At 64.1% G+C, this 57,671-nt stretch carries 50 protein-coding genes and 1 tRNA gene (2 of these 51 cut by a window edge); 29 read left to right on the top strand and 22 right to left on the bottom strand.

Going from position 1 to position 57,671, the window contains the following annotated elements; all coding sequences use genetic code 11:
- From PCK14_RS06370 to PCK14_RS06315, 12 genes are all read right to left on the bottom strand, one after another.
- Positions 1-282 carry the start of a hypothetical protein gene (locus PCK14_RS06370; protein ID WP_442864673.1) on the bottom strand. The gene continues 369 nt to the left of window position 1, outside the view, so only the first 282 of its 651 coding nucleotides appear in the window; the start codon lies at positions 280-282; the stop codon falls past the left edge of the window.
- Positions 283-309: 27 nt separating this feature from the next.
- Positions 310-1,263 carry a WXG100 family type VII secretion target gene (locus PCK14_RS06365; protein ID WP_269937612.1) on the bottom strand — a complete coding sequence of 318 codons (954 nt, stop codon included), beginning with the start codon at positions 1,261-1,263 and terminating at the stop codon, positions 310-312.
- A gap of 98 nt (positions 1,264-1,361) precedes the next feature.
- Positions 1,362-1,937 (bottom strand): dihydrofolate reductase, encoded by a 576-nt coding sequence (locus PCK14_RS06360; protein ID WP_269937611.1) that lies wholly within the window; start codon positions 1,935-1,937, stop codon positions 1,362-1,364.
- Complete coding sequence (locus PCK14_RS06355; protein ID WP_269937610.1) at positions 1,934-2,752, bottom strand: thymidylate synthase; 819 nt, start codon at positions 2,750-2,752, stop codon at positions 1,934-1,936. Before PCK14_RS06355 ends, PCK14_RS06360 begins: the two co-directional genes overlap by 4 nt.
- Positions 2,753-2,762: 10 nt before the next feature.
- Positions 2,763-3,158, bottom strand: a complete 396-nt coding sequence (locus PCK14_RS06350; RefSeq protein WP_269937609.1) for a GntR family transcriptional regulator — start codon at positions 3,156-3,158, stop codon at positions 2,763-2,765.
- A 4-nt stretch (positions 3,159-3,162) separates the two neighbouring features.
- Positions 3,163-4,809: a hypothetical protein gene (locus PCK14_RS06345; RefSeq protein WP_269937608.1), complete on the bottom strand. Its 1,647-nt coding sequence runs from the start codon at positions 4,807-4,809 to the stop codon at positions 3,163-3,165.
- A gap of 90 nt (positions 4,810-4,899) precedes the next feature.
- On the bottom strand, positions 4,900-5,916 hold the full coding sequence (locus PCK14_RS06340) for an isopenicillin N synthase family dioxygenase (protein WP_269937607.1): 1,017 nt from the start codon (positions 5,914-5,916) through the stop codon (positions 4,900-4,902).
- Between the two features lie 167 nt (positions 5,917-6,083).
- The gene (locus PCK14_RS06335) at positions 6,084-7,049 is read right to left on the bottom strand and encodes an NUDIX hydrolase (protein ID WP_269937606.1); all 966 of its coding nucleotides are present in this window, start codon (positions 7,047-7,049) and stop codon (positions 6,084-6,086) included.
- Positions 7,049-9,292: an RNA degradosome polyphosphate kinase gene (locus tag PCK14_RS06330; RefSeq protein ID WP_269937605.1), complete on the bottom strand. Its 2,244-nt coding sequence runs from the start codon at positions 9,290-9,292 to the stop codon at positions 7,049-7,051. Before PCK14_RS06330 ends, PCK14_RS06335 begins: the two co-directional genes overlap by 1 nt.
- 75 nt (positions 9,293-9,367) lie before the next feature.
- Complete coding sequence (mshD, locus tag PCK14_RS06325; RefSeq protein ID WP_269937604.1) at positions 9,368-10,354, bottom strand: mycothiol synthase; 987 nt, start codon at positions 10,352-10,354, stop codon at positions 9,368-9,370.
- A gap of 380 nt (positions 10,355-10,734) precedes the next feature.
- Complete coding sequence (locus PCK14_RS06320) at positions 10,735-11,748, bottom strand: hydroxyacid dehydrogenase (RefSeq protein ID WP_269937603.1); 1,014 nt, start codon at positions 11,746-11,748, stop codon at positions 10,735-10,737.
- A 32-nt stretch (positions 11,749-11,780) separates the two neighbouring features.
- Positions 11,781-12,488 (bottom strand): winged helix-turn-helix transcriptional regulator, encoded by a 708-nt coding sequence (locus tag PCK14_RS06315; RefSeq protein WP_269937602.1) that lies wholly within the window; start codon positions 12,486-12,488, stop codon positions 11,781-11,783.
- Between the two features lie 143 nt (positions 12,489-12,631).
- Here PCK14_RS06315 and PCK14_RS06310 point away from each other — a divergent pair, with 143 nt between their 5' ends.
- The 5 genes from PCK14_RS06310 to PCK14_RS06290 all read left to right on the top strand — a co-directional run bounded on the left by PCK14_RS06310 (position 12,632) and on the right by PCK14_RS06290 (position 17,719).
- On the top strand, positions 12,632-13,366 hold the full coding sequence (locus PCK14_RS06310; protein WP_269937601.1) for a permease: 735 nt from the start codon (positions 12,632-12,634) through the stop codon (positions 13,364-13,366).
- A gap of 173 nt (positions 13,367-13,539) precedes the next feature.
- The gene (locus tag PCK14_RS06305) at positions 13,540-14,142 is read left to right on the top strand and encodes an FABP family protein (protein ID WP_269937600.1); all 603 of its coding nucleotides are present in this window, start codon (positions 13,540-13,542) and stop codon (positions 14,140-14,142) included.
- A 197-nt stretch (positions 14,143-14,339) separates the two neighbouring features.
- Positions 14,340-15,437 (top strand): CAF17-like 4Fe-4S cluster assembly/insertion protein YgfZ, encoded by a 1,098-nt coding sequence (gene ygfZ, locus PCK14_RS06300; RefSeq protein WP_269937599.1) that lies wholly within the window; start codon positions 14,340-14,342, stop codon positions 15,435-15,437.
- Positions 15,438-15,573: 136 nt separating this feature from the next.
- Positions 15,574-16,203, top strand: a complete 630-nt coding sequence (locus PCK14_RS06295; protein WP_269937598.1) for a PadR family transcriptional regulator — start codon at positions 15,574-15,576, stop codon at positions 16,201-16,203.
- Positions 16,204-16,213: 10 nt separating this feature from the next.
- A complete protein-coding gene (locus PCK14_RS06290; RefSeq protein ID WP_269937597.1) occupies positions 16,214-17,719 on the top strand; it encodes a DHA2 family efflux MFS transporter permease subunit in 1,506 nt (501 codons plus the stop codon).
- Here PCK14_RS06290 and PCK14_RS06285 read toward each other — a convergent pair.
- From PCK14_RS06285 to PCK14_RS06270, 4 genes are all read right to left on the bottom strand, one after another.
- Positions 17,658-18,383: a GNAT family N-acetyltransferase gene (locus tag PCK14_RS06285; RefSeq protein ID WP_269937596.1), complete on the bottom strand. Its 726-nt coding sequence runs from the start codon at positions 18,381-18,383 to the stop codon at positions 17,658-17,660. The two genes, PCK14_RS06290 and PCK14_RS06285, sit on opposite strands and share 62 nt — an antisense overlap.
- 62 nt (positions 18,384-18,445) lie before the next feature.
- A complete protein-coding gene (locus PCK14_RS06280; RefSeq protein ID WP_269937595.1) occupies positions 18,446-19,471 on the bottom strand; it encodes a 6-phosphofructokinase in 1,026 nt (341 codons plus the stop codon).
- Positions 19,472-19,599: 128 nt separating this feature from the next.
- A complete protein-coding gene (locus PCK14_RS06275; protein WP_269937594.1) occupies positions 19,600-19,947 on the bottom strand; it encodes a hypothetical protein in 348 nt (115 codons plus the stop codon).
- A gap of 56 nt (positions 19,948-20,003) precedes the next feature.
- Entirely contained in the window at positions 20,004-21,395 is a 1,392-nt protein-coding gene (locus PCK14_RS06270) for a PspC domain-containing protein (protein ID WP_269937593.1), read from the bottom strand.
- A 115-nt stretch (positions 21,396-21,510) separates the two neighbouring features.
- On the opposite strand from PCK14_RS06270, the gene PCK14_RS06265 reads away from it, so the two are divergent.
- Both PCK14_RS06265 and PCK14_RS06260 read left to right on the top strand, forming a co-directional pair.
- Positions 21,511-22,785, top strand: coding sequence for an ATP-binding protein (locus PCK14_RS06265; RefSeq protein ID WP_269937592.1), 1,275 nt, complete (start codon positions 21,511-21,513; stop codon positions 22,783-22,785).
- The gene (locus tag PCK14_RS06260; RefSeq protein WP_269937591.1) at positions 22,782-23,438 is read left to right on the top strand and encodes a LuxR C-terminal-related transcriptional regulator; all 657 of its coding nucleotides are present in this window, start codon (positions 22,782-22,784) and stop codon (positions 23,436-23,438) included. The genes PCK14_RS06265 and PCK14_RS06260 overlap by 4 nt, the downstream gene beginning before the upstream one ends.
- A 139-nt stretch (positions 23,439-23,577) precedes the next feature.
- Here PCK14_RS06260 and PCK14_RS06255 read toward each other — a convergent pair whose 3' ends face one another.
- Entirely contained in the window at positions 23,578-24,813 is a 1,236-nt protein-coding gene (locus tag PCK14_RS06255) for a pyridoxal phosphate-dependent aminotransferase (RefSeq protein WP_269937590.1), read from the bottom strand.
- Positions 24,814-25,065: 252 nt separating this feature from the next.
- Here PCK14_RS06255 and PCK14_RS06250 point away from each other — a divergent pair.
- The 9 genes from PCK14_RS06250 (at position 25,066) to rplL (ending at position 31,050) form a co-directional block, all read left to right on the top strand.
- Positions 25,066-25,138, top strand: a tRNA-Trp gene (locus tag PCK14_RS06250).
- A 123-nt stretch (positions 25,139-25,261) separates the two neighbouring features.
- The gene (secE, locus tag PCK14_RS06245; RefSeq protein ID WP_269937589.1) at positions 25,262-25,552 is read left to right on the top strand and encodes a preprotein translocase subunit SecE; all 291 of its coding nucleotides are present in this window, start codon (positions 25,262-25,264) and stop codon (positions 25,550-25,552) included.
- An 89-nt stretch (positions 25,553-25,641) separates the two neighbouring features.
- Complete coding sequence (gene nusG, locus PCK14_RS06240) at positions 25,642-26,457, top strand: transcription termination/antitermination protein NusG (protein ID WP_269937588.1); 816 nt, start codon at positions 25,642-25,644, stop codon at positions 26,455-26,457.
- A 128-nt stretch (positions 26,458-26,585) separates the two neighbouring features.
- A complete protein-coding gene (gene rplK, locus PCK14_RS06235; RefSeq protein ID WP_269937587.1) occupies positions 26,586-27,017 on the top strand; it encodes a 50S ribosomal protein L11 in 432 nt (143 codons plus the stop codon).
- A 155-nt stretch (positions 27,018-27,172) separates the two neighbouring features.
- Complete coding sequence (rplA, locus tag PCK14_RS06230) at positions 27,173-27,880, top strand: 50S ribosomal protein L1 (protein ID WP_269937586.1); 708 nt, start codon at positions 27,173-27,175, stop codon at positions 27,878-27,880.
- Between the two features lie 104 nt (positions 27,881-27,984).
- The gene (locus PCK14_RS06225) at positions 27,985-28,548 is read left to right on the top strand and encodes a GNAT family N-acetyltransferase (protein ID WP_269937585.1); all 564 of its coding nucleotides are present in this window, start codon (positions 27,985-27,987) and stop codon (positions 28,546-28,548) included.
- A 7-nt stretch (positions 28,549-28,555) separates the two neighbouring features.
- On the top strand, positions 28,556-29,647 hold the full coding sequence (locus PCK14_RS06220; protein ID WP_269937584.1) for a GNAT family N-acetyltransferase: 1,092 nt from the start codon (positions 28,556-28,558) through the stop codon (positions 29,645-29,647).
- Between the two features lie 336 nt (positions 29,648-29,983).
- Complete coding sequence (gene rplJ, locus PCK14_RS06215) at positions 29,984-30,571, top strand: 50S ribosomal protein L10 (RefSeq protein ID WP_269937583.1); 588 nt, start codon at positions 29,984-29,986, stop codon at positions 30,569-30,571.
- Between the two features lie 104 nt (positions 30,572-30,675).
- A complete protein-coding gene (gene rplL / locus PCK14_RS06210; RefSeq protein ID WP_269937582.1) occupies positions 30,676-31,050 on the top strand; it encodes a 50S ribosomal protein L7/L12 in 375 nt (124 codons plus the stop codon).
- A 510-nt stretch (positions 31,051-31,560) separates the two neighbouring features.
- On the opposite strand, the gene PCK14_RS06205 is transcribed toward rplL, so the two are convergent.
- On the bottom strand, positions 31,561-32,046 hold the full coding sequence (locus PCK14_RS06205; protein WP_269937581.1) for an aminoacyl-tRNA deacylase: 486 nt from the start codon (positions 32,044-32,046) through the stop codon (positions 31,561-31,563).
- Entirely contained in the window at positions 32,043-33,242 is a 1,200-nt protein-coding gene (locus PCK14_RS06200; protein WP_269937580.1) for an acetyl-CoA C-acetyltransferase, read from the bottom strand. Before PCK14_RS06200 ends, PCK14_RS06205 begins: the two co-directional genes overlap by 4 nt.
- A 458-nt stretch (positions 33,243-33,700) precedes the next feature.
- On the opposite strand from PCK14_RS06200, the gene rpoB reads away from it, so the two are divergent.
- From rpoB to tuf, 6 genes are all read left to right on the top strand, one after another.
- Complete coding sequence (rpoB, locus tag PCK14_RS06195; protein WP_269937579.1) at positions 33,701-37,219, top strand: DNA-directed RNA polymerase subunit beta; 3,519 nt, start codon at positions 33,701-33,703, stop codon at positions 37,217-37,219.
- A 101-nt stretch (positions 37,220-37,320) separates the two neighbouring features.
- Positions 37,321-41,223 carry a DNA-directed RNA polymerase subunit beta' gene (locus tag PCK14_RS06190; RefSeq protein WP_269937578.1) on the top strand — a complete coding sequence of 1,301 codons (3,903 nt, stop codon included), beginning with the start codon at positions 37,321-37,323 and terminating at the stop codon, positions 41,221-41,223.
- Between the two features lie 410 nt (positions 41,224-41,633).
- Positions 41,634-42,008 (top strand): 30S ribosomal protein S12, encoded by a 375-nt coding sequence (gene rpsL / locus PCK14_RS06185; RefSeq protein ID WP_038464715.1) that lies wholly within the window; start codon positions 41,634-41,636, stop codon positions 42,006-42,008.
- 1 nt (position 42,009) lies between these two features.
- Complete coding sequence (gene rpsG, locus PCK14_RS06180) at positions 42,010-42,480, top strand: 30S ribosomal protein S7 (protein WP_038464713.1); 471 nt, start codon at positions 42,010-42,012, stop codon at positions 42,478-42,480.
- 72 nt (positions 42,481-42,552) lie between these two features.
- Positions 42,553-44,667, top strand: a complete 2,115-nt coding sequence (gene fusA, locus PCK14_RS06175; protein ID WP_269937577.1) for an elongation factor G — start codon at positions 42,553-42,555, stop codon at positions 44,665-44,667.
- A 162-nt stretch (positions 44,668-44,829) separates the two neighbouring features.
- Positions 44,830-46,020, top strand: a complete 1,191-nt coding sequence (gene tuf, locus PCK14_RS06170; protein ID WP_110483667.1) for an elongation factor Tu — start codon at positions 44,830-44,832, stop codon at positions 46,018-46,020.
- Positions 46,021-46,102: 82 nt separating this feature from the next.
- Here tuf and PCK14_RS06165 read toward each other — a convergent pair whose 3' ends face one another.
- A complete protein-coding gene (locus PCK14_RS06165; RefSeq protein WP_269937576.1) occupies positions 46,103-46,552 on the bottom strand; it encodes a hypothetical protein in 450 nt (149 codons plus the stop codon).
- A gap of 45 nt (positions 46,553-46,597) precedes the next feature.
- Positions 46,598-48,214: a WXG100 family type VII secretion target gene (locus PCK14_RS06160; protein WP_269937575.1), complete on the bottom strand. Its 1,617-nt coding sequence runs from the start codon at positions 48,212-48,214 to the stop codon at positions 46,598-46,600.
- Positions 48,215-48,352: 138 nt separating this feature from the next.
- On the opposite strand from PCK14_RS06160, the gene PCK14_RS06155 reads away from it, so the two are divergent.
- Together PCK14_RS06155 and PCK14_RS06150 are read left to right on the top strand one after the other, a co-directional pair.
- Positions 48,353-48,904 carry a hypothetical protein gene (locus PCK14_RS06155; RefSeq protein ID WP_269937574.1) on the top strand — a complete coding sequence of 184 codons (552 nt, stop codon included), beginning with the start codon at positions 48,353-48,355 and terminating at the stop codon, positions 48,902-48,904.
- 124 nt (positions 48,905-49,028) lie between these two features.
- A complete protein-coding gene (locus PCK14_RS06150) occupies positions 49,029-53,210 on the top strand; it encodes a hypothetical protein (RefSeq protein WP_269937573.1) in 4,182 nt (1,393 codons plus the stop codon).
- A 37-nt stretch (positions 53,211-53,247) separates the two neighbouring features.
- On the opposite strand, the gene PCK14_RS06145 is transcribed toward PCK14_RS06150, so the two are convergent.
- Positions 53,248-54,537, bottom strand: coding sequence for an MFS transporter (locus tag PCK14_RS06145; protein ID WP_269937572.1), 1,290 nt, complete (start codon positions 54,535-54,537; stop codon positions 53,248-53,250).
- 406 nt (positions 54,538-54,943) lie between these two features.
- Here PCK14_RS06145 and rpsJ point away from each other — a divergent pair, with 406 nt between their 5' ends.
- The 5 genes in view from rpsJ to rplB are tightly spaced (at most 30 nt apart) and all read left to right on the top strand, a layout consistent with a single transcriptional unit that may run on beyond the window.
- The gene (rpsJ, locus tag PCK14_RS06140; RefSeq protein WP_003803825.1) at positions 54,944-55,252 is read left to right on the top strand and encodes a 30S ribosomal protein S10; all 309 of its coding nucleotides are present in this window, start codon (positions 54,944-54,946) and stop codon (positions 55,250-55,252) included.
- Positions 55,253-55,269: 17 nt separating this feature from the next.
- On the top strand, positions 55,270-55,920 hold the full coding sequence (rplC, locus tag PCK14_RS06135; protein WP_269937571.1) for a 50S ribosomal protein L3: 651 nt from the start codon (positions 55,270-55,272) through the stop codon (positions 55,918-55,920).
- Positions 55,921-55,924: 4 nt separating this feature from the next.
- Complete coding sequence (gene rplD / locus PCK14_RS06130; protein WP_269937570.1) at positions 55,925-56,758, top strand: 50S ribosomal protein L4, sunset domain variant; 834 nt, start codon at positions 55,925-55,927, stop codon at positions 56,756-56,758.
- Positions 56,755-57,060 (top strand): 50S ribosomal protein L23, encoded by a 306-nt coding sequence (gene rplW, locus PCK14_RS06125; protein ID WP_131394257.1) that lies wholly within the window; start codon positions 56,755-56,757, stop codon positions 57,058-57,060. Before rplD ends, rplW begins: the two co-directional genes overlap by 4 nt.
- Before the next feature lie 30 nt (positions 57,061-57,090).
- Positions 57,091-57,671: the 5' portion of a 50S ribosomal protein L2 gene (gene rplB / locus PCK14_RS06120; protein ID WP_269937569.1), read on the top strand. 259 nt of this gene lie beyond the right edge of the window; the window shows 581 of its 840 coding nt (coding positions 1-581); it begins with the start codon at positions 57,091-57,093; its stop codon lies beyond the right edge, outside the window.

The following is a 57,671-nucleotide window of genomic DNA, read 5'->3' as shown; positions in this document are numbered from 1 at the left end:
GGTGGCCGTGGACAAGGCATGGGTCACAGCAGCAACGGGGCCCTTGATGCTCAGCTCGCCCCCTTCTTCAACCGTGGCGAAGCCGCGGGCCACAAGCGAGGAGGCACCCGCGAACAGCACCTTGTCGTCGTCCAGGTCATCGGCGATGCGCAGGGCTGCGGCGCTGGCAGTTGAGGCGTCGCCCCGCACAAGGTTCAGCAGCGCCACGAGTTCGGCAAAACCGAAGCCGATTGCATCCGGGAAAACCTGGTCAGCGGGCGTAGTTGCCTGAGTCAAGATCATTTCTCCTCATTGTTGGAAGCCAAATTCCTAGAAGCCAAAGAACTTGGCAACTTTCTTTCCTGTGTCGGCCACAGCGTCCACAGCAGCCTCTGCGCCTTCGGCAATCTTTCCTCCAACGTAGTTCACGGAATCGTGGATGACGGGCACGTTGTCGTAGAGGAACAGGGCGCCGCTGGCCACGGCGGCAATCGGCCCCACGGGCGGGGGTGCGAAGGATGCGGCGCCAAATCCTGCCTTGACCAGTGAGTAGGCGCCCTCCCCGGTTTCACCCTTTGAGAAGTGGTTGAGGCTGTCAAGGGCATCAAGGCCCACACCAACGCCGCCGAGCACCTTGCCGGCGCCGTTGAAGAATTTGAAGGCCTTGCCGTCCTCGGCCAGGTTGAAGGCCGTGTGCCATTTGCCGTCAAACATGTCCGATGACATGTTGGCGAACTGGCTGAAGGCGTTGTTGGCCCGGAAAATTTTCCAGGCTTCTTCGCTGAAGAATCCTGCACGGTTGGCCTGGGTCAGCATGCCGCCAATGTCGAACAGGCCCGCACGCATGTTGGGAATCAGTTTGGCCCAGTTGTAGGCATCCCAGCCCTGCCGGAACGGCGAGTCGCCGTCTGCCAGCCAGTCCGGGCCATATTGGTAGCCCGAATCGCCCTTGCCGCCGGGCGCGCTGCCGGGACCCGTTCCCGGCGCCCCGGACGGCCCGCCCAGGCTCGCCACGGAGCTGGCTTTTTCCTGCTCCGTGGCGTTGGTTTTGAGCTGCTCGGCGGTTTCATCCAGCATGGACGCGGTGCGGGCAATGACTGCCCGGTTCTGGCCGCGCCACTGTGCGGCAAACCGCTGTGCGTCCTGGCCCTGCCAATAGCGGGGGAGCTGATTGACGGCCCCGTCGATGATCCGCTGCGCCTGCGTCAGGCTCTGGGACTTGCCGGAAAACTCCTTGGCCAGGGCGCGCAATTCTTCAACATCAGCGCCCAACATTTCGTTCATCGTGGCTCCGCGGGTTTGGGGACAAGGTCAGGTTCAGGATCACATTGAGCTTAGTGGTGGGCCCGTTGTGCGGCGATGGGGTGGACTCCCCATGAGCCCTACTCGGCCTGGAACTCTGTGTCGCCCTTGGCCCACATGGTGATCCGGTATTCGGTGCCATTCTTGGAGGTGTGCCAGCCCTCCAGCGGCGAGGCCCCACGGAATGACCAGTCCTGGCCCAGCCCCGGGGCCTGCGTGTCACCGGAAACGTCCGAGTTGATGACCGTCACCACGGCCACATTGCAGTGCTCGGCTGCCTGGGCATAGACCTGGCCGCCGCCGATGACCCACACCTCGTCGCCGCCGGGGGAGAACTGCGCCTCAACGAGTGCCTCCTCCAGCGATTCAAGCACGACGGCGCCACTTGCCTCGGGTGTGGCGCCCCAGCCTTCCTGCCGGGTCACCACAATGTTGGTGCGCCCGGGCAGGGGGCGGAACTTCTCCGGGAACGACTCCCAGGTCCTCCGGCCCATGACCACGGGGTGGCCCATGGTGACGCGCTTGAAGTGGGCCATGTCCTCGGGCAGCTGCCAGGGCATGCCGCCGTCGGCGCCGATGATTCCCTGGTTGGTTTGTGCCCAGATCATGCCCACAATGGGCTGGCTGAAACGGTAGGTGGAAGCGGGCTCGCTCATACGGCTATCGGTGCCTTAATCGTGGGATGGTGCTGGTAGTCGAGAATCTCAAAGTCTTCAAAGCTGTAGTCCAGGATGGACTCCGGCTTGCGGGTGAAGCGCAGCCGCGGGTAAGGGTACGGCTCGCGGGAGAGCTGCTCGGCAACCTGCGCCAGGTGGTCGTCGTAAATGTGCACGTCGCCGCCGGTCCAGATGAATTCACCCGGCTCCATGTCCAGCTGCTGGGCCACCATCATGGTCAGCAGCGCGTAGGAGGCAATGTTGAAGGGCACGCCCAGGAAAGTATCGGCGGAGCGCTGGTACAGCTGGCAGCTGAGCTTGCCGCGGCCGTCCTCGGTGGGGGCAACATAAAACTGGAAGAAGGCGTGGCACGGCGGCAGCGCCATGTTCTTCAATTCGCCAACATTCCAGGCGGACACAATGTGCCGGCGTGAGTCCGGGTTGTTTGCCAGGGACTCCATGACCTGGGTGATCTGGTCGATGTGCTCGCCGTCCGGGGTGGGCCAGGAGCGCCACTGGACGCCATAGACGGGACCCAGCTCGCCGTCGTCGTCCGCCCACTCGTTCCAGATCTTGACGCCATTTTCCTGCAGCCAACGCACGTTGGAGTCGCCGCGCAGGAACCACAGCAGCTCCATGGCAACCGACTTGAAGTGAACGCGCTTGGTGGTGATCAGCGGGAAGGATTCACTCAGGTCAAAGCGGAGCTGGCGGCCAAAAACGCTGCGTGTGCCGGTTCCGGTGCGGTCCGACTTCGGGGTGCCGTTGGCCAGCACATCCCGGAGCATGTCCTCGTAGGGGGTCTCAATAGTCACGCCCACAAGTCTACTGGGAGCCCCGCTGGTTCAGGCGTCCCTGCAGCAGTGAGATCAACATCCTTCCGTCCAGCCCGGCCCGTTCCCCGGCATCCAGGAGATGTTCGACGGCGGCCATCACCTCCGAGGTTTCTTGCAGCCCAGTCGGTTCTCGAGCCTGTCGAGACCCGGCCACCACCGTTCCCTGCCTCCGGTTGGTCGTGACCAGTCCGGCGGCTTCAAGTTCCTTGTAGGCGCGGGCCACGGTTCCTGCGGCCACGCCGAGATCGGCGGCGAGGCTGCGGACCGTGGGCAGGCGTGTGCCTGGCGGAAGGCTGCCCACGGCAATGAGAGAGGTGATTTGGGTCTGGACCTGCTCGTAGGGTGGTGTGGCCGTGGTCAGGTCAATGACGATCTGTGCTTCCATGGTGCTACTTGCTCATGCTTGGCTTGTCCGAGCCCTCGGGTGAGACATCCGCCGGACTGTAGGCCCTGACCGGAAGGAACAAGGCAATTGCCCCCAAGGCGAAACACAGGGCGGCAACCACGGAGAGATCGACCTGCAGGGTGTGCGGATGGCTGGTGGCGGGCGGCTCAGCCATGGTCAGCACAAGGCCGGCCAACGCGAACCAGCAGCTGGTGACCGTTCGGGCGATCCGAAACAGCGACCGGCGGCGCAGGGTTGCATCCAAAATGGCCGGAACATTGACCAGCGCCGGGCGCGAACGCACCACCCACCCCGCGGCCAATCCCGCCAGAAGGATGGCAACCGCCAAAATGCACGGGACCACGCAGATTGCCCACGGTGCAGGGAAGCCGTCCCACCGGCGAGGCGGCACCGACGTGGAGGATGCCACGGCATAGACGATGGCCGCGGCCAGTGCCAGTGCGCTCAGCCCAAAGCCGACGTGGACCCATGCGGGCAGGGGCGCCTCCAGTGGCGGGCGGTCCCCACTGTGTGAACCCGCCCTCGACCCGTAGTTGCGCACCAGGACCATTTCCAGGGCCAGATAGGAAAAGACCATGAAGATCATGGGCAGCGAGATGCTTCCCATCCATCCCAGCCAATCCCGCAAGGCGTAGCCGAGCAGGGCGCCGGCTGCGGCCGATGGAACGAGGACGACGGCCGTGGAATCCATGAGTCGAGCCGCGCTGAAGCTCTCCCTGCTGGGCCGGAACGGACGCGCGTGTTCAGCGTCGGGAAAAGACGTAGCCAGCTCGAGGGTCGGTGGCTTCCAAAAGAACATCGTCGCCAACACGGCCATGTTCACCAGCCCCAGCCAGTTCGTGTAGGACATGGTGTCCGACCCCGGCCTGGGCTGCGACAAGTAGTTCCCGGCAATTGCGGAGTACCCGGAGGCAACAGTGGCTGAAAGCCGCAGCAGCCGGTTCATACCAATGATTCGCAGCGTCTTGTTTTGCTCGGGCGTCAGGCTTTCCAGGGACCTGCGTGAGGCAATGAGCCGCATGACCAGCAGGGTGCCGGCCGCCAGCAGAAGCAATGGCAGCGTCAATGCCACTGCCAGCACCCAGCCGTCCACCTTCCCCATGGTCCAGGCGCTCAGGGTGCCGGGAGGGGGTGAGGAAACGGCCTGGAATCCCCGGGTTGCAGCAACAAATGGAATGACGGAGGCGGTGAGCAGGAACGACCCTAGAACCGTCCAGCCCAGTGCGGGTGGGACGTAGTCGCGGACCCGCCGAAATTCCAGGGTGGCCACTCGCTTGGCGGATTTGGGTGCCGGCCAGGTTGCCTGCCCCAACGCATGGATGGCGATGACGGCAGCCACCGGTCCGAGCAGTGCAAACCACGGAATTGATGCCCACGGACTGCCAGGCTGGGATGCTTGTCCGTAGTGGTAGGTGCCGCTCTGTCCCGCTGCTGCCAAGCTGCTGAACATCCAGGCGATGAGTCCGGTCCAGTACGCGTGCTTTCTCACCTGGTGCAGTTGCGGGCCGCCGCGGGGCGTCCACACGGCAAAGCGGATAATGGAATAGAGCAGCACGCACACGAGTGCAAGAGGCAGCCCAAACGGAATGAGCATCTCCAGAAACGTTGGTGCCAGCGGATTCGGATCCATCACTTCCCCCATGACTTGACGATCTTTGTGTCGAGTGTACGGTACAAAGAATGCCAGTGGAACGAGGAACCGGGGTTTGCCGTTCTGAAACTAGTCCGTCAACAGGTCCGCATGCTGGGCGGCAACCACGTTGGGGTGGGCGCGGAGCCGGTAGCGAAGGGCGTTGTCGCCATAGGTCGACAGGATCGGGCTGTTGCCCGGGTCGGCCGACACCCCGCGTGCCTTGGCCTGAAATTCCGGGCTGGCGGCGAGCCGGGGCATGGTTGCGTCAAGGGCCGGGTTGAAGAAGAACGGCAGGGAGATCCTGTCGTTGCCACGCAGCGGCGAGATGACGCGGTGCAGGGTGGCCTTGAGGTAGCCGTTGGTTGCCAACTCGAGCATCTCGCCAATGTTCACCACGAAGGTGCCGGGCACCTGCGGCGCGTCGATCCACTGGCCCTGGTACTCCACCTGGAGGCCGCCCTTGCCGGGCTCAACGAGGAGCAGCGTGATGACGCCGCCGTCGCGGTGGGATCCCACGCCCTGCACGGGATCCGGGTTGGATTCGCCCGGATAGCGGACAATCTTCAGCAAGGGGAATGCCTGGGCTGCGAACGCCGCATCAAAGGTGTCCTCGGGCGCCCCCAGCGAGAGCGCCAGGGACCGCAGCAGTTCCAGTGAGATGGCGCTGAGCCGCTCGGTCCATTCGGAGACGACGGCGCGCATCTCCGGCAATCCCTCGGGCCACAGGTTTGGGCCCTCCAGCCGCCAGTAGTCAGGCACCCCGGGGCCCGGCGCCACGGTGTCGCGCTCCACCCCGATGTCAATCTGCTCGCGCCAATCCACGCCTCCGTCGGTGAGCTCGCCGCCCATGCGGGTGTAGCCGCGGAATTGGGGGCTGTGGATGTTCTCCACGGCGAGCTTTACTTCCTCGGGCAGTTCAAAGAAGCGGCGGGACACCGAAAGCATGGCGTCCGTGAGTTCCTGGGGCACGCCATGGCCGGACAGGTACAGGAACCCCACCTCGTGCATGGCATCCCGCAGGTCATTGCGGAACGCGGCGGCTTCCTCCGGGCCGGCACTGAGCCGGGAGAAGTCCAATACTGGCAGCGAATCGAGTGACGGCATGCTATATATCCTTTGCGGCGACGTTGGCAAGCGAAATCCCTTATTCGCTCCAATGTTACGTACCGAAGGTCCCCAATGGGCAAGTGCATGTCGAATTGCTACATCCGGGGCATCCAGGTGCCCCGGAATCCGCATGTTTCCGGGGCACATCCCGCCCGGGTGCGGTGTCAGTCCTCGTAGGGCTTGTGCTGCTCAAGTGCCACGATGCGGCCCGGTTCGGCGACGGACACGTGGGCCACGAGGACCTCGCCCGGAGCCAGGTAGGGGTCATGCACGGGCAGTGCCGCGGCCAGTTCCGGGCCCATGTGGTTGGCCAGGGTGGCCAACACAGTGGGCATGACGGGCCGGTGCGTGCACAGGGCGGTGGCGCTGGAGCGCATCAGCAATTTCTCCACCACGGAGGCAGCCTTGGCGGGGTTCCGTTTGTGGTCCGCTTCCGTCAGCCATGGCACCACTTTCACCTTGGCCTTGGTGGCCTGGGCGTAGGGGGAGATGGTGGAGATGCAGCGCATCCAGCCGCTCGTGTGGATCCGGCCCGGACCCCAGGACATCAGGAGCCGTTGCAGGTACAGGGCCTGGCGCTTTCCCGTTGCGGCCAGCGGACGCTCGCCCTCGGCCCGGGTCCACGAGGACCGCGGCTTGGCCTTGGCATGCCGGATGACCAGCAGGGGCCACGTGTCCAGCGTGCCGGCCTCATGTGCGGCCAGCAGGGCATCCAGCGGCTCCACATCGGAGGGGTTGGACAGCAGGCCGCGCGCCTTGGTGGGGCTGCACCAGATGGCGGCGTCCACTTCCTTGCCGTCGGGCAGCGGCGGCATGTCATCCACCGCGGCAGCCCAGTAGTGGACTTCCTTCAGGCCCGGCTTCACGGCGTAGCGGATGGAGGGCAGCCGGATGCCCAGGGTGATGGGCAGCGCCACCTCCTCATACACCTCCCGCACGGCGCACTCGGCAAGGGTCTCGCCCTTGTCCAGCTTGCCCTTGGGCCAGGACCAGTCGTCGTAGCGCTGGCGGTGGATCAGCAGGACTTCGAGTTTCCTCTTCTTGACGCGCCAGCACAGGGCGCCTGCTGCGTAGATGGAAACGCCTGTGAAGTCCTCCACGGCATCCTCAAGGTGTTCAGTGTTGCGCATTACCGGTGCAGTGCGGATCGCGGACGTGAACGGCTGGCAAGCAGCCATGACTGGACGTCAAGCAGGGGTTTTCCATCGGCGTCGAGGTGGTGGCGTTGCCATTCGCCGTCCTCATCGAGGTGCCAGCTGGATGTGCCGGGATCCAGGTACCGGTCCAGGAGGGAGTTGACCTCGTGAATGTCTTCCTGGTTGGACAGCCGCACCAGCGCCTCGACCCTGCGGTCCAGGTTTCGGTGCATCATGTCTGCCGAGCCGATGTACACCACGGGGTCCCCGCCATTGGCGAAGGTGAAAACACGCGAGTGTTCCAGGAAGCGGCCCAGCACGGACCGCACGGTGATGTTCTCGCTCAGGCCGGGCACGCCCGGACGCAGCGAGCAGATGCCGCGCACAATCACGCCAACCTCCACGCCGGCCTGCGAGGCCCGGTAGAGGGAGTCAATGATGGACTCGTCAACCATGGAGTTGACCTTGATGCGCACCCGGGCCGGCAGGCCGGCCTTCTTGTTGGCGATCTCGGCGTCGATGCGCTCAATCAGGCCCGATCGGACCGAGCGCGGGGCCACCAGCAGGCGGTTGAACGTGGACTTGGGCGCGTAGCCGGACAGCTGGTTGAACAGCTTGGACAGGTCCTCGCCCACCTGGTTGTCGGCTGTCAGCAGCCCCAGGTCCTCGTAGTAGCGGGCCGTGCGGGGGTGGTAGTTGCCTGTTCCGATGTGGCAGTAGCGGCGCAGGCCGTCCTGCTCCTGGCGGACCACGAGGGACAGCTTGCAGTGGGTTTTCAGGCCCACGATGCCGTACACCACGTGGACGCCGGCCTGCTCGAGCTTGCGGGCCCAGGAAATGTTGGCCTGCTCATCGAAGCGGGCCTTGATCTCCACCAGGGCCAGGACCTGCTTGCCGGCCTCGGCGGCATCCACCAGGGCATCCACAATGGGGGAGTCGCCGGAGGTGCGGTACAGGGTCTGCTTGATGGCACGCACCTTGGGGTCCGCGGCCGCCTGCTCCAGGAATGCCTGCACGGAGGTGGAGAAGGAATCGTAGGGGTGGTGCAGCAGGATGTCGCGGCGGCGCATGGCGGCAAACACGTTGGCGGCCTTGGAGGTTTCCGAGGCGTTCAGGTCCCGGGAGGTGTGGGCCACGTGCTTGGGGTAGCGCAGGTCCGCGCGGTCGATGCTGCCAATGATGGACAGCCCGCGCAGGTCCAGCGGGGCCGGCAATGAATAGACCTCGGTCTCGTCAATGTCCAGCTCGCGCACCAGCAGGGCAAGGATGCTCGGGTTGATGTCCGTGGCCACCTCGAGGCGCACGGGCGGGCCGAACTTGCGCCGGAGCAGTTCCTTCTCGAGCGCCTGCAGGAGGTTTTCGGCGTCGTCCTCTTCCACTTCGAGGTCCTCGTTGCGGGTGACGCGGAAGCTGTGGTGTTCCACGATTTCCATGCCGGGGAACAGCTGGTCCAGGTGCTCGGCGATGACCTCTTCCAGGGGGATGAAGCGGGCCACGCGCCCGGGCACGGTGCCGGCGCGTGGACCGTCCAGGGGCACCAGGCGAGGCAGCAGGTCCGGCACCTTCAGGCGGGCAAAGAGTTCCTTGTCGCTGACCGGGTTGCGGACCACCACGGCCAGGTTCAGGGACAGGCCGGAGATGTAGGGGAAGGGATGGGCCGGGTCAACGGCCAGCGGCGTGAGAATGGGGAAGATCTTCTCGGCGAACATCTTGGCCAGCTGAATCTTGGAGGGGTCATCCAGTTCGTCCCAGTGGACCAGGTGGATGTGCTCGTAGGCCAGCGCCGGCCTGATCTGGCTGGCAAAGACGTGCGCGTGGCGTGACTGCAGCTCGTGGGCGGCGTCGCTGATCTGCTCCAGGACCTCAAGGGGGCTCAGCCCCGCGGGGGAGGGCACGGCCAGGCCTGCGGCGATGCGGCGCTTCAGGCCGGCAACGCGCACCATGAAGAACTCATCAAGGTTGGAGGCAAAGATGGACAGGAAGTTCACCCGCTCCAGTAGCTGCAGCTCGGGGTCTTCGGCCAGTTCCAGCACGCGGGCGTTGAACGCCAGCCAGCTCAGCTCGCGGTCAAGGAACCTGTCGCCGCTGATGTCGCCCTCGGGAATGAGCGTGGGCTCGAACTCCGGAATCTCGATCCGGTCCTGCGTGGCCCTGGATGCCGGCACTTCCCCGGAGAAAAATCGTTCCGGGCTGCTGCCCGGCAGGGTGTTCAGGGATGCCTTGTAATCGCGCTTCATCAACAAGTCCTCGTAGTCGGTATTGCCTTGAATCAACCATACAAGCCGCGGCCGCAGGCGCCACCCGCGGGCAGGCTACGCCGACATGGGCCCGTACATGACATCGGAATCCCACTTGGTGAAACCAAGCTTGCGGTAAAGCGACACGGCCGCCTCATTGTCGGCGTCCACGTACAGCATAATGGCCCGCATACCGGTCTTTTGCAGGTGGGCAATGCCGGCCTTGGTCAGGATTCTGCCCAGGCCCATGCCCTGCGCGCCGGGCGTGACGCCCACCACGTAGACCTCGCCCATGGCCTCCTGCCCGTGCCGGCCCGGGTGAACTTTGGTCCAGTGGAAGCCCAGGATCTGGTCCTCATCATTGACGGCAAGGAAAAATCCGGCCGGATCGAACCAGGGCTCGGCCATCCGGGCCCGCAGGTCAGCCAGGGTCATGGCGCCCTGCTCCGGGTGGTGTGCAAAGGCGGCGGCGTTGGCAGCCAGCCAGCCTTCCTCGTCCTGGCCGGGGATAAATGTGCGCAGCCTCACGCCGTCGGGCATGTCCGCCGGGGCCGCCTGCTGTGCCGCCAGGTCCCCGGATTGCGGAGCCTGCCGCACCAGGCGCATGCGCCACAGCTCGCGGATGGCCCGGTAGCCGTAGCTGGCGGCAAGGTCCGCGGCGGCCTCGTGGTCACCGTGGGACCAGGCCTTGATGCCCTGCAGCCCCCTGACCTCCACGAGTTTGTCGGCCAGCATGGCGCCCACACCGTCGTTGCGGTAGGCCGGGTGCACCACAATCTCCAGGACACCCTCGTTGCCATTGAGCACCACCACCGCCACGCCGGCCAGGTCCTCGCCCGCTGTGGGGGAGGCGTCCTCCGGCGCGTAGGTCAGCAGGGTCAGCACGCTGTGCGGGCCGGCCCCGGTGGATTTCAGCTCCACGAGCGTTTGTTCGGAAAAGGGCGGGTTGCCGTCGGCGTCTTCCGCGGCGTCCACCACCGCCTGGATTTCCCGCAGGATCTCGGGCCCGGGCGCACCGGGGATCACGGTCACGGGCCAGCTGTCTGTCTTTGCGGGGCTCATGGCAACAGCCTAGTGGGCGGACGCGGGCGATAGCGAGACCCGGGGCGCGGATCGCTGCCTCATCCAGCGGCACCGGCACGGACGGCCCCGTTGCCGGTTTGCATGCCCGCTGGGCGTGGCATAGAGTTTGGGAGCAGCGCAGCCGGATTCCGGTTGCCGCAGGCGGCAGGGATCCGCACCAGGATCGTGCCTTGCACCGGGGGGATGCACCAGTGGGGTGTCCTCGATACGTTCGACCCGTATGTCCTCCACCAGTGGGAATCGACCCGCAGCAGGGTGGCGAAGAATTCATTCTTTGCCATCAGCTGCGGGTCTTCCTGTTTTCCGGGCACCTTGCGGTGCCTTTCGGGGAAGCCCGGCCAGTCCCGGGCGGTGCCCGGCTAAGCCAGGTGTTCCAGGTCCTCACGGCGGACGGCTGATTCCAGCGGCAGCCCCGCGACGAAGCGTCCAAGGTCGGCCAGCGCCTCATCCACCATGCGACGTGTTTCCTTGCCCAGCGACCCCGCCACGTGGGGCGTGAGGATCACGTTGGGCAGCTCGTACAATTCACTGTCCGAGGGCAGCGGCTCCGGTTCCGTGACGTCCAGGATGGCCGTGAGCCGGCCCGTGCGGCACTCCGCAGCCAAGGCTTCGTGGTCGATGAGGGCCCCGCGTGCCGTGTTGATGATCGTGGCGCCGTCGGGCAGTGCTGCCAGCTCCGCGGCGGCGATCATGTGGCGGGTACTGGGCAGCGACGGGGCGTGGATGGACAGGATCTCCACCTGCGGCAACATGTCGGCCAGCGGCAACAGCTGCGCACCTGTGGCGGCCACGGCTTCCGGGTCGGCGTAGGGGTCGGCGACCAGGACTGTGGTGTCCGCCAGAATCTGCAACAGCTCGGCCACCCGCCGGCCAATCTTGGAAAATCCAACAAGCCCAATGGTGCGGCCCATGTTGCCCAGTTCCCCGCGGCGCTCGGCGATGCCACGCTCGCCGCGGAGGCTGCGGAAGTCGTTGGCCAGAACCTGCGCCCGCTTGCCGGCCAGGATGATGCTGGCAAGGGTGAACTCGGCCACCGGAATGGCATTGGAGTTGGCGCCGTTGGAGACCTCGATCCCGCGGTCCCACAGGGCATCCGTGGCGAAGGTGCGCACCGAGCCCGCACAGTGGAAGACGGCCCGCAGCTTCGGCAGCCTGGCCAGGGCGGCCCCATCCAGCAGTGGCACGCCCCAGCTGGTGATGAGCACCTCCACGCCGGGAAGCCAGTCTTGCACCTCGGGGGCATCAAGGGACGGGGCCCACACCGTTTCCCCGAGCGTGGCCAAGTCGGCAAGCTGCCGCAGGCGCGCGCCGTCGAACTGCACGGAAAAGGTGTCGGCGCTCATCAGGACAAGGGCGCGGGGCAGTTCAGGCACGGCGGTGGTTCTCCTCGTGGCGGGCCAGGCACTCAGTGTTGCGGGGCGTCGGCCATGGATTCTTCAGGGGACTTGGACACGGTGAGCCTGTAACCCACGTTTCGGACGGTGCTGATCAGGCTCTCATGTTCGGAGCCGAGCTTAGCGCGCAGCCGCCGGACGTGGACATCCACGGTGCGCGTGCCGCCGTAATAGTCGTAACCCCAGACCTCGTTGAGCAGCTGCGCCCTGGTGAAAACCCGCCCCGGGTGTTGTGCCAGGTACTTGAGCAGTTCGAATTCCTTGTACGTCAGGTTCAGCACGGAGCCGTGGACCCGGGCCGTGTAGCTGTCCTCGTCGATGACGATTCCGGCGGCGTGGATTTCCTGGCCCGTGCCGTCATCCGTGTCCGCCGCCCGGGTCAGGGCCAGGCGGATGCGGGCCTCAACCTCGGCCGGGCCCGCGGACTCGAGGATGACGTCGTCGGCCGCCCAGGATGCGGTCACGGCGGCCATTCCACCCTCGGTCAGCACCAGCAGCAGGGGAACGCTGATGCCCGTGGCGCGCAGCAGCTGGGTCAGCGAGCGGGATCCGGCAAGGTCCTTGCGGGCATCGACAAGGATGACGTCGGAGGGCTTGGCATCGAGCAGGGCCGTCGGAACGGCGGGGAGAATGTGGACGCTGTGGCTGAGCAGTTCAAGCGCAGGCAAAACTTCCACGGAACTGCCGTGGTTGTTGGTCAGCAATAAGATCTGCGACATGACGTCCTCACAAGGTCAAAAACGCGCATCTTTGAGCGACGGAACAACTGCGAACACCAGGTGCCACGGCGGTGCCACGCGTCCGACGCCCCGCCCACAAGGTTGTTCCACAGTGTACCGGCAGAATAAGGCAGGATTGGTGTGTGAAGTCATCAATTGCCGGACTTGTCGGAATACTCGCCCTCGCACTGCTCGCGGCAGGGCACTACCTTGGCCTGGGCTGGGCCGTGGGTGCCGCCATGGTCCTGGCTGCCGTGTTCGGCCTGGGCTGGCCGCACTATTTGGGCATTCCGGCCAAGAAGACGCTCGGCAGCGTGATCGCCCTGACGGGTGCAGCCTCCGCGCTGACCGCGGGCATGTCCGCTGGCACCGAGAACTTGTCATGGACCCCCATGTACATTGCCGTAGGTTTTGGCGCCGTCATGGTGGTTCAGCTGATCCGCGGCACGGGGCAAAAGCACCGGCTGGAATCGACGCTTGGCGCAGGTGCCGGTGTCGCCATTGCAGGTTTCGCCGGCGGCTGGGTGGCCTCCCTCAGGTTCCTGGGCGAACCTGGCATGACCCTCATCGTTGCCATCAGCGCCACCGTGGCGCTCCTGTCCGGCATGCTGCGCTGGCCGGACAGGGTCCTGGCGCCGCTGACCATTGTGCTGTCGGGCCTCGCCGGCCCGTTGGCCGCATTGCTGTTCTCCGACGTCCGCATTGTCCCGGCCATGGTCCTGGGCATGCTGGTGGGCGCTGTCATTGCCGCCTTCCACAGGCTTCGCACCCTTGCCGGCATGTCTCCCAGCCGCTTCGGGATGGTCGCTGCCGCCTTGGCGCCGGTGCTCTCGCTGGGCACGCTGGTGTATTTCGTGGAGAAAATGATCCTGCACTAGCGCTGCGGCAGGGCCAGTCCGGACGCCGGCGCAGAACATTGTAGGATGGCAGCATGAGCGTACTTGCCTTGGAAATCTTCTTCATTTGCCTGTTGGCACTGGCCGGCGTGGCCATGGCCTGGTTTGCCGGACTGGTGGTGTGGCGCCTCTTCAAGGGTCAGCAGTAACCTGCCATGGCCATTGAAATCCCCACGGACCTGACCCCGGAACTGGTTCCGCTGTCCTGGCTGCTCGGCACCTGGAGCGGTGCCGGACGGCTCGGCGCCGGCGAAGCCGACTCCGAATTCTTTACCCAGACCGTCACGTTCAAGGCCAACGGCCTGCCGTACCTGCAATACACGGCGGAATCCTGGCTCACCGACGAGGACGGCACTGTGCTGCGCCCCCTTTCCGTCGAGACCGGGTTCTGGCAGCTTGACCGGCCACTGACCGAGTCCGACGGCGGCCCCGGCATGACCCCGGCCGACATGGTCCCTGCATTGCGTACGGCCGACGACGTCGAGGCCCTCCGCAACGCGGACGGCGGCTTCGACATCATGGTCAACATCGTGCACCCGGGCGGCATTTCCGAGCTGTACTACGGCACCATCAAGGGGCCGCAGATCCAGCTGTCCACCGACGCCGTCATGCGCGGCGCCGGCTCCAAGGACTACACGGCCGCAACCCGCATCTTCGGCCTCGTCAACGGCGACCTCTTCTGGCGCTGGGATGTTGCCGCCCACGGCAAGTCCCTAGACGCCCACGCTTCAGCAGCCCTCCACAAGGTTCCCGCCTAAGTACTTCCGGCGCAGGACCGCCATTTTTCCGGCGACTATGCCACTTTGCCCAGTCGGCGGCGGAGCCGGCGTCTTCGTAGGCGACGTCAGGGAGGCCGAGGCCGGCCACGGCCGATTGGCCGGAAAGTCGCCGAGAAGATGCCGGTCCGCCGCCGCATGCGCGGAATAGGTCCCCAACAGAAGGTGTTGCACCGGTTATGAGCTATTTGAGTCCTTTGTTGAACCGCCATGGTGCCGTGCAGGCCGGCGGGCTTGATGCCGGTGTTGCCGCCCACTACGGGGATCCCAACCGTGAGCAGCGCCTGCTGGCGGGCTACCTCGGGAAACCGGGGAGCGCCGTCGTCGATCTTTCCCACCGCGGCGTGGTGACCGTTTCCGGCCCCGACCGGCTCAGCTGGCTCAACACACTTTCCTCCCAGGACCTCACGCGGCTCGCACCCCACGTGGGCACGGAGCTGCTGCTGCTCACCATCCAGGGGCGCATTGAATTTGACGCCCGCGTGGTGGACGACGGCGAGACCACCTGGCTGATTGTCGAGACCGACGAGGCTGAGCCGCTCGCGAAGTGGCTGACGTCCATGAAGTTCATGCTTCGCGTGGAGGTTGCCGACGTCTCCGCGGACTGGGCCGTGGTTGGCTCCGTCACCGAGGTGGACGGCTGGGGCGAACGTCTCGTGTGGGTTGACCCGTGGCCCAACGTTGGTGCCGGCGGGTACAGCTATGCCGCGGCTCCCGAGTCCAGCCACCCTGGCCTGGAGCGGCCCTGGCGCGAATATCTGGTCCCCTCCGCGGAGCTCGAGGAGGCCATCGGGGCCCGGCCACTGGCCGGCGCCTGGGCGGCCGAAGCCCTGCGCATAGCGGCCTGGCGGCCCCGCCGCGGGGCTGAGACGGACGAGAAGACCATTCCCCACGAGCTGGACCTGCTCCGCACCGCCGTCCACCTGTCCAAGGGCTGCTACAAGGGCCAGGAAACCATCGCCCGCGTGCACAACCTTGGCCGGCCGCCGCGACGGCTCGTGTTCCTGCAACTGGACGGTTCCCTGCACACCCTGCCGGCGGCTGGCAGCGAGGTCTCGTTCGAGGACCGCGTGGTGGGAACCGTGACCTCCGTGGCCCAGCACTTTGAGATGGGGCCCATAGCCCTGGCCGTCATCAAGCGCTCCGTGGACCCGGAAGCCGTGCTCACGGTTGATGACGACGGTGAGAAGTACCCGGCCAACCAGGAATTGATCGTGGCCACCGACGCCGGCCAGGTGGTGGGACGCGCCACCGGGTTCCTGCGGGCGCCCCGGTAAAAGACTCCCTGGCCCCCGCGCCTTCCATGGCGTGGGGGCCAGCCTGTGATTTCCACGACGAACGTTGGCGTCGAGTATTCCACGTGGAATACTTCTTGTGGAATAACAACGGAGCCGAGGCAAGGGAATGCACATCATGGCAACGGCAAAGGCGTTGACGCCCCTGGCCATGGCAGCCCTGGGGCTGCTGGTGGAGCGGCCCATGCACCCCTATGAGATGTATCAGCTGCTGATGCACCGCCATGAGGACAGGCTGCTGAAAGTCAGGCCCGGCACCCTGTATCACGCAGTGGGCCGACTGGCAGAGGCGGGCCTCGTCGAGGCTACGGGCACCGACCGCGACGGCAACCGGCCCGAACGCACCACCTACGCCATCCTCCCTGACGGGCGGGCGCGCCTGACTTTCGATGTCTGCGCACTCCTGGCCCAACCTGCCAAGGAGTATCCGCGCTTCCCGCAGGGACTTTCGGAGGCGCACAACCTGCCGGGCGGTCAGGTGGTGGAGTTGCTGGAGCAGCGTGTCGCGGCCCTGGAAGGGGACATCGCCGCACTGGAAGCCGATGCGAAGCTGGCCCTGCAACGCCAGGTGCCCCGCCAATACTGGATCGACGTTGGCTACCAGCAGCACCAGCTGCGGGCCGAGCTGGCATGGGTCAAGCAGCTGTGCAAGGAAATACAGGACGGCTCGCTGCCGTGGCTGCCAGTGCCCGGGGACGGCACTGACGGCAACGATGCCAGCGAACTTACACACAACTTTCAAGACTAAGGATCAACCCATGGAAATCGTGGCAAAACCGTGGCCCGCGTTATGGGCGCTCGTACTGGGATTCTTCATGATCCTGGTGGATTCAACCATCGTTTCAGTGGCGAACCCCAAGATCATGGAGGGCCTGAACACTGACATCAACTCCGTCATCTGGGTGACCAGCGCTTACCTGCTGGCTTACGCAGTGCCGCTGCTGGTGACGGGCCGCCTGGGCGACAAGTACGGACCCAAGAACCTCTACCTTGTTGGACTGACGGTTTTCACCTTGGCTTCGCTGTGGTGCGGCCTGTCCGGCGACATCGGCATGCTGATCCTGGCCCGCGTGGCACAGGGCCTCGGTGCCGCCATGATGACACCGCAGACGATGGCCGTCATCACCCGCATCTTCGCCCCGGACAAGCGCGGCCCGGCCATGGGCCTGTGGGGAGCAACGGCCGGTGTCGCCATGCTGGTGGGGCCAATCCTTGGCGGCGTCCTGGTTGACGGACTGGGCTGGGAATGGATCTTCTTTGTGAACGTCCCCGTCGGCGTCCTTGCCTTCATCATGGCGTGGCGCCTGGTGCCGTCGCTGCAAACCCACGACCACAAGTTTGACCTGCTCGGCGTCCTGCTTAGCTCCGCCGGCCTGTTCCTGCTGGTCTTTGGCATCCAGGAAGGCGCCACCTACGACTGGGGCACCATCACCGGTCCGGTCACCGTGTGGAGCCTGATCATTGCCGGCATTGTCCTGCTCGTGGCCTTTGTCTTCTGGCAGGCCGTCAACAAGGGTGAACCCCTTGTGCCGCTGCACCTGTTCAAGGTGCGGAACTTCTCCTTGGCCAACGTGGCCATCACCACCATGGGCTTCAGCGTCACGGCCATGAGCCTGCCGTTGTTCTTCTACTACCAGCTGGTGCGCGGCATGACCCCCACGCAGTCGGCACTCATGATGGTTCCCATGGCACTTTTCTCCGGTGTCCTGGCACCCTTCGTTGGCAAGCTCGTGGACCGGGTCAACCCCCGCTACGTGGCCTGCACCGGATTCATCCTCATGTCCATCTCGCTGGCCTGGACGTCCTCGCTCATGGGGCCCGACACGCCAATTTGGCTGTTCCTGCTCCCCAGCGGCCTCCTGGGCATCGCCAGCTCGGGCATTTGGGCACCGCTTTCGACCACGGCCACCCGAAACCTGGGGCCGCGTGAAGCCGGTGCAGGTGCCGGTGTCTACAACACAACCCGCCAGATCGGCTCGGTCCTGGGCAGCGCCGCCATCGCCGCCCTGATCTCCGCCAGGCTGGCCGCAGAAATGCCCGCAGGTGCCACAGGTGGCGCCTCAGGTGCCACGGGCCAGCTGCCGGAGGCCCTGCACGCAGGGTTCTCCGCGGCCATGGCGCAGTCCACGCTGCTCCCCGCCGCCGGCGTGCTGCTGGGCGCAGCGGTGGCGATCTTCTTCGCCAAGCCGCGCCCGGTCTCGGCTATTTACGCCGATTTTGGTCAACCGGAAGGTGAACCTGAGTCTGCAGCCCGGCAACACTGAGGCCCAGTGAGGTGGCGAGTGCATGGGCCGGGGCGTTGTTGACGTCCGAGCGCCACTGCACGATGAGGCCGGCCGCCAGCGCTTCATGGGCGGCAATGCTTGTGGCCAGCCGGCCCAGGCCGCGCCGCCGTGCTGCCGGCGCCACCAGGGTGCCCAGCTGGGCAATGAGACCCTGGTACTCTCCCCAGGCGCTGCAGGCCAGGGGAGCGGCGCCGGGTTCCCCGGAGCCCATGACAGTGAAGCTGCTGGACTTGCCCGACAGGGCGGCTTCGTTGACGTCGTCCGGCGGGCACAGTGCCTCAAGGGCGGCTGTGGCTTCCCGGCCGGTGGAGACGTGGACGGTGTCGTCGGGCTGGTGGAGCTCCAGATCGTCGGCGTAGTACAGGGCCGCGGTGCCCAGCCCGCGCCCGCCGTCGTTCTGCGTCAGCCGCAGCAAGGTGCCGTGGTCGCTGAGTTCGTCATCCCCCAGTGCGGCTGCTGCCTCCAGCAGGTGGGCGGGGCCGGCCAGGACCGAACGGTCCCACAGCCTCAGGAACGTCAAGGTGGGGGAGTCGACGGCGTGGAGTGTCCGGCCGGGTCCTTTGAGCAAGGCGTTCTCGGGGAGGGCGAGGCCGCGTTCCCAGGCGAGGAAGACGATGGCGGAAGAGCTTGCATCAAAAGTCATGCTTTTAACGGTAATGCCCCGCAGCACACGAGTGCTGCGGGGCATTACCGTCAGGAGGTGGCTCAGCCGAACAGGATGGCAGCCTCGTCGTAGCGGTGCTGCGGAACGGTCTTCAGGTTGCCCAGGGCCGCCTCGAAGGGGACATGCTCAATTTCGGTGCCCTTGAGGGAGACCATGGTGCCCCAGCGTTCCTCAACCACCGAGTCAACGGCGGCCATGCCCAGGCGCGTGGCCAGCACGCGGTCAAAGCTGGAGGGGACGCCGCCACGCTGGATGTGGCCCAGGATCGTGGCTCGGGTTTCAATGCCCGTGCGGGCCTCGATCTCGGGGGCCAGCTGGTCGCCGATGCCGCCCAGGCGGGGACGGCCAAAGGTATCCAGGCCGCGCTCGGAGTGCGCAGTTTCCTGGTGGGCGGGGACGAATCCCTCGGCCACAACCACCAGGGGTGCGCGTCCACGTTCGTGGGCTTCGTTCACCCATTCAACGATCTGGTCCATGCTGGTGTTCTGCTCCGGGATCAGCACCGCGTGGGCGCCGGTCGCCATGCCCGCGTGGAGGGCGATCCAGCCCACGTGGCGGCCCATGACTTCGGCAATCATGCAGCGGTGGTGCGATTCGCCCGTGGTGCGCAGGCGGTCGATGGCCTCGGTGGCGATTTGCACTGCCGTGTCGAAACCGAACGTGTAGTCGGTGGCGTCGAGGTCGTTGTCCACTGTCTTGGGCACACCCACGATCTTCAGTCCGGCGTCCGTGAGGCGGCGCGCGGCGGCGAGGGTTCCCTCGCCGCCGATCGCGATCATTGCGTCAATGCCGAGCCGCTCCATGTGGGCCTTGATGACGTCCGGTCCACCGTTGCCCTCAAAGGGGTTGGTGCGGGAGGTGCCAAGAATGGTGCCGCCCTGCTTTGAAATACCGCGAACCATCTGGCGGGGAAGGTCCATGACATCGCCCTCAACCACGCCTCGCCAGCCGTCACGGAAGCCGACAAATTCGTGTCCGTGGACCTTGATGCCCTTGAGCACGATGCCGCGGATAACAGCATTCAGGCCAGGGCAGTCTCCGCCGCTGGTGAGAATTCCAATCTTCATGAGTATTTAGGTCCTTCGAGGGATGGAGTCAATGTGGTTTGAGCGCACCATTGAGCTCCTCGTCTAGAACATTCTATGCGTTCATGTGATCCCGGCAACCCCGTGACCGCCCCGTGGACGCCTGGCTGCTACGGCTGCTTCCTTCGCAGGAGCTTCACTGCGCCGCCTGCCACCATGGCCGCTCCGGCACCCAGCAGCAGCCACATTGCCGTGAGGCCTGGATCGAGGTTGATGCTCAGCTGGCTGCTGAGAATGACAAGGATGCCTGCCACGAGCACCACGGTGCCCCAGACGATGGTGCCTATGCGGGCCGGGTGCCGCCCGGAGCCGGCGGCTCCGGTGGGATCTTCCTCTGTCTGGGTTTCGGTTCCGGGTTCTGCGGGCGGGAAAGTGTCCCCGTCCGGGTCGGCGAAGTATCCTGCCGGTGTGTGGTGGGTGCTGCCGGATTGTTCCAGGGGTTCGGTGGGGTTGTCCATGGCGTGCTCCAATGGTTCTGCTGCGCGGGGAAGGGTGGGGGAGGTGTCTGAGGGAATCACGGGACGACCACCACATCAATATTGGTTGCAGCACCCTGAAGGGTGATGGTGATTCCCTTGCCAGTGGCCTCGGGGTTGATGTCCCTGGTGGTGTTCTCTGCCAGCGTCCCGGCGGTGTCTTCACCGTCGATGGTCAGGGTGGCAGCGACCAGCTCGCTCTTGAGTTGCACCGGCACATCACCCGGTACGCGGATGGTGACGCTGGAGGCCACCAGGTCAAGGGGGATTTGGATGTCCTCGGCCAGCGGTGTGCTGAGCTTGGTCAGGTCAATGTCGGCATTTCCCATGAGAAGCTTGCGGCCGTTCTCAGCAGCTGTGACGGTGGTGGGGGCCCAGGTGGACTGGTTGAAGCCGGAGAAGTCGCTCGGCGGCAGGCTCATCAGGCCTGCAAACAGCAGGGACACAACGGCGAAGGTGCCGAGGCCTCCGGCGGTGCGGCCTGAGATGCCGGCAGCGACGATGCCCAGCCCTGCCGTGATGGCCGCTGCCGCCGCCGCAACCCCGGCTTCGTAGCCGCCCAGGTGGATGATGTTGCCGGCGTCAAGGAGTTGCACGGCGGCGCCAATCACTGCCGCGGCGCCAATCACCAGGAAACTCGCGGCGGCACCCAGGCGGGGCCGGGCCTTGACAGTCTTGGCCTTTTCGTATTGCTTGGGGTCCGGTGCGAAGGCCGGTGCAGGGGCAAAGTGCTGCGGCGGCGCAGGGACCGACGGGCCCTGCCAGGCTTCCGGCTGGCCGACCGGGGTGCCGGGCTGGCCGGGGCCCTGCCAGGTGGTGCCGTACCAGGACTGGCCCGGCTGCCCGTGGGGTGCGGGTCCTTCGGGTGCCTTGCGGATGTTCTTGGGCTTGTCGCGGTTGGCGGCCCAGTAGATGAGCCAGGCGATGCCGCCGATCCATACGATCGGCCAGAAGAACCAGCCGCCGTCCCCGTCGGTGAAGATGCCTTGGCCGGAGCCGCCCAGCCCCAGCAGCGTGGCAATGCCGGCGCCGGTCATGCCGGCGCTCCAACGGCCACGGGCCACTTCCTCGACGTGGATGCGCCCGTCGGGTTCGGGCAGGAGGGCCCAGGCAACACCATAGGCCAGCAGGCCGATGCCGAAGAACAGCGTCAGCACCACGGCAAGGCCGCGGACGATCACGGGGTCGATGCCCCACTTGTCGGCCAGGCCGCTGCAGACACCGCCCACCCAACGGTTGCGCCCGCGCTGGATGCCAAGGCTGCGCAGCCACTGGAAGAACCGGGCCGATGGCTGGCCGGCCTGGCTGCCGTACGGATTGCCGGCCGGAGGGGCCCCGGGAGTGGGGTCCTGGCCCGTGGCGGATGCCGTGGTTTCGTGGGCCGTTTCCGGCCCCTCCTGCTGTTCTGGGTTGTCATGTGCGGTGTTCATAGTTCAATGGTGTCCGCCCGGGCCACCCGCACACCATCCGGGGTCACCCTGAAAGAACCCTGAAGCAACCCTTGGAAGCGGTGCGGGGCAACCCCAGCCGTGTTTGGATTGAACCATGAGCGCAAAGATGTACCGTTCCCAGCAGCGCATGGTCGCAGGGGTTTGCGGCGGCCTGGCAGAGCACCTGGGCATCAGGGTTGGGGTGGTGCGTGCCGTCATGGTGGGCGCCTGCTTCTTCTTTGGCGCCGGCCTGGTCTTTTACGGCTGGCTGTGGCTCCTGGTGCCCCTGGCCGGGGACCGCACCAGCAGCGCGGGAACCCTGCTCGATGATGACGGCAACCCGCGCCTGAAGCTGTTTCGGCCCGCCCAGGGAGCGGTGGTTGAGGACAACACGACCACCAGGCGCCAGCGGATACCTGTGGGCTTCCGGGAGGTGCTGATTGGCGGTGCCCTGGTGATTGCCGCCATCGCGATCTTTGGCGGGCAACAGGGCTGGGCCCTGCGGCTGGGCACCCTGATCCCGTTGCTGGTGATTATTCTCGGCGCGGTCCTGGCCTGGATGCAGCTGGACAACACCCGCCGGGTTGGGCTGCTCAATGCGGCCAAGATGAACACCCCCATGGCCATGCTGCGGCTGGGCGGCGGCGTGGCCCTGGTGATTGCCGGGGTCCTGGTCATTGTGGCCGGCTCGGGCTCGTGGGCCCTGATGTGGACTTCCGTGGTGGCATCGCTGGCCGTGCTGGCCGGTGTGGGGCTGGTCCTGGCTCCGTGGGCGCTGAAGTTCTGGCGCGAGTTCCAGGAGGAACGGGCCGGACGCATCCGTGAAACTGAGCGTGCCGAGATTGCCGCACACCTGCACGACTCCGTGCTGCAAACCCTGGCCCTGATCCAAAAGAGCGCCAGTTCCCCGGCGGACGTCACCCGGCTTGCCCGCGCCCAGGAGCGTGAGCTGCGTGAATGGATCTACCAGGACAGCGCCCACAGCACCGGCGCCCTCGTGGAGCGGGTCAAGGCCGTGTGCGCCGAGGCCGAGGACCTGCACGGGCACGCGGTCGAGGTGGTGGCCGTGGGCGACGCCGAGCTGGGCGAGCGCGGCAACGCCCTGGTCCAGGCCGTGCGCGAGGCGGTGCTCAACGGAGTGCGGCACGGCGGGACAACCGTTTCGGTCTACATCGAAGCCGGCGCCCAGGGCGTTGACGTGTTTGTGAAAGACCGCGGCCCCGGCTTCGACGTGGCCACAGTGCCGGCGGACAGGCTGGGGGTCCGGGAGTCCGTCGTCGGGCGCATGCAGCGCAACGGCGGCACGGCTGAGATCATTAGTTCGGCGGACGGAACCGAAGTGCGCCTGCACCTGCCCCACGAAAAACCCGCCACCGAGGAAGCCAAATGACTGCAGCGCCAACGCCCATCAGGGTTGTGATTGTGGACGACCACGCCATTTTCCGTTCCGGGCTCAAGGCCGACCTGGCCCCTGACATTGCCGTTCTGGCCGAGGCAGCCACTGTGGAGGAAGCCATTGCCGCCGTCGCGGCCCACCAGCCGGACGTGGTGCTGCTGGACGTCCACCTGCCCGGGGGCCGCGGCCAGGGCGGGCGCGAGGTCATTGCAGGCAGCGCCGCCCAGCTGGCCACCACCAAATTCCTGGCCCTGAGCGTCTCCGACTCCGCCGAGGATGTGGTCTCGGTGATCCGGGCCGGCGCCCGCGGCTACGTCACCAAGTCAATTTCGGGGGCAGAGATTTCCGACGCCGTCCGCCGCGTGGCCGGAGGCGACGCGGTGTTTTCCCCGCGCCTGGCCGGATTTGTGCTCGACGCCTTCGGCACGGCAGAGGTTGCCGTGGAGGATGAGTTGGACAAGCTCTCGGCCCGCGAGCTGGAGGTCATGCGCCTGATTGCCCGCGGCTACTCCTACAAGGAGGTGGCCAAGGCGCTGTTCATCTCCATCAAGACCGTGGAGACCCACGTTTCCGCCGTACTGCGCAAGCTCCAGCTGTCCTCGCGCCACGAACTGACCCGCTGGGCCGCCGACCGCCGCCTACTCTAATCCGTCAACCTCGGGCATATCGTTCGCCGACGCAGAAGCGGGAGGTCCCGGAGCGAGGATGGATTTTCAAGGTCGCCCAGCGACCGAGGAAATCTTACTGCTCGCGAGGGACCTCCCGCGGAGGCGCCGGTGAGGCGGATTATGCCTTGGCGGAGCCCAGGAATTCCTGCAGTCGGGCCACGCCGACGGCCAGATCGTCATCGCCCAGGGCGTAGGACAGGCGCAGGTAGCCGCTGGGACCGAACGCCTCGCCCGGGACAACGGCAACCTCTGCCTTGTCCAGGATCAGCGCGGCCAGCTCGGCGGACGTTGCCGGGCGGATGCCGCCAATTTCGCGGCCCAGCAGGCCGCGGACATCGGCGTAGGCGTAGAAGGCGCCGTGCGGGGTGGGGCACTCCACGCCGTCGATCGCGTTCAGGGCCGAGACCATGGCCTTGCGGCGGCGGTCGAAGGCCACCTTCATCTCATCGACGGCCGTCAGGGGGCCGGCGACGGCGGCGAGTGCGGCCATCTGCGACACATTGGCCACGTTGGAGGTGGCGTGTGACTGCATGTTGGTTGCTGCCTTGGTGACATCCAGGGGTGCAATCATCCAGCCCACGCGCCAGCCCGTCATGGCGTAGGTCTTGGCCACGCCGTTGAGGATGACCAGGCGGTCGCCCAGCTCGGGGGCGGCTGTGGCAATCGAGGTGAAGGGTACGCCGTCGTAGGTCAGGTGCTCGTAGATTTCATCCGTGATGACCCACAGGCCCTTGGAAGCGGCCCACAGGCCAATTTCACGGGTCTGCTCGGGGGAGTAGACGGCGCCCGTCGGGTTGGACGGGGAAACGAACAGCAGCACCTTGGTGCGGGGGGTCACGGCGGCCTCAAGCTGCTCCACGGTGACCATGTAGCCCTGCTCAGGCCCGGCGAAAACCTCGACGGGGACGCCGCCGGCAAGGCGGATCGCCTCCGGGTAGGTGGTCCAGAACGGGGAGGGGACAATGACCTCGTCGCCCGGGTCCAGCAACGTGGCGAAGGATTCGTAGACGGCCTGCTTGCCACCGTTGGTGACCAGAACCTGGGAAGCATCAACGGCGTAGCCAGAATCGCGCATGGTCTTCTCGGCAATGGCGCTGCGCAGCTCCGGCAGGCCGGCGGCGGGGGAGTAGCGGTGGAACTTGGGCTGGCGGGCCGCGGCCACGGCGGCTTCCACAATGTAGTCGGGGGTGGGGAAGTCGGGCTCACCGGCACCGAACCCAATCACGGGGCGGCCGGCAGCCTTCAGGGCCTTGGCCTTGGCGTCAACGGCCAGGGTGGCGGATTCGGCAATTGCTGCAATCCGGGCGGAAACGCGGCGCGCAGGAACGTGGTCAGCTGTCAGTTCGGCAGACATCAGGATTCTTTCTTCGGTGGGAGGCCCAAAATGCAAACATCGTCAAGGTCTACTTTAGGGCCATGCCGTGCCCGGTTCGACTAACGGGCCCAAGAATGCGTAGAATGGTTAACCGGTGTTCAAGCACCATGATGTTTCACGCCTCTTCGCGGGTTTGGAAACACAGCCGCCAGACGGTAGGTTGTTCATGGTTGTTTGCGCCGGGGGGATTTTTTCCCATGGAACCAGCATGGTGTCCCGGGGCAATTCCAAAGGGTAGTGGCGCAATTGGTAGCGCAGCGGTCTCCAAAACCGCAGGTTGCAGGTTCGAGTCCTGTCTGCCCTGCGCATAGGCGCGGCGGGTTGCATGGTGTGAAGCATTCACAGCAGGCAACCCGCGGCCGCCTGGCGAATAATTTGCACATCGCAGTGTCCGAATTCTCGGATTTGCGTAGTTCCCCAACGAATGATGAGTGAGGCACTGGTGACCGATACTGCGGCTAGCAGCTCCAAGGGCCATGCCAAGAAGGCTGCAAAGCCTGGCAAGCCCGGGTTTTTCGCCCGGATCGCCATCTTCCTCCGCCAAGTCATTGGCGAGCTGAAGAAGGTTGTCACCCCCACTCGCAAAGAGTTGATCAACTACACCGCTGTTGTGCTGGTGTTTGTTGTCATCATGATGGCAATCGTTACCGTCTTGGATCTGGGCTTCGGCCAGGCAGTGCTGTGGATCTTCGGTGGAAACGTAAACATCGAGCAGTAAAACAGCTCAAACCGGCCGACCCCGCTGAAAACTTTGGCATGGGGTCGGTTTGAGCCATTTAAGAAACGCACAAGGAAAGCAGGAAATTCGTGTCTGAGCTGGAGCCCGAGGCAACGTACAGTGAGCAGGACCAGGACACTGTGGTTGCTGATGCTGCCATCAATGCCGACCTTGATGCCGTTGGCGACGATGACGCCGTTGAAACCGACGTTGTTGAAGCAGAAGCCGTAGAGGCCGACGACGAGACTGCCGGTGAAGCCGAGGCGGAAGAGGCGCAAGAGCCCGCCGCCGCCGAGCCGGAGATTGACCACGCAGAAGAGTTCAAGGCAAAGCTGCGCCGCCAGGAGGGTGACTGGTACGTCATCCACTCCTACGCCGGCTACGAAAACCGCGTCAAGGTCAACCTTGAGTCGCGCAGCCTGTCGCTGAACATGGAAGATTACATCTTCGAAGTCCAGGTCCCCATGGAAGAAGTCGTGGAGATCAAGAATGCACAGCGCAAGGTTGTCAACCGCGTCCGCATCCCCGGCTACGTCCTGGTCCGCATGGATCTCACGGACGCTTCCTGGGGTGTTGTCCGCCACACGCCCGGCGTGACCGGCTTCGTGGGCAACGCCCACAACCCCGTGCCGCTGCGCCTGGACGAGGTCTTCTCCATGCTTGCCCCCGTCTTCGAGGAGCAGAAGGCCGAAGAGACCGGCGTTCCGCTGCGCCACGATCCCTCCGACGCAGACATCGACTTTGAGGTTGGCGAAGCCGTCATCGTCAAGGACGGTCCCTTCGAGGGCCTGTCCGCCTCGATCTCCGAGATCAAGCCCGAGGCCGGCACGCTGGTCGTACTGGTTTCCATCTTCGAGCGCGAAACCCCCGTCACCCTCGCATTCAACCAGGTCACCAAGATCTAGTTGCCCATAATTTTCGTTCCGCAAGGGCTTGCTTAGCCCCTGCGAAACGTTCGGCCGGACGCCATCCGGCCACCCACCTGGAACGCGCTCCGTCGTACCAGGAAAGATATTGAGAGAAGGACCCTACATTGGCTCCCAAGAAGAAGGTCACCGGCCTCATCAAGCTGCAGATCCAGGCAGGCGCCGCCAACCCGGCACCGCCCATCGGTCCGGCACTTGGTCAGCACGGCGTCAACATCATGGAATTCTGCAAGGCGTACAACGCTGCAACGGAATCCCAGCGCGGAAACGTCATCCCCGTTGAAATCACGGTTTACGAAGACCGTTCATTCACGTTCATCACCAAGACCCCGCCGGCTGCAGAGCTCATCAAGAAGGCTGCAGGCGTTGCCAAGGGTTCAGCTACCCCGCACACCGTCAAGGTTGCCCAGCTGACCAAGGCTCAGGTCACCGAGATCGCAACCCAGAAGATGGTTGACCTCAACGCCACCAGCATCGAAGGCGCCGAGAAGATCATCGCCGGCACCGCCCGTTCCATGGGCATCACGGTCGAAGCCTAAGCTTCGCACCACCGGTGGTCGAGCCTGTCTGGACCACCAACCACCAAAATCATAAAAAACGACGGCGCACAGCCCACCCAAGGTGGCTGGCGAAGTACGTAGTGGCAGGGCCCGCGCGGTCCTAACGACCACAACTGCACAAGGAGAAACGCAGCATGGCAAAGCGCAGCAAAGCATATGAGGCAGCCCAGGCAAAGATCGATGCGGACAGCGTTTACGCACCGTTCGACGCCATCAAGCTGGCCAAGGACACCAACCCGTCCAAGTTCGACGCAACCGTTGAGGTTGCCTTCCGCCTGGGTGTAGACCCTCGCAAGGCTGACCAGATGATCCGCGGAACGGTTAACCTGCCTCACGGTACCGGTAAGACCGCCCGCGTCCTGGTTTTCGCAACGGGTGAGCGTGCCGAAGCTGCAATCGCAGCCGGCGCCGACTTCGTTGGCACCGACGACCTGATCGAAAAGATCCAGGGCGGCTGGACCGACTTCGACGCAGCCGTTGCCACCCCTGACCTCATGGGCAAGGTTGGCCGTTTGGGTAAGGTTCTGGGTCCGCGTAACCTCATGCCGAACCCGAAGACCGGCACGGTAACGAACGATGTTGCCAAGGCTGTCAACGACATCAAGGGTGGAAAGATCGACTTCCGCGTCGACAAGCACTCCAACCTTCACTTCATCATCGGCAAGGTTTCCTTCGACGCCGTCAAGCTGGCCGAGAACTACGCAGCTGCTCTGGAAGAGGTGCTTCGCCTGAAGCCGTCCGCTTCCAAGGGCCGCTACCTGCAGAAGGCCACCGTCTCCACGACGTTCGGCCCCGGCATTGCCGTTGACCCGCAGGCAACCAAGGTCGTCATCGAAGCATAGTCTTCACCACATGACCTGGGGAGGGCCCCGTAGCACTTTGCTACGGGGCCCTCCCTTTTTTGTAGGCTGGGTGGATGGACCATTCAACCGCAGGGAAAGCACACATGGATTTCACCATCCGAAGGGCCACGGCTCCGGACGCAGACGCCCTGGCGCAACTCGCAGCGACAACCTTCCCGTTGGCCTGCCCGCCCGACAGCCCTGCGGAGGACATTGCGGCGTTCATCGCAGCCAATCTGGGCCCGGCCCAGTTCACCGCTTATCTAGCAGACCCGACGCGTGTTGTGTTTGTTGCCCAGGCGGGCCCTGCCAACGGTGCCGGACGCCTGCTGGCCTATACGATGTTGGTGGACGTCCCGCCGTCGGACGCGGATGTGGCAGCAGTGCTGCCGGAACCGGACACCCTTGAACTGAGCAAGTTCTACGCCCTCCCGGAGACCCATGGCCTGGGGATTGGCGGCGCACTCATGGATGCAAGCATCAGCTGGGCCGCGGAGAATGGTGACAGGCCGCTGTGGCTTGGGGTCAACAGCGAGAACCAGCGCGCACAGAAGTTTTACACGAAGCACGGATTCAGCATTGCCGGAAGCAGAAGCTTTCAATTGGGGAACAGGGTCGAGCATGACCACGTCATGGTTCGGCCCAGGGGAACGAAAAACACGGGGTAGTGAAGTCATGGAACAGAACACCAGCATTGAGCAGTTGCGGATTCCGGAGACGCTGGAAGGGGAGTCCGCGGCCGATTTCCTCCGGGCCGTTGAGGTGTCCCGGCTGGTGCGGCTGCACACCTGGGGCAATGACGAGCTGGCCTATACGGCCGAGGAACTCCTGGCCCAGTGCCACGACCCCTATGAGTGGTATGTAGTTCTGGTGGCACGGCGCGATGGTGTCATTGTGGGCCGCGCCGGCATTGCCCTGCCCCTGGATGACAACACCGAGCTGGCCCACGTGACCCTCGATGTGCTGCCCTCAGCAGAGGGTCGCGGACTGGGCCGGAAGGTGCTCGAAGCCGCCGAACTGTTCGTCCGGGGCGAGAACCGCAAGATCGTGGTCGTGGAGACCAACCACCCGGCCGCAACCCTTGAAAACAATGCGCCTGAGGAAGAACAGGTTCTCGCGGCCGAGGGGAGCGGAACGCTGCCGCTGAGCAGCCGCGAAGCCCGCTTTGCCTACAGCGCCGGCTACGAGCTGGAACGAGTGGAGCAGTTCAGCTCCCTGACGTTGCCACTTTCCGAGGTGCTTGCGGCGGAGCTGACCGCGAAGGCCAAGGCAACCCACAACTCCTCGTATGCAGTGCACCAGTGGCTGGACACATGCCCCGAGCGCTGGGCGGGGGAGATTGTCCGACTGGAGCAGGGCCTGGGCACTGACGACGGCGGCACACCGGAAACCTGGGACCTCGCCAAGCTGCGCGAGGCGGAGGAACTCTCGGCACTGACAGGCCGGCGCACCATGGTCAGCGCTGCAGAGTGCCTGGAATCCGGGGCGCTGGTCGGGTTCACCTCCATCTCCATCCTGGGCCACCGCACAGATGTGGCCTTCCAGGACGAAACCATCGTGGAGGTGCCCCACAAGGGCAAGGATGTGGGGCTGCACATCAAGGTCGCCAACATGGAACTACTCATGCGCGAGTTCCCGGCCACGCGGACCATCTACACGTGGAATTCGCCGGTGAACTCCTACATGCTCTCCGTCAACAGGCAGCTTGGCTACGTCAGCGCCGGTGTGACGGGGCAGTGGCGCAAGGACTTCAACGCCCTTCGCTAGTGGTGGCTGGCGCCCTCGATTTGGAATGGCACCCTCCCGTCCTGTAGCCTTGAACTACCAAAGACCGTCGGTCGATGTAAACCACCCCCAGCCTCCAGGTGCCTCATGTGCCATGGCGAGCTGGATTCGGGCAGGCGACATCCGAAAGTCCTTCAACAGGACGGCCAGCGCAGGTGCACAAAGCTTATTGGCAGTGTTGAACCGGGATAAAACCCATGGATCCGCTGCGAAAAACGCCCCGTACATCTGTGCGGGGCGTTTTTGTTTCCCCGCAGACAGCCTGGCTGCCTGCGGAAGGGACATGAAAGACCGGCATTAATTCCCGGAAGGAGGGTTATGGCAACGCCAACAAAGGTGGCTGCAGTTGCAGAAATCACACAGGATTTCAATGATTCAACTGCCGCAGTCCTAACCGAATACCGTGGGCTCACCGTTGCACAGCTCAAGGAGCTGCGCGTTTCTCTCGGCCAGGACACCAAGTTCTCGGTCGTAAAGAACACCCTGACTGCCATTGCGGCCAAGGAAGCTGGTGTTGATGCTTTCGAAGGTCAGCTCTCCGGCCCCACCGCCATTGCATTCATCAAGGGTGACGCTGTTGCGGCAGCAAAGAGCCTGACGGATTTTGCAAAGGCCAACAAGCAGCTGGTCATCAAGACCGGCATCTTCGAAGGCAAGGCGCTCAACGCTTCCGAGGTCGCCGCACTGGCTGCCCTCGAGTCGCGCGAGCTGCAGCTGGCCAAGGTTGCCGGCATCCTCAAGGCACCGATGGCCGCCGTTGCGCGCACCCTCGAGGCCCTGCGTTTGAAGCTTGCAGAAGGCGCTCCCGCTGAAGAGGCTCCGGCCGCTGAGGAAGCTCCCGCCGCTGAAGAAGCAGCTGTTGCTGAAGAAGCTCCGGCCGCTGAAGCTGAGACCACCGAGGCCTAGTCCTCATCAGGGATTTATCCCTGTTAGTTTTTCCCTAAATCCATGAGGACTTAGGTTTTTAGATTCGCCCTTCACCGGGCAAGTACACAGAAGGAGCGCCACCCATGGCTAAGCTCACCAACGACGAGCTGATTGCAGCTTTCAAGGAACTGACCATCATCGAGCTCTCCGAGTTCGTCAAGCTCTTCGAAGAGACCTTCGAAGTTACCGCTGCTGCTGTTGCAGTTGCTGGCCCCGCCGGCGGCGCAGCTGAAGAAGCTGAAGAGCAGACCGAATTCGACGTCATCCTCGAAGCAGCTGGCGACAAGAAGATCGCAGTGATCAAGGAAGTTCGCGCAATCACTTCCCTGGGTCTGAAGGAAGCCAAGGAGGTCGTTGACTCGGCTCCCAAGGCCGTCCTCGAAGGCGCAACCAAGGAAGCTGCTGAGAAGGCAAAGGAAGCCCTCGAGGCTGCCGGCGCCACGGTTACCGTCAAGTAATCACCTCGCCTTTCAAAAGAAGCCCCGCACCGATTGGTGCGGGGCTTCTTTTTCGTTAACGCCGGTGGTCGAGACCCCCGAGACCCGGCCGCAGGTGGTCGAGCTTGTCGAGACCCCCGAGACCCCGCCGCCGGTGGTCGAGCCTGTCGAGACCCCGTGGTTGGCTCCGGCGGTGAACCGCCATTTTTCCGGCGACTATCCGACCCCACGGCCGCGGGCGGCCTTAGGCGTCTCCTTTACGTCGCCTACAAAAAATGGCGGCTTCACCGCCTACGAGTTTCGATGGCCTTGGGTGCCACGGGAGTTGGTAACGCCGGCAGCGTGAGCCGGACGGCGGGGGAGCCGGGGTTTCCGTAGGCCGCGTCAGGGAGGCCGAGGCCGCCCGCGGCCGATTGGCCGGAAAGTCCCCAAGCACTCCCACTGCTCGCAGGCTCGCAGCGGGGCCCTCGTGCTTGTGGGCCCAGCCGAGGGAATTCCGGGGCTCCGCCGGGAGGCGCAGGGGCCGTGGGGCTATTCGGGCACGGATATGTCTGCCACTGTGGCGCCGAAGGCAACGATGAGCTCGTCCGCCTCAACGAACATGCTGTAGCCGTGCTCGCCGGCGCCCATGGCGACGCGGCGGCCGCGGATGCCCTCGTCCACGTAGAGGGGCCATTGGGTGGTGCTGCCCAGCGGGGTGATGGTGCCGCGTTCGTAGCCCGTGGCGGCCAGTGCCACATCGGCGTGGGGCATCTGGAGCTTGTTGACGCCCACCACTGCGCGCAGCTTGGGCCAGGAGATGGCACGCCCGCCAGGGACCAGGGCAAACAGGAAGTTCCCGTCGCTGCGCTTGACCACGAGGGATTTCACAATGTCCGCTGGCGTGATCCCCATGAGTTCGGCGGCCTCCACGAGGGAGTTGGCGGCGGGGCGGGCAAAGATCTCCACGCCCAGGCCGCGGGAGGCTGCGTCCGCTGCAACGCGCGCGTGCCCCTGCAGGGCCGGATCCTGGCTCATTCGGCGTCCCGGAAGAGCAGCAGGGCTTCGCCCTGGCCGCCTCCGCCGCACAGGGAGACCGCGGCCTTGCCGGAACCGCGCCGGCCCAGTTCCATGGCCGCATGGAGGGCCAGCCGGGCACCGGAGGCCCCGATGGGGTGGCCCAGGGCGATGGCACCGCCGTGGATGTTGCATTTCTCCAGGGGGTAGTCCAGATCGCGCAGGGACTGCACAGCCACGGATCCGAAGGCCTCGTTGATTTCAATGAAATCCAGGTCCGCCGTGCTCCAGCCTGCGGTCTCCAGGGCCCTGGCAATGGCGTTTGAGGGCTGCGAGTGCAGTGAGTTGTCCGGCCCGGCCACCTGCCCGGGTGAGCCCACCACGGCAAGCCAGGGGAGCGAGTGCTCCTCGGCATACCCGCGCGAGGCGAGCACCAGTGCACTGGCGCCATCGGAAAGGGGAGAGGAGTTCCCGGCGGTGATGGCGCCGTCGGCCGTGAACGCCGGACGCAGCCCGGCCAGCGTTTCCGTGGTGGTCTGGGCCCGGATGCCCTCGTCGCGGGTCAGCACCAGGGGATCTCCCTTGCGCTGGGGGACCGAGACGGGCACGATTTCGCCGTCCAGGACCCCGGCCTCCACGGCGGCGGCAGCGCGTTGGTGGGATGCAGCGGCTACCTCGTCCTGCGCCGTGCGGCTGATGTGGAGCCGGATGTTGCCGCGTTCCGTGGAGAGCCCCATGGAGTCGTTGTCGAAGGCGTCGGTCAGCCCGTCATGTGCGGCCACGTCTAGGGCCTGGATGGCCCCGTAGCTCCAGCCCTGGCGGGAACCGGGCAGGATGTGCGGGGCGCGGGTCATGGATTCCTGCCCGCCGGCCACCACCACGGAGGCCTCGCCGCTGCGGATGAGCCGGGCAGCGTCGATGACGGCAGTGAGCCCTGACAGGCAGACCTTGTTGATGGTCACGGCGGGCACGCTCCAGCCGATGCCGGCGCCCACGGCGCTCTGCCTGGCCGGATTCTGCCCGGCCCCTGCCTGAAGCACCTGGCCCATGATGACCTGGTCAATGTCGGCCGGCTCCACGCCCGCCCGCTCCACGGCCGCCGCAATGGCCCTGGCGCCCAGCTCGACGGCGGTGAAGGCAGCCAGCTGGCCGTTGAGCCGCCCCTGGGGTGTGCGGGCTCCTGCAAGAATTACAACATCGTGTGCTTGTGCCGTCATTGCTGCCATGCTCCTTGAAACTTGTTCCGTGCAGCACCTCGTTGAGCTGCACTCGTCCTCACTAAAATCTAACAGCTGCCGGCCCCTTGAAATTTCCGGGCGGCGGAGACCATTTTTGGCACGTGTGACGAAGGCAATGCCGGCGGTTCGCCCCGGAATCACACGGATTTTCCGGCCCCCCACATTGATACTTGCGATTTTTCACAAGGTGGGGTAGACACGTGCGCACTAAAGGCTGTAATGTAGTTCTTTGCGTATCCCTCTTAACCTTCAGCCTTCATATAGCGGTGGGCTTTGTCTAGGTCAGGGGCCGTGGAAAGCAAGCAACACCGGGGGCCAGTCTCCCGGGAAGGCGCTTTTCTTGGCAGCCTGTCCAGCGTTCGCCCAGGTTTGATGACCTGGGGCGGATCGGGTGGGGGTCGCATGAACAAGCCTGCAGGTCTGTGGAAGGATCCCTCTTGGTCGCCTCGAGCACCTCTAATGTAAATAACGCTGCAACCGCTATCGATTCAAACAGCACCGACGGTGCAAAGAGTCGCCTCTCATTCGCAAAGATTCACGAGCCGCTTGACGTGCCGAATCTGCTTGCACTCCAGACCGAGAGCTTTGACTGGCTCGTAGGCAATGGGCGCTGGCAGGACCGCATGCAGACGGCCGTGGACGCCGGCGATGACAGTGTGGCCGTCACCTCGGGTCTGTCCGACATCTTCGAAGAGATCTCCCCGATTGAGGACTTCCAGGGCACCATGTCCCTGTCCTTCACGGAACCGGAATTCTCTGACCCCAAGTTCACTGTTGACGAGTGCAAGGACCGCGACGCCACGTACGCCGCGCCGCTGTACGTCAAGGCCGAGTTCATGAACAACATGACCGGTGAAATCAAGCAGCAGACTGTGTTCATGGGCGATTTCCCGCTCATGACCAACAAGGGCACCTTCGTCATCAACGGCACCGAGCGTGTTGTTGTCTCCCAGCTGGTCCGTTCCCCGGGCGCCTACTTTGAGCGCGCCGCGGACAAGACCAGCGACAAGGAAATCTTCACCGCCAAGATCATCCCCTCACGTGGTGCATGGTTCGAGCTGGAGATTGACAAGCGCGACCAGGTCGGCGTGCGTCTTGACCGCAAGCGCAAGCAGTCGGTCACCGTGCTGTTGAAGGCACTGGGCTGGACCGAAGGCCAGATCCTGGAGGAGTTCGGCGAGTTCGACTCCATCCGCGCAACCCTTGAAAAGGATGCCACCACCGGCCGCGAAGATGCCCTCTTGGACATCTACCGCAAGCTGCGCCCGGGCGAGCCGCCCACGGTCGACGCTGCCGATGCGCTGCTGCACAACCTGTACTTCAACCCGAAGCGCTACGATCTGGCCAAGGTTGGCCGTTACAAGATCAACCGCAAGCTGGGCATCGACCTGCCGTTGAGCGATGAGAACGCCTCCGTGCTGAGCGTGGACGACATCGTCGCCATGATCAAGTACCTGGTTGCCTTGCACGCCGGCAACAAGACCACCAAGGGCAAGCGCGACGGCGCCGAGGTTGACCTGCGCGTCGACGTCGACGACATCGACCACTTCGGCAACCGTCGCATCCGCGCCGTGGGCGAGCTCATCGAGAACCAGGTCCGCACGGGTCTTTCCCGCATGGAGCGCGTTGTTCGCGAGCGCATGACTACGCAGGACGTCGAAGCGATCACGCCGCAGACCCTGATCAACATCCGCCCCGTTGTGGCTGCCATCAAGGAGTTCTTCGGAACGTCCCAGCTGTCGCAGTTCATGGACCAGAACAACCCGCTGGCCGGCCTGACGCACAAGCGTCGCCTGTCCGCGCTGGGCCCGGGCGGTTTGTCCCGTGACCGTGCAGGCATGGAAGTTCGAGACGTTCACCCGTCCCACTACGGCCGCATGTGCCCCATTGAAACCCCTGAAGGCCCGAACATTGGTCTGATCGGTTCCTTGGCTTCCTACGGTCGCATCAACCCGTTCGGCTTCATCGAGACCCCGTACCGCCGCGTCAAGGGTGGTGTGGTCTCCGATGAGGTTGACTACCTGACCGCTGATGACGAGATGGACGTTGTCATCGCCCAGGCCAACGCGCCGCTGGACGACAACAACCACTTCGTTGAAGAGTCCGTCCTGGTTCGCCAGCGCGGTGGTGGCGGCGAGCCCGTCCTGATCCCGGCCGACGAGGTCGAGTACATGGACGTTTCCCCGCGCCAGATGGTGTCCGTGGCAACCGCCCTGATTCCGTTCCTCGAGCACGATGACGCCAACCGCGCCCTCATGGGTGCGAACATGCAGCGTCAGGCTGTGCCGCTGGTCCAGTCCGAGGCCCCGTTCGTGGGTACCGGCATGGAGCGCGCCACCGCTGTTGACGCCGGTGACGTTGTCATTGCCAAGAAGGCCGGTGTGGTCTCCGAGGTTTCCGCCGACGTTGTTGTCATGCTCAACGACGACGGCACGGAGATCAGCTACCCGATCGCCAAGTACCAGCGTTCCAACCAGGGCACGGCTTACAACCAGCGCGTCCTGGCCTCCGAAGGCCAGCGCCTGGAAGTTGGCGGCATCATCGCCGACGGCCCGGCAACGGACATGGGCGAGCTCGCCCTGGGCAAGAACCTCCTTGTGGCGTTCATGTCCTGGGAAGGCCACAACTACGAGGATGCCATCATCCTCTCGCAGCGCATTGTTGCCGAAGACGTGCTCTCCTCGATTCACATCGAAGAGCATGAAATTGACGCCCGCGACACCAAGCTTGGTGCCGAGGAAATCACCCGGGACATCCCGAACGTTTCCGAGGAAATCCTTGCTGGCCTGGACGAGCGCGGCATCATCCACATCGGTGCTGAAGTTGAAGCCGGCGACATCCTGGTAGGAAAGGTCACGCCCAAGGGCGAGACCGAGCTGACCCCGGAAGAGCGCCTGCTGCGCGCCATCTTCGGTGAGAAGAGCCGCGAAGTTCGCGACACCTCCCTGAAGGTTCCCCACGGCGAGTCCGGAACCGTCATCGGTGTGCGCGTCTTCGACCGCGACTCCGAAGATGACCTGCCTCCCGGAGTGAACCAGCTGGTTCGCGTCTACGTTGCCAACAAGCGCAAGATCACCGATGGTGACAAGCTTGCAGGCCGCCACGGCAACAAGGGTGTTATTTCCAAGATCCTCCCGATCGAAGACATGCCCTTCCTGGCTGACGGCACCCCCGTTGACATCGTCCTGAACCCCCTGGGTGTTCCGGGTCGAATGAACGTGGGCCAGGTCCTGGAAATCCACCTCGGTTGGGTTGCCAAGACCGGCTGGAAGGTTGAAGGCGAGCCTGACTGGATCAAGAACCTGCCGAACCTGCCGCGTGAAATCGGTCAGACGAAGGTTGCCACCCCGGTCTTCGACGGTGCCCGTGACTCTGAAATCACAGGCCTGCTCGACTCCACCAATGTGACTCGCGACGGCGATCGCCTGATCGATTCCTCGGGCAAGACCCGCCTGTTCGACGGCCGCTCCGGCGAGCCGTTCCCGGACCCGGTCTCCGTTGGCTACATGTACATCTTGAAGCTCCACCACCTGGTGGACGACAAGATCCACGCCCGTTCCACGGGCCCGTACTCCATGATCACGCAGCAGCCCCTGGGTGGTAAGGCCCAGTTCGGTGGCCAGCGCTTCGGTGAAATGGAAGTTTGGGCACTTGAGGCTTACGGTGCGGCGTACACGCTGCAGGAACTGTTGACCATCAAGTCCGATGACATCCATGGCCGCGTGAAGGTCTACGAAGCCATCGTCAAGGGCGAGAACATCCCGGAGCCGGGCATCCCCGAGTCCTTCAAGGTTCTCATCAAGGAAATGCAGTCGCTGTGCCTGAACGTGGAAGTCCTTTCCACCGACGGCACCACGATTGAAATGCGTGACTCGGATGATGAAGTCTTCCGGGCCGCGGAGGAGCTGGGCATCGACCTGTCACGGGCCGAGCCTAACTCTGTCGAAGAAGTTTAGTGAGTCGGCGGCGGTGGCCAGCCCACCGCCGCCGGACCTTCACTTCTTCCCGTACCCGCTTAGACATTCAGACTTAGAGAATTAGAGAGAACAGGACCCATATGTCCAGCGAATCCTCCTTCGGCCTCATGCAGATTGGCCTGGCCACCGCGCAAGACATCCGCGACTGGAGCCACGGCGAAGTCAAGAAGCCGGAAACCATCAACTACCGCACGCTCAAGCCCGAGAAGGACGGCCTCTTCTGCGAGAAGATCTTCGGCCCTTCCCGCGACTGGGAATGCTACTGCGGCAAGTACAAGCGCGTGCGCTTCAAGGGCATCATTTGTGAGCGTTGTGGCGTTGAAGTCACCCGCGCCAAGGTGCGCCGTGAGCGCATGGGCCACATTGAGCTTGCAGCACCCGTAACCCACATCTGGTACTTCAAGGGCGTTCCCTCGCGCTTGGGCTACCTGCTGGACCTGGCACCGAAGGACCTTGAGAAGGTCATCTACTTCGCTGCCTACATGATCACCAGCGTTGACGATGAAGCACGTCACGAAGAGCTGCCGAACCTCCAGATCGAGCACGATCTTGAGAAGAAGCGCATGGTGGACACCCGTGACAGCGACATCGCCACGATCGCCCGCGACCTCGAGGGCGAGCTTGCCCGCCTGGAAGGTGAAGGCGCCAAGGCAGCCGACAAGAAGAAGGCCCGCGACTCCGCGGACCGCCAGATGGCCAACGTGCGCAAGCGTGCCGATGCGGACATCGACCGCCTCGAGCAGGTTTGGGACCGTTTCAAGGGCCTGAAGGTTGCCGACCTGGAAGGTGACGAAGCTCTTTACCGCGAACTGCGCGAGCGCTACGGCATGTTCTTCGAAGGTTCCATGGGTGCCGAAGCCATCAAGAGCCGTCTTGAGAACTTTGACATGCCCGGCGAAGCCGAGATCCTGCGCGACATCATTGCCAACGGCAAGGGCCAGCGCAAGACCCGTGCACTCAAGCGCCTGAAGGTTGTCAACGCATTCCTGACCACCAACAACAGCCCGCTTGGCATGGTTCTGGATGCCGTCCCGGTGATCCCGCCGGAACTGCGCCCCATGGTTCAGCTCGACGGTGGCCGTTTCGCCACCTCGGACCTGAACGACCTGTACCGTCGCGTGATCAACCGCAACAACCGTCTCAAGCGCCTGCTTGACCTGGGTGCTCCGGAGATCATCGTCAACAACGAGAAGCGCATGCTGCAGGAAGCCGTTGACTCCCTGTTCGACAACGGTCGTCGTGGCCGCCCCGTCACCGGTCCGGGCAACCGTCCGTTGAAGTCCCTGAGCGACATGCTCAAGGGCAAGCAGGGTCGTTTCCGTCAGAACCTCCTCGGTAAGCGCGTTGACTACTCTGGCCGTTCGGTCATTGTTGTTGGTCCGCAGCTGAAGCTGCACCAGTGTGGTCTGCCCAAGCAGATGGCCCTGGAGCTCTTCAAGCCGTTCGTGATGAAGCGCCTGGTTGACCTCAACCACGCACAGAACATCAAGAGCGCCAAGCGCATGGTTGAGCGTTTCCGCCCCCAGGTGTGGGATGTTCTCGAAGAGATCATCACCGAGCACCCGGTGCTGCTGAACCGTGCACCAACCCTGCACCGTTTGGGTATCCAGGCGTTCGAGCCCCAGCTTGTTGAAGGCAAGGCAATCCAGCTTCACCCGCTGGTTTGTGGCGCCTTCAACGCTGACTTCGACGGTGACCAGATGGCAGTTCACCTGCCGCTGAGCCCCGAAGCCCAGGCTGAAGCCCGCATCCTGATGCTCTCCAGCAACAACATCCTGAAGCCGTCGGATGGCCGCCCGGTCACCCTGCCTTCGCAGGATATGATCATCGGCCTGTACCACCTGACCACCAAGCGTGAAGGTTCTGCCGGCGAAGGCCGCAGCTTCTCCACGGCAGCCGAAGCCGTCATGGCTTTCGACGCCGGTGAGCTGCACCTGAACTCGCAGGTCAAGATCCGCCTGGAAGGCTTCGTGCCGGGTCCGGAGCGACAGGGGCCGGAAGGCTTCGAGGCTGGCGAGTCCGCCATCATCGACACCTCCCTGGGCCAGGTCATCTTCAACGACACCCTGCCCGCGGACTACCCGTGGGTTGAAGCCGTTGCCGACAAGGGCCAGCTCTCCGAGATCGTCAACGACCTCGCCGAGCGGTACCCCAAGGTTGTTGTGGCAGCAACGCTGGACAACTTGAAGGATGCCGGTTTCTACTGGGCAACCCGCTCGGGCGTCACTGTGGCCATCTCCGACATTGAGGTTCCGGCCTCAAAGCCGGCTCTCCTTGAGAGCTACGAGATCAAGGCCGCCAAGGTCCAGGCCCAGTACGACAAGGGTCTGATTGCTGACGAGGAGCGCCGCCAGGAGCTCATCGACATCTGGAACCAGGCAACCAACGAGATCGCCGACTCGATGCGTGCGTCCTTCGCCGCGTCCAACACGATCAACCGCATGGTGTCCTCCGGTGCCCGTGGTAACTGGATGCAGGTTCGCCAGATTGCCGGTATTCGTGGCCTGGTGGCCAACCCGAAGGGTGAAATTATTCCTCGCCCGATCAAGTCCTCCTACCGTGAGGGCCTGTCGGTTCTGGAATACTTCATCGCCACCCACGGTGCCCGTAAGGGTCTGGCTGATACCGCTCTGCGTACGGCAAACTCCGGTTACCTGACGCGTCGTCTGGTTGACGTTTCACAGGATGTCATCGTTCGCGAAGACGACTGTGGCACCGAGCGCGGCCTGACCCTGCCCATCGCAGTGGTCGACGCCAACGGCGCAATCGTGCTGCACGAGGAAGTCGAGAACAGCGTTTACGCCCGTACCTTGGCTTCCGAGGTTGTCGATTCTTCCGGCACCGTCCTGGCCGAGGCCGGCGACGACGTTGGAGATGTCCTCATTGCCAAGCTGTTCGCAGCCGGCATTGAAGAGATCAAGGTCCGCTCCGTGCTGACCTGTGAGTCGACCGTTGGAACCTGTGCGCTTTGCTACGGCCGCTCGCTGGCCACCGGCAAGACCGTGGACATCGGTGAGGCCGTGGGCATTATCGCCGCACAGTCCATTGGTGAGCCCGGTACCCAGCTGACCATGCGTACCTTCCACACCGGTGGTGCTGTTTCCGCCAGCCGTGGCGAGGACATCACCCAGGGTCTGCCCCGTATCCAGGAGCTCTTCGAGGCACGTACCCCCAAGGGTGTTGCCCCGATCGCAGAAGCTGCCGGCCGCATCAACATTGATGAGTCCGAGAAGACCATGCGTTTGATCCTGACCCCGGACGACGGCACGGAAGAGATCGCCTACCCGGTTCTCCGCCGCGCACGCCTGACGGTTGCCGACGGTGAGCACGTAGAGGTTGGTCAGAAGCTCATTGTGGGTGCTGTTGACCCCAAGCAGGTTCTGCGCATCCTCGGCCCGCGTGCCGCCCAGAAGCACCTCGTTGAGGAAGTCCAGGGCGTTTACCGCAGCCAGGGTGTAGGTATCCACGACAAGCACGTCGAGGTTATCGTCCGCCAGATGCTGCGCCGCGTCACGGTCATCGAGTCCGGCGATTCAAACCTGCTGCCCGGTGAGCTCGCCGAGCGCGGCCGCTTCGAGACAGAAAACCGTCGCGTCGTGTCCGAAGGCAAGAAGCCGGCTTCAGGCCGCAACGAGCTGATGGGTATCACCAAGGCATCCTTGGCCACCGAATCATGGCTCTCCGCTGCTTCCTTCCAGGAAACCACCCGCGTCCTGACGCAGGCGGCCATGGAAGGCAAGTCTGACCCGCTGCTGGGTCTGAAGGAGAACGTGATCATCGGTAAGCTGATCCCCGCCGGCACCGGCCTTCCGCGCTACACCAACGTCACGGTGGAGCCCACGGAAGAAGCCAAGGCCAACCTGTTCACCGGTCCGAGCGCATTCAGCGACTTCGACTACGTGGGCGGCGTGGGAGACCTCGGCGCCGAGTTCCGTGCCATCCCCCTGGATGACTACGACCTGGGCACCAACTTCAGCGGCTAACACCTAGCTAGAGCGAACGGGCGGTTGGTGGGTTTCATTGCGAAACCCACCAGCCGCCGTCGTGCTTTAACAAGGCGGCAAACGCCTGGATGCAGGGGGAGCGGGGTCGATTTCTTGGCCGGGCTTAACCCGTGGTAATGTAGTTAGTAATTGTTAGTGTGGCAGTGGATAAGAGTGTCAGCCTCCTTCGTCTAGGCGAAGAAGGTGGATGCGGGTCCGGGTTGTACGGTTCTTGTACAGCGAATGCCACATTTTTGCATGCCTAGGCGCTGTGAAGTCGCCCAGTCTGCGACTACCAGTAAATGGCTCTTCCTTGATGGCAGAACGGCCTCCCGCCCTGGGCGTGGAGGTTGCCCGCCCTAGGGAAAGCGACACGAGTAACACTCGAGAAAACAACGGAGAACACGAAAGTGCCTACGATTAACCAGCTGGTCCGAAAGGGCCGGACACCCAAGGTCACGAAGACCAAGGCTCCCGCATTGAAGGGCAGCCCCATGCGTCGCGGCGTTTGCACGCGCGTTTACACCACCACCCCGAAGAAGCCGAACTCGGCTCTGCGTAAGGTTGCACGTGTGCGCCTTAACGGTGGCGTGGAAGTTACCGCTTACATCCCCGGTGTAGGCCACAACCTCCAGGAGCACTCCATCGTGCTCGTCCGTGGAGGCCGTGTTAAGGACCTTCCCGGTGTTCGTTACAAGATCGTCCGTGGCGCATTGGATACCCAGGGCGTTAAGAACCGCAAGCAGGCTCGCAGCCGCTACGGTGCAAAGATGGAGAAGAAGTAATATGCCTCGCAAGGGTCCGGCCCCCAAGCGGCCGCTAGTTGTAGATCCCGTATACGGCTCCCCCCTGGTCACTCAGCTGATCAACAAGGTTCTCGTTGACGGCAAGAAGTCCACCGCAGAGCGCATCGTTTACGGTGCACTCGAGGGTGTGCGCGAGAAGACCGGTGCTGATCCCGTTGTTGCCTTGAAGAAGGCCATGGAGAACATCAAGCCGAGCCTCGAGGTCAAGTCCCGCCGTGTTGGTGGCGCCACCTACCAGGTTCCGGTTGAGGTCAAGCCGGGTCGTCAGACCGCACTTGCCCTTCGCTGGTTGGTTGGTTACTCGAAGGCTCGCCGCGAGAAGACCATGACCGAGCGTCTGCGCAACGAAGTTCTGGATGCCTCCAACGGCCTTGGTGCCGCTGTCAAGCGTCGCGAAGATACCCACAAGATGGCAGAGTCCAACAAGGCCTTCGCACATTACCGCTGGTAACTAGAGCCGCAAGGATGCCGGCGGCAACCCCGCCGGCATCCTTTCAGCTCATCTCTAGACAAGGGAGAAACCGTGGCACAGGACGTGCTTACAGACCTTAACAAGGTCCGCAACATCGGCATCATGGCCCACATCGATGCCGGCAAGACCACTACGACTGAGCGCATCCTGTTCTACACGGGTGTGAACCACAAGATCGGCGAAACCCACGACGGTGCTTCGACGACTGACTGGATGGAACAGGAAAAGGAACGCGGCATCACCATCACGTCTGCCGCCGTGACCTGCTTCTGGAACAACAACCAGATCAACATCATTGACACTCCCGGCCACGTTGACTTCACGGTGGAAGTTGAGCGCTCCTTGCGAGTTCTCGATGGCGCCGTTGCTGTTTTCGACGGCAAGGAAGGCGTTGAGCCCCAGTCTGAGACCGTTTGGCGCCAGGCTGACAAGTACAACGTTCCGCGTATCTGCTTTGTCAACAAGATGGACAAGCTCGGTGCTGACTTCTACTTCACGGTAGACACCATCATCAACCGCTTGGGTGCCAAGCCGTTGGTCATGCAGCTGCCGATCGGCGTCGAGAGCGACTTCACTGGCGTTGTTGACCTGATGACCATGAAGGCCTTCGTTTGGGCCGGTGACTCCAAGGGTGACGTCACCATGGGTGCCGCCTACGAAGTCCAGGAGATCCCCGCGGATCTGCAGGAAAAGGCCGAAGAGTACCGCGCAGCCCTCGTTGAGGCCGTTGCAGAGTCCTCCGAAGAGCTCATGGAGAAGTACCTCGAGGGCGTAGAGCCCTCCATCGAGGAACTCAAGGCCGGCATCCGCAAGATGACCGTCAACTCCGAGATCTACCCGGTCTTCTGTGGTTCCGCATTCAAGAACCGCGGCGTGCAGCCCATGCTCGATGCTGTCATCGACTACCTGCCGAACCCGATTGACGTTGGCGCAATGATCGGTCACGACCCCCGCGACGAGGAAATCGAGCTCACCCGCGAGCCCAGCGAAGATGCACCGTTCTCCGCGCTGGCGTTCAAGATTGCAACTCACCCCTTCTTCGGCCAGTTGAACTTCATCCGCGTGTACTCCGGCAAGGTAACTTCCGGCACCCAGCTGATGAACTCGACCAAGGGCAAGAAGGAGCGCATTGGCAAGCTCTTCCAGATGCACGCCAACAAGGAAATGCCGGTTGACGAGATCCACGCAGGTCACATCTACGCTGTGATCGGCCTCAAGGACACCACCACCGGTGACACCCTGTGCGATCCGGCCAACCCGATCGTTCTTGAGTCGATGACCTTCCCCGCACCCGTGATCTTCGTTGCCATCGAGCCGAAGACCAAGGGCGACCAGGAGAAGCTGTCCACGGCTATCCAGAAGCTCTCCGCTGAGGACCCGACGTTCACCGTCAACCTCAACGAAGACACCGGCCAGACCGAAATTGGCGGCATGGGCGAGCTCCACCTGGACATCCTGGTGGACCGCATGCGTCGCGAATTCAACGTTGAAGCCAACGTTGGCAAGCCGCAGGTTGCATACCGCGAAACCATCAAGCGCGCTGTTGCCAAGCACGACTACACTCACAAGAAGCAGACCGGTGGTTCAGGTCAGTTCGCTAAGATCCAGATCGCCATCGAGCCCCTGGACACTGCTGACGGCGAGATGTACGAGTTCGACAACAAGGTCACCGGTGGCCGTGTTCCCCGTGAATACATCCCCAGCGTTGACCAGGGCATCCAGTCCGCACTGCCTGACGGCGTGCTGGCCGGCTACCCGATGGTTGGCATCAAGGCCACGCTGCTTGACGGCGCGTCCCACGATGTTGACTCCTCGGAAATGGCCTTCAAGATCGCCGGTCGCATGGCGTTCAAGGAAGCCGCACGCATGGCCAACCCGGTTCTGCTTGAACCGTTGATGGAAGTTGAAGTCCGCACCCCTGAGGAATACATGGGTGAAGTTATCGGTGACATCAACTCACGTCGTGGCCAGATGCAGTCCATGGAGGACGCAAGCGGTGTCAAGGTCATCAAGGCTCTTGTTCCCTTGTCCGGCATGTTCGGTTACATCGGCGACCTGCGGTCCAAGACCCAGGGCCGCGCTGTGTACTCGATGAAGTTCGACAGCTACTCTGAGGTTCCGAAGGCTGTAGCCGACGAAATCATCCAGAAGGCACGCGGCGAATAGTCGCACCTTTGCTTGGCGCCTGCCCCGAGTTTTATGCTTGGACAGGCGCCAGGCAACCAGCAATTTCTTAAACATAAAAAGCCCCCAGTAGACTTGCTACGACTCCAGAGGCGAAAAGCGCAGCTGGAAGCAAGTTATCTGAAAACGTTCTAGGAGGAACCCGTGGCAAAGGCAAAGTTCGAGCGGACCAAGCCGCACGTTAACATCGGCACCATCGGTCACGTTGACCATGGTAAGACCACGTTGACGGCTGCCATTTCCAAGGTACTGTACGACAAGTACCCGGATCTTAACGAGCAGCGTGATTTCGGTTCCATCGACTCGGCACCGGAAGAGCGCCAGCGTGGTATCACGATCAACATCTCGCACGTTGAGTACCAGACCGAGAAGCGCCACTACGCACACGTAGACGCCCCCGGTCACGCTGACTACATCAAGAACATGATCACCGGTGCTGCCCAGATGGACGGCGCTATCCTGGTGGTTGCTGCGACTGACGGCCCGATGGCCCAGACCCGCGAGCACGTTCTGCTGGCCCGCCAGGTTGGTGTTCCCTACCTGCTGGTTGCACTGAACAAGTCGGACATGGTTGATGACGAAGAACTCCTCGACCTGGTCGAAATGGAAGTTCGCGAACTGCTGTCCTCACAGGGCTTCGACGGCGACGAGGCACCTGTTGTCCGCGTTTCCGGCCTGAAGGCTCTGGAAGGCGACCCCGTATGGGTCAAGTCCGTTGAGGACCTGATGGACGCTGTGGACAACAACGTTCCGGACCCGATCCGCGACAAGGACAAGCCGTTCCTGATGCCGGTTGAAGATGTCTTCACCATCACCGGTCGTGGCACCGTTGTTACGGGCCGCGCCGAGCGTGGCACGCTTCAGATCAACTCTGAAGTTGAAATCGTTGGTATCCGCCCGGTCCAGAAGACCACGGTTACCGGTATCGAAATGTTCCACAAGCAGCTCGACGAGGCTTGGGCCGGCGAGAACTGTGGTCTGCTGCTCCGCGGTATCAAGCGCGAAGACGTAGAGCGTGGCCAGGTTATCGTGAAGCCGGGTTCCATCACCCCGCACACCGATTTCGAAGCCAACGTCTACATCCTGGCCAAGGATGAGGGTGGGCGTCACAACCCGTTCTACTCCAACTACCGCCCGCAGTTCTACTTCCGCACCACGGATGTTACCGGCGTCATCACCCTGCCCGAGGGCACGGAAATGGTTATGCCTGGCGACAACACCGAAATGTCGGTTGTGCTGATCCAGCCCATCGCCATGGAAGAGGGCCTCGGCTTCGCTATCCGCGAAGGCGGCCGCACCGTTGGGTCAGGTCGTGTCACCAAGATCCTCAAGTAGTCTTTAGACTTTCTTGATTTTCTAAAAGGAAGGGCCCCAGCTTCGGCTGGGGCCCTTCTTTTTTGTGTTCCCGGGCGGGCGGCTAGGGCTGGGTTGGCGCGATTCCGCGCACGATGCCCTCCACGAGGTTCGTGTCCAGGGGGCCGCCGTCGTTGACGGTCAGCAGGGTGATGCCGGCAAAAAGGCCCTCGTCCAGCAGGCATCCCACGAGCGTGGCCCGGCGGGGGACGGAAGCGGCGTCGCTGAAGGCGACCGAGCAGGCATAGCTTTGCCTGCCTTCCCCGGCAACGGTGCCCTGCAGCTCTTCCACGCCACCGAATTCGGTGATGTAGTGGCCGGCCATGGACTGGGTCCAGGAAATGATGCCGGACAGAGTGTCCGCGGCCTGGTCATCGCGAACCACGGAAACCACCTCACCCCGGGGCAGGCTGAACTGGGCGCTGAGGGGCCCTGCGGTGGGTTCGGCAAGGGGCTCGGCACCGTCGGGCAGGGTGATGTCCAGGCCAAGCCCGGTGGGAAATTGAATGCTCAAGATCTGGGACCTCTCGTGTTGGTGCGAAAAATGTGCTGTGCGGGGCTATTTCTGGGGTTCATACCGTGCTTCACCGCGAATGCCGTGGAAATCATCATCGTAGGGGGACTTGTGGGCGGTCCCGGCGTTGACAGTTGCCTCGCTCGTGGCGCCAACCTTCAGGCTCGCGACGCCGGAGTCGAAATCAACCACGTTGGTCTCGGCGGACACTGTTGAATCTAGCTGCGTCGTGACGGCCGAGGCGTGGTAGATCTCCTGCAGATCGCCTGCTGCCCCCACCACGTTGCCGCTGGCCAGGTTGCCCATGTAGCTCTCAACAAGGTGCCGGTTGGCATCTGTTGTGTACAGCTCCAACTGGACGGTTCCCTGGACGCCGGCCTTCGACTGGGCGCTGGGCCCTTCCGAGGGAGGCTTGGGGCCGAACATGTCTGCCATCGGGTCCGAGGCTCCGGCCTGGACTTTGACGGAACCTTCAACTGTGCCCTTGAGATTGATGGTCATTTTTTGGATGTCGCCGTCCTTGTCCATGGAGAGCTTCACCCCGGCTTCGCCGTTGCCGCCAAACTTCATGCCGTCGCCAAGGTCAAGTTTTGCTGTGACCTTGGCCGTTGCGCTGGCGGAGGAGGTGCCGTCGTCCAGGTTCTGTTCATAGGCGAGATCCAGTTTTGCAGAGGCGGAGGCGTCGCTGCTGACTTTGCCCTCGACGCCGAAGGACAGCGTTCCTTTGGCACTCATGTATTCCTTTGTGGTCCCGTTGTCCCTGGCGGCCTTGTCAAGTGTCCCTTCAATGTACTCGCCCGGATTCTTGACGGCGTCCGAGGCGCGGCTGAAGCTGTCCGGGGGCAGGGAGTTGAGCATTTGCTCGCGGGCGGCCAGCGCCTCCTGAAGGCTGTTGAACTTGTAGGTCTTGGAGAGTTCCCCGGTCAGCGTGGCATTGGCGCCGCCCTTGGTGCTCGGGGTGTTGACTCCGCCGCCGACGTCACCGCTGAGCTTCAGGCTGACGGAACCGTCGGCGTTCTGGATGATCTGGCTGGAAAGATGCGCCCCGCCGTGCACCCAGGCGAGCTGGCCGTCCACCCCGATCGTGTCCTTCTGGGCGTACATGGGGATGGATGCCTTGGCATTGTCCACGAGGATGTCCCGGGCTGCGACGCGCGCGTCCTCGGGCAGCTTGTCCTCCAGGGCCGCAAGGTAGTAGGCGTTGGGGATGCCGTCCCCGTCCTTGCCGTTGAGCAGTTCCTGACGCTGTTCTTCGCTGAGTCCGTTCCACCAGTCAGTGACTTCCTGCCCTGTCCAGGTGCCCATGCCTTCGAGCTGTTCCTGGAGCTCGCTCTTTGAGGTGCCTGTGGAGCCGCTTCCGCCGGACCCGCCAGGCCCTCCTCCCAGGCTGGACTCGGATGAGGCTTGTTCCTGCTCCCTGGCCTGGGCGTTGAGCCTTCTGGAGGTGTCCTCAAACAACTCACTGGCGCTCTTGAGTTGGGGGCGCATCCGCGCCGCCCACTGCTGGCGGAACTGTTGGGCGTCCGGACCGTTCCAGCGTGCACGCATGATGGTGGGGTTCAGGTCCCCTGCGGTGGTGTCCAAGACTGATGAGTACTTGCTGAAGAGCTTGGCCAAGGCCCTAAGCTGCTCCGGGTCAGCGCCGAGCATGTTTTCGTCCACGATTGTCCATTCGCTGAGGCAAAGCCGATCATGGCGCCTGCGCCACCTGTCCTGGCTGAAGTCTAGAAGATGGGGCACTGCGGCACGATGGGCACAATTGCCCATCGTGCCATTGTGGCCGGCGGATAGTCTGGATTCATGAGTGCTAACAAGCAACGGATCCCGGCAGGCACCCAGCGCACAGCTTCGATCATTGTCCTGGCCTTCGCCGCTGTGCTCCTGTTGTTCGGCCAGGGGATGCTCCAGGCCGGAAGCAGCGATGCCACAACCGCCAGGGAACTCCAGGCGTCCGGATTGCAGGGCACTGTCATCGATGCCCGGGCCAACGTGGTGCGTGCCGATGACGGCGAATGGCATGCCATGGCCGTGGAGTTGACGTTTGCCGGCAGTGAGGGGGACGAGCACACACTTGTAACCAACCACTTTCCCGCCTACCACCCGCCCGTCAATTCCACTGGCGGCTGGGTGGCGAATTTTCCCACGAAGGAGCAGATTGTGGGCCAGCCCGTCTCCTACCGCCTGGGCGAGCGGCCCGCCGTCGAGCTCGAGCGCGAATTGCCGGCCCTGGCCGGTGCACGCTGGGGTTTTCCGAACTACCTGGGATCGGCCCTCATGGTGATGGGCCTTGGCGCGGCCATTGGCGCAGTTGTGGGCCTGGTCCGGGCCGCCCGGCGCAGCCGCAAGTCGTAGCCCGCAGCCCGGGCAAGGGGAAGGCCGGGGGCGAAATGGGCAGTTATCCCCATTTGATGGATTTAAGCCCCATCGCCGTCGTTGCTGCCCTAAGCTTGGACTCAACCACCAGCAGGGGAGCAGCATGAACCAGAACCCGGATCCCGGCATTCCAGTGCCCCTTCAGCAGTCCCAGGCAGCCGCGGCAGAGGCCTACCGGACTGGCTACCTGGCAGGCCACCTGGCTGGCTGGCGTGATGCCCTGGCCGCACAGTCTGCCGACCCACAGGCTGCCGGCGCCCAGCCCGGGCTCCCGGCCCAGCTCCCATCCTCAATGCAGGCCCAGGTGGCCGCGGCACCTTCGCTGCCGGTGCCGCCCAATGTCATGCCGCAGACCCCCGTCCAAGGCGGCCACCCCGCCATGCCGCCACATCCAGTGTCCGCGCCGGCGGCACCCATCGCGCAACCCCACCTGCTGCCGCAGCCCCATCCGCTGCCGCAGCCCCAGCCGGTGCCCCAGCCGCTGCCGCTGCCTGGTGGCCCGTTCGCCGTGCCGCCGGGACAGATGCCCGGCGCCATGGCGCGGCAGATGCCTGCCCGGCAGGACCCGGCGGCCTTGGCCGCACGGAAGGCAAAGCGGGAAACGCAGAACATCAACATCAGCCTGTATGTCGCAAGCCTTCTCATGGTGGCGGCGGCGGCCCTGTTTGTTGGCAGCAGCCTTCCGGTCGCTGCCAGGCTGGTGGGCGTCTGGTTCGGCACGGGCTTGTTCTACGCAGCCGGACTGATCCTGCATGGCAGGGTCCCGCGGCTCCGGCCTGCGGCCGTGGCATTCACCGGGACCGGCTTGGCGATCGTCCCCTTCGCCGGCATCGCCAGCTACACCCTGGGTTTCCCGGACGCCCCGGGCGTCTGGCTGGCAACCTCACTGGTCGGCACGGCCGCCTATGCCTTTGCGGCCGTGCGCTTGAACAGCAGGCTCGTGGTTTATCTCTCCGTGGCATTCCTGCTCTCCGCCGCGTGGTCTTCGGTGGCCATTGTGGGAGCTGCATTGGCCTGGTACTTCGCCGCGCTCATTGTTTTCTCCGCAGTTTTGTCGCTCATGGGCATTCTCCTGGCACGCCGGGGCGGCGACACGGGGAAGGCCGCGTCGCTGTACGCCAAGCCGTTGCAGGACCTGGGGCCGTGGTTCGCGCCCACAGGTTTGGCCGGGTCCCTCTTGGTGGGCACCATGCTCAACGCCGGCGACCACCTCCTGGTGCTGCTGGCGGGCGTGGTGCACTTCGCCATCATGCTGCCTGCCGCAGGGCCGGCGTTGCGCCGTTGGAACTTCCTGGGCCTGCGCGCATCGCTGTCGCTGGCGGCACCGTTTGCCGGTTGGATGGTCCAGCCTTCGCTGGCCTGGGCCGCCGGAACGTTTACCGTGGTGTTGGCAGCCCAGGTCATTGCCATGGCCCACTCCCGTGCACGATTGGCGGCATACCTGCGCAGTGGCAGCTGGATCCGCTGGGATGTGGTCTCCTGTGTGCCTGCCGTGGCGGCCGGTGGGCTGCTGTGGAGCATTGGCCTGCAGTTGCAGGCCGCGCAGGACCGTGCGGATGGTTTTGCGGCGTGGGGACTGGCCGTGGGCCTGGTGGCGGCCATGGCGGTGGTGCCGGCAGTCCTGCCCCGGGGCGAATGGCTTCCGCTTCCGGCAGTCTTTGCGGTGCTGGTGTTTTCCCCGGCACTTGATGCCGGGGAGTGGTCAGCCTTGCTGGCCATTACCCTGGCCTATGCCGTGGCCCGTTTTGCCTGGGCGTCTGCCGGCGCGGCGAAGCAGGCCTGGCTGGTGGGTGCCCGCCTGCTGGTGACAGCGCTGGCAGCCTCGTGCCTGGCAGCCTTTGTTCCTGCCCAGCCGGGCAAGACGGAGTGGGTGATTGCGGCAATTGCCGTCCTGGCGGCGGTGCAGCTGCTTGCCGACACCCTGCTTGCCGGGCGCGGTGCCGCCAATCCATTCACGGGATACTCGGCCGCTTCCTGGATGGTTGTGGGCACTTCCCTGGTGGCGGCGTTGTCCGCTGCCACGTTTGGCGGGCCCCTGGCGGGGACGTGGGCCTCCGGATCCCTTGGGACACAGCGGGCGGCATTCCTCGCCGCGGCTGCCGCCATGGGCCTGTCGAGCGTGGCGCACTCCGTCGCGGCCCTGCGGCGCAGCCGGACTTGGGCCCCTGCCGAGCTGGCGGCCCCAATCTTTGGTGTCGTCGCGGCACTGGCCACAGCTCCTGTTTTTCACGCTGCGGGGGCATGCATTGCCTGGGCGCTCACCACTGTTTACCTCCTGGTGGGTGGCGCCCTTGTGCGAAACAGGCCGGACAGCCTGCACCGCCAGCTGTATTGGTGGGCTGCCCGTGCGGCCTCCCTTGCTTTGGCTGTGGCGCTGTTCCAGTGGTGGGCCGAATTTGATCCTGCAACGCAGCTTGCAGCTGCGCATGTGGGCCTCGGGTCGGTGCTGCTGGTGGCTTTCCTGCCCCAATTGGCGGTGCTCACGGCAACCGTGCTTTCAGGCCGGCGTCCCGCCGGGCTGGATGCGGACATTGCCGTGACGCTTGGCTTGGTGGTTGTTGCCGCAGCGATCGGCCTGCCGGATGCCGGCACGGGGCTGTGGACGGCCTTGGTGGCCGTGGCAGCAGCCTCCGCAGGCATGGCTGCACTGATGGTGGCCACGGGCCTGGCCCGTCGCCCCCTGCCAGCCGCTCAGTTCGCGGCGCCGGCGGCCCTGCTGTTCATGGCCTTGTGTTCGGTTCAGGACAGGGCCCAGTTGGCACTGGTCTTGGGATTCATGGCCGCGGCTTCAGGGGTTGTTGCAGCGCGGGCGGGCACACTGGTGCTGCGAAGTGTCCACTTCCTTCTCGCAAGGGCTGCCGTGACGGCGCTCATCGGCGTCCTGGCAGACCGGCTTTCCGGCGACCCGGCCGTGGTGACCCTGGTGCTGTGTGCCGCACTTGCGGCGCAACTGCCCGTGCAGTTCCTGGCCACAAGAACAGGCACGGCCGCTGCGCGCGTTGGCGAACCGACGCTTCGCTCGGCCAGCCTGTGGCTGCTGCTGGCGGGCCTGCTGGCACTGCCGCTTGCCTACCTCGCGGCGACGGGAGGGTTTGCGGCGCCGGGGACGGCGCTGCGTTCAGTGGTGCTGGTTGAGCTTGCCGTCTTGGGGCTGGCGGCAATCCTCGCCCAGGTGCTTCGGCTGCAGCGTGGGGCCTCCTATGTGGCCATTGCCGCCGTGGTGGGAGCCGCCGCCGTGGTGGCGCCCACCCTGTGGCCCGGGGCAACGGCACTGGCCCTGCTCGCCGTCTCCCTGGGGCTGATCGCCTGGCGCTGCTTCCACGCCCCGGCTTCCTCCGAGATGCGGTGGTACTGGCTGGTTGGCACGGCCGCCATGCTCATCACCGCACACCTCGTGGACGGGGAAGCTGCAACCGGCATTTTTGCCGGCATGTGGCTCGTGGCGGGGCTGGCCCTGCTGGCCGCGACCCAGCTGATGGAACTGAAGTGGCTGACCCTGCCGGGCGCCCTGTTGGTGTTCCTGGCCGCGGTGCTTTTCCGCAGTCAGGTGCTGGACCTCACCGGACGGCCCGGCTTCTCGGCCCTGGCCGGTTGCCTGGTGGTGCTGGGAACCCTGTATGTTGTCCGCCTGCTCCTGCTGGATCTGGCCGAAAGCCCATTCATCCAACGCGGTGCACTTGTCCCGGTTGCGTTGGCCGGCGGTGCCTTCTTTGCCCTGTGGAGCATGCTCGATGCGGACGCAGCCATCTTCGGGGCGGCGGCGTTCACGGTTGCGGCCGTGCTGGCCTGCCTTGAGGCGCCGGTGGCGCGGCGGCGGATGTTTGTGGACGCCGCCGTGGTGGTGTGCGCGGCCGTCTGGTTCTGGGCGTGCTCCACCTACGTGGACCTTGGCCCGTTCTGGGCTGTCCAGTGGTGTGCCATGGCCGTGGGGGCGCTGTCAGTGATCCGTTACGTGGGCAAGGCACCCCGGGCAGGCAAGCGGCTGCTGATGGCCGCCGCCGCGCTGGCCAGCCTGGGTGCATTCATGACCATCTTCAGCGGAGACACCGTGCAGCAGCTGGTTTCCCTGCTGGTGTTCGTGGCCCTGCTTGCGGTGGGCATGAGCCTGGACGAGCGGGTCTTCACCATCTGGGGTGCCGTGGGTGTGGCCACCGCCGTGCTCTGGTACCTGCGTAGCTTCACGTACATCATGCTGGCGCTTCTGGCGTTGGCACTCATTGGCTTTGCCATCTGGCGGCTGAACCGCAGGAAGCCGGCCGGAGGGGACGGCACAGTGGCGCCGTGAATCGCGGGGGAGGCAGCGGCGTCGTGCGCAGGAAGAGCTAGCGGACACCCCTGACCCGGGACACGGCCCAGGCGCCGGCCATGGCAGTCAGGCCGGAGACCAGGAACAGCAGGGTGAAGCCGCCCACGGCGCTGACCAGCAAGGCCCCGAGCATGGGGGCGAAGGCCTGGGGCACGGTCAGGGCAATGTTCATGATGCCCAGGTCCTTGCCGCGTGAAAGCTGGTCGGGCAGCACCTCGGTGGCCAGGGCCTGGTCCACGGAGAGGAAGCAGCCGTAGCCCAGACCCAGCAGGGCGGCACCAACTGTTGCAGCCCCCATGGTGGGGATGAACGCCAGGATCAGTGCGGCGGCGGCCTGCAGCACGGAGGCGCCGAACACAAAGGCACGGCGGCGGCCCAGTTTGTCGGACAGGCGGCCAAGCCACAGCGACGCCACGATCACGAAGACCATGTAGACGAGGGTCAGCTGGATCAGGGAGTCCTCCGCGTTGGGCACCTTGAGCCCGTACATGAGGAAATACAGCAGCAGGCTGGTGCCGAAGGCGTTGCCCAGGTTTACCAGGATGCGGCTGAGCAGGGTCCAGCCGAAGTCAGGGTGGAGGCGGGGACTGATCCACATGCCCTCCAGCAGCGACCGCCACGTCAGCGGGGCGACGATGCCAGGCGGCAGCACGGCGTCGGGCACCAGCAGCAGGAACGGCAGGCCCAGGGCAACGAGCAGGCCGGCCATGAGGGCGTAGCCGCCAAAGGTGCTCAACCCCAAGGTGGTGACCAGGACAAGGCCGGCGATGATGCCAATGGCCTGGGGTGCCGAAATCCAGCCGGAAACATAGCCACGCTGGTTGACCGGCACCTGGTCGGAGATCGCGGCCGTCAGTGCCGCCGTGAGCACGCAAAAGAACGTGCTCGCCAGCACCCAGCAGACGCCAATGCCCAGCAGCGAGGTCTGCAGGCCCAGAATGGCCAGCGAGGCCGCGAAGCCTGCCGTGCCGCCCGCAATCCAGGGGCGGCGGCGGCCAAACCGGGAGGTGGTGCGGTCTGACATGGCCCCTGTTAGCGGGTAGGCAACGAGCGCGAAGGCGCCTGACACGCCGGAGATCAGGCCGAAGCCCAGCACGTTCTGAACCCAGTCGGTGGTGCCCAGGAACTCTTCCACCTGCAGCGGCAGCAGCAGCTGCACGGGTGTCAGCTGGGCAATCCACACACCGAACCAGCTCAGGGCGAAGAAGAAGATCCAGCGGCCACCCACCCTGCGCGTTGGCACGGCGGAGAATTCCTGGCCGTCCGGGGGAGCGGGCAGGCGGTCGGCATTGGTGACTTTCCTCACGTCCGTAGCCTCTCACGGCTGTCAAGGCCCCGGATGGCGGCAGTGCGTGGCCAGTGCCACAGCACCCCGGATTGGTGTTTGGGCCCGTAATCCGGCATACTTATTGAGTTGTTCAAGTGCTTTTTCGTGTCCCGGTCGAGATAATGCTCGTCGCAGGGTCCAAGCTAAAGCCCAAACATGACCAATCCTTCGCATTTATGGTGCGGGTACGTGCGTGGCTTGCCGCGACACGCCCGACCGCGGGGGTCGGAGCTTCGATGGATTGAGGAACCCGGATTCATCCGGATTCAGTTCGTTGGAAGCGTGGCTGTGAGTGCCACATTGAACAGGTAAAAGTAAACAGCGTTTACGTCAACAGCATCGCTACTACAGGTTGCTTCGTTACAGGAAAGAGAGTCACGACGCCATGGCGGGACAAAAAATCCGCATCCGGCTGAAGTCATATGACCACGAGGTCATTGATGTTTCAGCCCGGAAGATCGTTGAGACGGTCACGCGCGCAGGCGCAACGGTAGTCGGCCCGGTGCCGCTGCCCACCGAGAAGAACGTTTACTGCGTAATTCGTTCACCTCACAAGTACAAGGACAGCCGCGAGCACTTTGAAATGCGCACGCACAAGCGTCTTATCGACATCATTGATCCCACGCCCAAGGCCGTCGACTCGCTCATGCGTCTCGACCTGCCGGCCGACGTGAACATCGAAATCAAACTGTAGGGAGGTGCTGAGAAACTATGACCGCGACCCGAAACACTAAGGGCATCCTGGGCACGAAGCTCGGCATGACCCAGGTCTGGGACGAGAACAACCTGCTTGTTCCCGTAACCGTCGTCCAGGCCGACTCCAACGTCATCACCCAGCTGCGCAACGCAGAGGTAGATGGCTACACCGCTGTTCAGATCGGCTACGGCCAGATCGATCCTCGCAAGGTCACCAAGCCGCTGGCTGGTCACTTCGAGAAGGCTGGTGTCACCCCCCGCCGCCACGTCGTCGAGCTGCGCACTGCAGACGCCGACACCTACACCCTCGGCCAGGAGCTCTCCGTTGAGATCTTCGAAGCCGGCCAGAAGGTCGACGTCGTCGGCACTTCAAAGGGTAAGGGCTTTGCCGGTGTCATGAAGCGTCACGGCTTCCACGGCGCCCCGGCTTCGCACGGTGCCCACAAGAACCACCGCAAGCCCGGTTCCATCGGTGGCGCGTCCACCCCTGGCCGCGTTTTCAAGGGTATGCGCATGGCAGGCCGCATGGGTGCCGAGCGCGTAACCACCATGAACCTCACGGTTCACGGTGTTGACGCCGAGAAGTCGCTGCTGCTGATCAAGGGTGCCGTCCCCGGCGCCCGCGGCTCGGTCGTCCTCGTACGCACCGCCGTGAAGGGAGCATAACCAAATGGCTACTGTTAAAGTTGACCTGCCTGCAGAGATCTTCGACGTACAGACCAACGTGCCCTTGCTGCACCAGGTTGTCGTAGCTCAGCTCGCTGCCGCCCGCCAGGGCACGCACAAGACCAAGACCCGCGCCGAAGTTTCCGGTGCAGGCCGCAAGCCGTTCGCACAGAAGGGTACCGGTCGCGCCCGCCAGGGCTCCATCCGCGCCCCTCACATGACCGGCGGTGGCGTTGTCCACGGTCCGACCCCGCGTGACTACAGCCAGCGCACCCCCAAGAAGATGAAGGCTGCAGCCCTGCGCGGCGCCCTCTCTGACCGCGCTCGCAACGGCCGCATCCACGTTGTTGCTGAACTGGTTTCCGGCTCCGCGCCGTCCACCAAGGCAGCCAAGGCAACGCTCGCATCAGTGACCACCCGCAAGAACCTGCTGGTTGTCATCGAGCGCGCCAACGACGTTGCAGCACTGAGCGTCCGCAACATCACCAACATCCACGTCGTTTACGTTGACCAGCTCAACACCTACGATGTGCTCGTTTCCGATGATGTCGTCTTCACGCAGGCTGCCTTCGAGGTTTTCGTCTCGGGCCGCGCCGCTGCTGAAGCCTTCGCTTCCAGCATGCTGCTGGTCGAAGACCTGGTTTCCGAAGATGCCGATGATGCCGCAGGCACCATCAAGGGCAACAAGGATTCCATGAAGTACCACGTGCCTGGTTCACGCTGGTACGACGCCACTGAGGCCGAGGTTTGGTTCGCAACGGTTGAGGAAGCCAAGGCCGCAGGCTTTGTTCCCGCCGGCGGCGAAGCTGCTCAGACCATTAAGGAGGACGGCAAGTGAGCGCCGTTACCATCAAGGATCCGCGCGACGTAGTGCTTGCACCCGTCGTTTCGGAAAAGAGCTACGGCTTGATCGACGAAGGCAAGTACACCTTCCTGGTCGACCCCCGCTCAAACAAGACCGAGATCAAGCTGGCCGTAGAGAAGATCTTCTCTGTCAAGGTCGACTCGATCAACACCATCAATCGTGTTGGTAAGCGCAAGCGCACCAAGTTCGGTTGGGGACAGCGCAAGAGCACCAAGCGCGCCATTGTCTCCCTCCGCGAGGGCACGATCGACATCTTCGGCGGTCCGCTTTCATAAGCGGAGACCACTTTAACGAGGAAATAAACTATGGGAATCCGTAAATACAAGCCGACAACCCCGGGCCGTCGCGGCTCGAGCGTTGCCGACTTCGCAGAAATCACACGGTCGACGCCGGAGAAGTCTCTGGTCCGTCCCCTGCCCAAAAAGGGTGGCCGTAACAACACCGGTCGTATCACGACTCGTCACAAGGGTGGTGGCCACAAGCGCCAGTACCGCCTGATTGACTTCCGTCGTCACGACAAGGATGGCGTCAACGCCCGCGTAGCTGAGATCGAATACGATCCCAACCGCACGGCGCGCATTGCCCTCCTGCACTACGTTGATGGAACCAAGCGTTACATCATCGCCCCGAACAAGCTCAAGCAGGGCGACTTCGTAGAAGCCGGTCCCGAAGCTGACATCAAGCCTGGCAACAACCTGCCGATGCGCAACATCCCCGTGGGTACTGTTATCCACGCTGTGGAGCTGCGTCCCGGCGGCGGTGCCAAGATGGCTCGTTCGGCTGGTGCCTCGGTTCAGCTCGTCGCCAAGGAAGGCAAGTTCGCCCAGCTGCGTCTGCCCTCCGGCGAAATCCGCAACGTTGATGCGCGCTGCCGCGCGACCATCGG

Origin of the sequence: Arthrobacter sp. HY1533 (assembly GCF_027568515.1) — a bacterium.
Lineage (GTDB): Bacteria > Actinomycetota > Actinomycetes > Actinomycetales > Micrococcaceae > Specibacter.
This window is presented reverse-complemented; position numbering and strand designations above follow the sequence as displayed.

Coding starts and splice junctions, on each gene's coding strand:
- PCK14_RS06365 (WP_269937612.1), bottom strand. CDS start 1,263: ATGAACGAAATGTTGGGCGCTGATGTTGAAGAATTGCGCGCCCTGGCC.
- PCK14_RS06360 (WP_269937611.1), bottom strand. CDS start 1,937: ATGAGCGAGCCCGCTTCCACCTACCGTTTCAGCCAGCCCATTGTGGGC.
- PCK14_RS06350 (WP_269937609.1), bottom strand. CDS start 3,158: ATGGAAGCACAGATCGTCATTGACCTGACCACGGCCACACCACCCTAC.
- PCK14_RS06345 (WP_269937608.1), bottom strand. CDS start 4,809: ATGGATCCGAATCCGCTGGCACCAACGTTTCTGGAGATGCTCATTCCG.
- PCK14_RS06340 (WP_269937607.1), bottom strand. CDS start 5,916: ATGCCGTCACTCGATTCGCTGCCAGTATTGGACTTCTCCCGGCTCAGT.
- PCK14_RS06335 (WP_269937606.1), bottom strand. CDS start 7,049: ATGCGCAACACTGAACACCTTGAGGATGCCGTGGAGGACTTCACAGGC.
- PCK14_RS06330 (WP_269937605.1), bottom strand. CDS start 9,292: ATGAAGCGCGATTACAAGGCATCCCTGAACACCCTGCCGGGCAGCAGC.
- mshD (WP_269937604.1), bottom strand. CDS start 10,354: ATGAGCCCCGCAAAGACAGACAGCTGGCCCGTGACCGTGATCCCCGGT.
- PCK14_RS06315 (WP_269937602.1), bottom strand. CDS start 12,488: ATGTCGCAGATCTTATTGCTGACCAACAACCACGGCAGTTCCGTGGAA.
- PCK14_RS06305 (WP_269937600.1), top strand. CDS start 13,540: ATGGCCATTGAAATCCCCACGGACCTGACCCCGGAACTGGTTCCGCTG.
- ygfZ (WP_269937599.1), top strand. CDS start 14,340: ATGAGCTATTTGAGTCCTTTGTTGAACCGCCATGGTGCCGTGCAGGCC.
- PCK14_RS06295 (WP_269937598.1), top strand. CDS start 15,574: ATGGCAACGGCAAAGGCGTTGACGCCCCTGGCCATGGCAGCCCTGGGG.
- PCK14_RS06290 (WP_269937597.1), top strand. CDS start 16,214: ATGGAAATCGTGGCAAAACCGTGGCCCGCGTTATGGGCGCTCGTACTG.
- PCK14_RS06285 (WP_269937596.1), bottom strand. CDS start 18,383: ATGACTTTTGATGCAAGCTCTTCCGCCATCGTCTTCCTCGCCTGGGAA.
- PCK14_RS06280 (WP_269937595.1), bottom strand. CDS start 19,471: ATGAAGATTGGAATTCTCACCAGCGGCGGAGACTGCCCTGGCCTGAAT.
- PCK14_RS06275 (WP_269937594.1), bottom strand. CDS start 19,947: ATGGACAACCCCACCGAACCCCTGGAACAATCCGGCAGCACCCACCAC.
- PCK14_RS06270 (WP_269937593.1), bottom strand. CDS start 21,395: ATGAACACCGCACATGACAACCCAGAACAGCAGGAGGGGCCGGAAACG.
- PCK14_RS06265 (WP_269937592.1), top strand. CDS start 21,511: ATGAGCGCAAAGATGTACCGTTCCCAGCAGCGCATGGTCGCAGGGGTT.
- PCK14_RS06260 (WP_269937591.1), top strand. CDS start 22,782: ATGACTGCAGCGCCAACGCCCATCAGGGTTGTGATTGTGGACGACCAC.
- PCK14_RS06255 (WP_269937590.1), bottom strand. CDS start 24,813: ATGTCTGCCGAACTGACAGCTGACCACGTTCCTGCGCGCCGCGTTTCC.
- secE (WP_269937589.1), top strand. CDS start 25,262: ATGAGTGAGGCACTGGTGACCGATACTGCGGCTAGCAGCTCCAAGGGC.
- rplA (WP_269937586.1), top strand. CDS start 27,173: ATGGCAAAGCGCAGCAAAGCATATGAGGCAGCCCAGGCAAAGATCGAT.
- PCK14_RS06225 (WP_269937585.1), top strand. CDS start 27,985: ATGGATTTCACCATCCGAAGGGCCACGGCTCCGGACGCAGACGCCCTG.
- PCK14_RS06220 (WP_269937584.1), top strand. CDS start 28,556: ATGGAACAGAACACCAGCATTGAGCAGTTGCGGATTCCGGAGACGCTG.
- rplJ (WP_269937583.1), top strand. CDS start 29,984: ATGGCAACGCCAACAAAGGTGGCTGCAGTTGCAGAAATCACACAGGAT.
- rplL (WP_269937582.1), top strand. CDS start 30,676: ATGGCTAAGCTCACCAACGACGAGCTGATTGCAGCTTTCAAGGAACTG.
- PCK14_RS06205 (WP_269937581.1), bottom strand. CDS start 32,046: ATGAGCCAGGATCCGGCCCTGCAGGGGCACGCGCGCGTTGCAGCGGAC.
- PCK14_RS06200 (WP_269937580.1), bottom strand. CDS start 33,242: ATGACGGCACAAGCACACGATGTTGTAATTCTTGCAGGAGCCCGCACA.
- PCK14_RS06190 (WP_269937578.1), top strand. CDS start 37,321: ATGTCCAGCGAATCCTCCTTCGGCCTCATGCAGATTGGCCTGGCCACC.
- rpsG (WP_038464713.1), top strand. CDS start 42,010: ATGCCTCGCAAGGGTCCGGCCCCCAAGCGGCCGCTAGTTGTAGATCCC.
- PCK14_RS06155 (WP_269937574.1), top strand. CDS start 48,353: ATGAGTGCTAACAAGCAACGGATCCCGGCAGGCACCCAGCGCACAGCT.
- PCK14_RS06150 (WP_269937573.1), top strand. CDS start 49,029: ATGAACCAGAACCCGGATCCCGGCATTCCAGTGCCCCTTCAGCAGTCC.
- rpsJ (WP_003803825.1), top strand. CDS start 54,944: ATGGCGGGACAAAAAATCCGCATCCGGCTGAAGTCATATGACCACGAG.
- rplC (WP_269937571.1), top strand. CDS start 55,270: ATGACCGCGACCCGAAACACTAAGGGCATCCTGGGCACGAAGCTCGGC.
- rplD (WP_269937570.1), top strand. CDS start 55,925: ATGGCTACTGTTAAAGTTGACCTGCCTGCAGAGATCTTCGACGTACAG.